Below are 57671 nucleotides of genomic sequence, written 5' to 3' on the forward strand. Positions count from 1 at the left end.
GACTTCAGAGAGAGAGACGGACTGAAAGTATGCTCAAAATTTAATTGTTTTGCAAGCCAACCAATCTGATTTTTATAGTGACTGCGCTTAGAAAAATGCTTATCAACCTCATTTAGACCGATGATATCAGCATCACTATCTTTAATTACTTGAGCTATTCTTTGAAGATCTACTTGATTATCGATTCCTTTACCATGATGAATGTTAAACGTCATAACTTTAATTTCCAAGAGACTTCCCCCTCTATTAAGGTTGTTAAAACTAAAGAGGTATGTTATAAAAATAAGTTAATCAAAGTTCCAATATTAAATATCATCTTTCAGGGATTTCGGTTAAGTGAAGTTCGTGAACAAGACACTTAAAAAGTCGATTCCCTATGTATAAAATCGACTTTTTAGGTTGAATTTGTTTAGCGTACAAAACCACTTGAGAAAGCCTTAAGGTGTTTTAGTTGCCTTGAAGGCAATAAAGAATTCGTTGTTAAGGTGAAGACGATGTTTACATGTCTTCAAATAAAAACCCTTATCACAAGCTTTTTTTCCTTAGTATAGATAAACGTCAAAATGTTAACGTGTCCTACTATCCTATTTTCCCCAATACTATTATGCTTCTTTTACTTTATTACGAATAAAAAACTTGTTTGGAATCCCGCTAAAATGATTAACAACATTTGCTGATGTACAAGCAACAGAATGTTTGCTTACCTTCAAAGGTTCCGTTAAATGCGAACTGCAGAAACTATTTTTCTGAAGCTGTTCTATGGATACGCCCTTTTTGGTTAAAGCTTCATCAAATTCTTTTTGTGCAGCCTGTTTAGCCTTAAACAACATCATTTGTATTCTGCTATAAACATTAATTGCCCCATCTCCCGTCGTTTCAATAGGAAGAAAAATCGCTTCAGGGTGAATCTCAGTAATGAGTGACTGAACACCGTCGGAAACACCGGATGAAGGCATGCATCCGAATGGCTTTACAGAAATGGTCATATTTACTTTCCGTTTCTTTACATTAAGGATAAGCTTGCCAACTTCCATATGTCCTTCACCACCCCTTAAGTGATTGTTATAATGTTTGTTGGCCACCCCAGCTATTTCATCCATATCAGGTAAGTGATATCCGCGCAGACCGATCGCTTTGGCATAAGCATGGAACATCCCACGGACGGTACGATCTGCTAATCCTAAGACTAGTAGTCGTTTTAAAGGATTTTTTCCTTTTAAACCCTTACTGCCGGAATCTGCTTCACGCAAATTCATCCGTTTACGAGTATCATATTGCCCTTCCCAAATCAAAAATAAGATCCATGCCGTAACAGACTGCACTTCTACTTCAGCGCCCTCACTTTCCAAAAACTTTTGCAGCTGATAGTTTCCTTCTCCTTCTGTTGTCATCGCCCAGAACTCCCCGATAATGCTTACTTTTGGCTTTACTCTGGTTCTGTCGACTTTTACCATTTGCAGTTCTTTTCGACATCGGTATAAAGCTGGTATAAGTTGCTTACGCTCGCAGAAAGCTTTGTATAAGTGCTGCTTGCAGCGTTCAAGTGCAGCATTGGTGGATCCCTCTTCTACTTCATAAGGACGGATGCGATAACCTAGTGCATTCAAAATATCTCCGATCAACACAGCCTTTAAAAATGTAAGGAAAAATGAACTATCTAATTTGAGCGCGGACTCTTCACCTGTTGCCTGTTTTAAGCCACTCTGCTGCTGAAAGAGCAACACTCGAAACCCATCAAATCCGGCATCTCTGAGTGCCTTCCGATACTCAGTTACATAGGTACCAAAACGACAAGGTCCGCAGGAACCGCTCGTAATGAAAAGATACTTGCTCACAATTTCTTCCTTTGATTTGCCTTCAACATCGCGAAGATAAGTAAGATATTTGATTAAATTCCCTACAGTAAAATACGTTGGATTACATTGGCCGCGATTTCCAAATTCCTTACCAAAGCGGAGAGACTCCGTATCAGGGCAATCCATTTGTTTTACAGTATATCCCAATCCTTGGAGCGCTCCCTCCATTAAGTAGTCATGGGCCATAGTAAGGCCGCCGAAAAGAATGGTTGTGGAATCTTTGTCCTTTGCAAAAAATTGGCGGGGAACCGGATCAAACCATTGTGCTTTTGATTGTAGTCCCAATTCTGCTTCTTGTTCAACCTGATACCGGTTTAATTCTTCCTCAAAGTTACGAAGATAATTCGGCTGTTGGCTATCCTTGACAACATCGCGTTCTTTTGTTGTACGCACTTTCAAATCAGCTCCTTGTTGTATTATTCAGATATCGCTTTTTTCTCTTGGTTCGGTTGACTTAGTAATTCACGGCGCTTTTGTTCGATAAGTTGCTGTAATTCCATCTTCCTCTGCGCTAAATCCTGAAGCCGCTCCTCATGCAGTCCTAGACTATGGGCATAGGTTTTGACTCGGATCTTAATGGAACCGCTCGGCTTATTAGCATCAATATCATGAAGAGCAGAATAAGGAGTTCCGGCTGTAGAAATAATTGAGTCAATCAGCCCATAGGTAGGGGCATCATGGCCGCATTTAAAGTTTGAAAGATCCAATACCGCCACATTTTGATGCCTAGCTGCAAACTTAGCAGCCCAAACCTTCTGAACACTATTTGAACTAAAATTTTCCGGCCAAACATCGGTCACTTCCAAAGCATGATCCACTCTCCCACTTTCTAAATCACCTTTGAAAAAGCGACGCAGCCAAGCTTCATCTTTCGGAATCGAGCGCATCGATAGAATCGGATAGCCTAACACCTGAAACTCATCCAATACACTATGGTTAAGTCCTGGATCCGAATGATATGGACGTCCGATCATAAGAATGGCAATGCGATTTTCCTCTTCGACTTGCTCAAGGATCATCCTTCCTTTTTCCTGCATTTCATGATCAAAAAGCTCCAAAGCCTTCCATGCTTCATCTGACGCAAAATTACTTTCGTCTTCTGTTATTTGTAAAAAATCAGTAAACGCCTCATATAATTGTTTTTTCAGCATATTCTGTTCTGTAAACGTCACCGCCGGATCAAAATAAGTGATCCCTCTTTCCTTGAAAAAGTCTGTTTCTTTTGTAAAAGCTGCTTTAATGACATTCGGAGCCCCGGCAACAATCGGACAGCTGGTGGAATCCACCACATTCTGCAGATGAGTCGGAATATGGGTAATGCATGGGAACACGATCGCATTTAAAGCTTTGCGTTCTGAATGATGTTTGAACAATAAATTATGAATATGAGCTTGTGCTACTTTTGACGGGTAACAAGGATCGATGGAACCATACTTTCCACCCTCCTGCCACATTTCCTCACTCGTATCGTCACTGAATACGATATTCTTTTGGTCGATGCCCAGCGTTTCAAAATAAGTTCGCCAAAAAGGGGCTGTAGACCAAATATTCAATACTTTTGGGATGCCGATACGCAGCTGTTTCCGCCGTTCCATCGCCTCTATAGAAGAACGTTCGAACGGACGAATAAATTTGCTTTTTCGTTTCCCAAAACTTAGCAAAGCAGTTTTGATTTTGACATCCTCAATCGTTTGATCTGACTCAGGCATGGGATCGGGATCGTAGAAATGTTTATACATTCGCCGGGATTCATAATCTACCAGGTTAGGGTATTGTTTTTTCAGCTTGTTGCGGTCTTGAGTCAACTGAATCATCGCTTCTTTGTTTTCCACCGTTCCCTTTTCACAGCTAAAACCTGAGATATAGCGAGCTGTTTCTCCATCAGGTGCAGTAGTATCGATAAAAGTACGGCTACAGTTATTCGGACAAAAGTTGCAGCGAGTTGATTCATCATTGCGGGATAAGTAACTTAAGCCGATCGCTGCATCAAGCCCAAGAAAAGTTGAGTATCCCCGTCGCTTTACTACACGAAGGGTTTCCATGGCAGCTCCAATTGCTCCGGCTTCACCCGTATGCGGATGGACATAAACTTGAGCATCCGGAACCCGCTCTTTAATATAGTCAACTTGCGCTTTCACAGCAGCCAAATTATGCTGTGTCCCTCCTTGCAACACAAACTTGCGGCCAAGTTCCGCCATGCGAGGAATTTGCACCACATACTGCCATACATTTTTCGGCAGCACTAAGGCCAGTCCAGCCAACAACTCCTCCTTTGCATAGCCTTCCTTCTGGAAATTTACCCGGTCAGAATCAAGAAATACCGCACAGCCATAAGAGAATTTCGGACTCAGATCAGCTTTAAATGCGGTTTCAGCATACTCTTGAACAGGGATTCCAAATTGGTCAGCCATCGCCTGCAACAGCATTCCGTTTCCAGCTGAGCATTGGTTTGACAAGCGGAAGTTGCGGATATCCCCATTTTTCAGAAAAAGGACTTTTATGTCTTGACCGCCAATGTCGCAAATAACGTCAATGTCCTCGAAAAAATGGACGGCACTCATCATATGTGCAACTGTTTCCACAATATTGACATCCGCTTTTAATGTCTTTTCTAAGACATCTGCAGCATATCCAGTCGCCCCAAAGCCGATAATTTCAAGTCTGGCACCAGATGCTTGTACTTTTTCATAAATACGCCCAAGAAGCTCCTTCGTATCTTGAATTGGATTCCCTTTAGAAAGCTGATATTCCTTAAGGAGAATCGTTCCATTTTCATCAACCACCACGGCCTTTGATGAAGTGGAACCTCCGTCAAGACCAATTACTGCCTTAACTGTTTGTCCCGGTTCAAAGGAAGCTGGCTCAAATTTCGGGATACTGTACTGACGGCGAAATTCGTCTAATTCCTCTACGCTTTTTACTAATGGAGCACCTGCTTTTTCACCTAGCTTTGCCTTTCGGCCATGGGTAATAAATTGCTTCAATTCTTCTAACCCTTTGTAACGGCCAACTTCATTCGGTTCATGAAGTCCATAAATAACAGCACCATATGCAGCATAGTACTGGGAATTTTCCGGAACAAAAATTAGTTCGTCAATCGGTATATCTTTCGGATAGTTGTATCCTCGCTGTTCCCACGATTCAGGAATTCGCTTGCGCCAACATTGCTGAAGAAAAGGCAAGTATGTATTAGGCCCGCCCAACAAGAGAACCTTATGCCGCAATGTATTTCCACGGGTCAGTACAGAAAGGTTCTGCATAACAATAGCATCCGCCAAAGAACACATGACTTCTGAAGAAGGAATACTGCTTTTCACGAGGTTCACGATATCCGTTTCTGCAAAAACACCGCATTTTGCTGCAACATGATGCAGTTTGGTGTCATCAAAAGCGAGCTTGGCTACTTCTGCTTCCGGCATACCTACCTTAATGATGCACTTATCAATCGTAGCACCAGTACCTGAGGCACATTTGTCATTCATAGAAGTAATGGCCTGCTTATCACCTGTCTCCGCGTTTTCTTTAAAAATAATGATCTTCGCATCTTGTCCTCCGAGTTCAATCACACTACCTACATCAGGATGCAATTGTTCAACTGACATCGTAACAGCATTCACTTCCTGAACAAACTTGGCACCAATATGCTCGGCAATTGGACCGCCACCGGATCCCGTAATAAACACTCGAATCTTTTCTTTCGGTATTTCAAAAAATTCATTTCCGATACGAACCAAAAATTCCAACACATTTTCAGCCTGTTTCGTATTGTGGCGCTGATAATCCGACCAAAGAATCTCTTTCGTATTCGGATCTACTACGGTTGCTTTAACTGTGGTGGATCCAACATCAATCCCAATCATAATATTTTCCACTTTAGCTTACCTCACATATATACAGTTTTTAGTTTAAATAGTATACTGACAAATTTTACACTGACCTTATATTTTCCATAATTCTAGATATTATTACCAATAAATATGAAAGTTCATGGATATTTTACTGCTTCAGATCATTTGGATTATTTTGCAACTTTATATAATATACCAATATCAAAGTTCTACTTAACTAGAATCCCAATTTGTTCTATACCATCTTTAAAGAAACCAAAATGGAAGGTAAAGTATGAATTACAGTGGCCGCCTCCCTAGGGATCGATTCCAGTTTATTTTAATCATTTGTAGATTCAGAGTATTTCTTTTTTGGTTTAAAAGTTTCCTTTTTAAAGTATATCTAACGAGAAACTTCCTCTTGATTATTCCAAATTATAAGCAGAAACACATTTATAGTTACAATGTCTAAAAATAGCAAAATAAAGAAATAGTAATAAAGATACTTCGAAAAAATCCAACAATAATTAGAATTTATTTTTAAAAATCACCTTTAGTTATAGGAGGAAAGTATCATTATGGATAAATTAGATGGAGATTCCCAATCCAATCAACCACATGGAGGACATTTTTTTGAACAAATAAAAAATATGATGACTAACCTGGTTTCTCCAGAACAATCCTCCTCATCTGTATCCAAAGCGATCAATTTACCGTTCCAAATGAGCGAAACTGTAAGCATTCCTCATACAAAAGCTACATTTATGGCTTTTGCGGATGCAGTAATTCCCTCAACCTTAGGGGCATTGGATTTACGATTAGACGATTATATTGTTTGGACATTAGATCATTATGTATCTATCCAAGGAGAATGGGGAGTAAAAAATGGCCAGTTATCTTCTCAAACTGCGAAAATACTTGATATATCAGCTTATCAACTGATTGTTACCGGAAAAATGAAAATACCTCCTGATTTTTCTACTTATCCGGATGGAGGCCCATTTGCAGCTCTTTCCCCTGAGGATCGGTTTGAAGCGATCAGTTTATTAGATAACCTTCAAGTTGATATGGAAGTCCTCCCCTCTCCATTTCAAAACAATGCTGGTTTGGTTAAGAATGTCGTAACTTCCCTCCATCAAATGGTTATGTTTGGCTATTATTCAGAATGGTTTTCGCTTGGATCAACACGATTAGCTTACCCAGAGGATCACCGTCAGGAAAGACAACGATTTTTGTGGGAAAGACTGGATTATCCCGGTCCATCATTTGGCTACCGGGCAGTTCGAGGATTTTTAGTTGATAAATTTTCAGAAGAAGGGAAATGAACAATGAGTTTAGATGCGGACGTAATCATTATTGGTGCTGGTGGAGGTGGGGCAGTTGCAGCCAAGGAGTTGGGGGAATTAGGGATCAAAGTCATTATCCTTGAAGCAGGTCCTTGGTATGGGAATAAAAAATGGGACAATCCTAATCGAGAACGTGGATCTGTTAGTAGTTCCAGTGAAGCAGACTTGGATATTAACCTCTTACGGCAACAATATACAAAGAATGAACATACGATGAATTCTTATGAATTTGGTCGTTTACGATGGGGACCTGCTGATCGCCGACGTCCACCGTGGTACCGGAATGTCCCTAAAAATGGGCTTATTTGGCAAGCCACTGGCGTAGGTGGGACAACACAACATTACTGGGCAAACTCACCACGAGCTTATTCAATGGCAATTGATGATGTCTGGCCAATTTCTTACCGGGAGTTGATCCCCTATTATGAAAAGGTAGAAGATATATTGCCCGTTCGCCCTGCCCCTACCACTGCAAAAGAGGAATTGTTTTATTACGGAGCAAAAAAAGCCGGTTGGTCAATGCTGAATACTTTAAATCCAACTTCTCCTGGCTACCGTCCTAATCCAAATGCAATCCTACACCCAAATGAACGGCTGATGGATTCCGAGACCAGTTTGGAAGAAGTATCAAAATTGGAGGGATGTACGCTTTGCGGTCATTGTATTAATGGTTGTCCACATGGACCATCGGTTGATAAAGTGGCTAAACGCCCGACCAACATAAGTTATATTCCTCTTGCCTTAAAAACCAAAAATGTAGAAGTTCGACCTAATACATATACAACCAAGATTTTAACGGAAAATCATCCGAAAGAAGGACTTCATGCAACTGGAGTTGAGTATAGAGATACTTGGACAGGTGAGTCTGGAGAATTATATGCGAAAGTGATTGTTATGGCAGCAGGTTGTATAGAAAGCCCAAGACTCTGGCTAAACTCTGAATTACCACAGAATTCGTGGGTTGGACGGGGATTAACACACCATTATTGGGATTGGGTAACAGGAGTATTTGAAGAAAAAGATCTTATGGGTATATTAGGACAACCCAACGTGAATCCATTTGTTGGCCCTACATCAGGTGGACGATTAGATTATCCGGGATTAGGATGTATCCAACCATCTGGAGTCAGCCCAGGATTATTTGCCTCTTTAACCTTTGGGTTTACCGAAAGTGGCTATCATTTTACACAGAATGCATCTTCTTCAGAACCTTGGGATTTACAAGGACGAGTAGTAGGAAATGAGTTAAAAGAATGGATGTACAATTACAAAAATACATATAGCATATTGGTCCTTGCTGATGATCAGCCCCATAAAAGGAATGGTGTAACCATTGATCCTTTTGTAAAAGATGAACATGGACCAATTCCGGTAGTACGGTATACAGCTAGTAAGGAAGATAAACAAAAGAGAAACAAGTTAGTGAAAATTGCTGCCGATATTTTGCACAAAGGTGGGGCAAAGAAGATTATTCGCACAGATTGGCCATCTCACTTATTTGCCCATATTGAATCTACGATGCGCATGGGTTTTGTCGTGGATAGTAATTGTGAAGCTTATCAAGTTAAACGGCTTTTTATCGCTGACAATAGCGTTCATTTTAATGGGATTGGAGGACCCAATCCTACGTTGACCACTCAAGCGTTAGCTACACGAACAGCTGAAAAATTAGCAAATTTATATTTTAGTTGAACCTTTTGAGATCTATACACTAGATTTTTCATTTCCTATAGAAGAAAAAGGCACTTTTATCGAAAAGTGTCTTTTTCTAACATATAGATAAATCTTCATGGCAAGAACAAAAGCGCAAGCGCCTTGAACAGCCTCGGGCAAATAAGACGCTTAAGAATAGAAGGTGTTCTTTACCTTCAATTCTTAAGTGGCTTAGACCCAAGAGGGGCTAGGCGCTGGAGCTGGATGCTAAGCGCTTATTCACAGTACAAGAATTTTATAATTTCCTAGACAGTAAAAAAACATTCTTTTCGTCAAAGAATGCTACATAAAATGAATATTAAAACATTTTTAATTTATTAATATTTTATTTTCCCATTGAGAAGTTAGAAATTAAACATTTGATCATGGAATTAATGGATAATCTAAACCAAATTAAAAAAGAAGAAGTGTTTACCTCTTCCCTATCATTTTATCCATTTTTTATCTTAAAATCACTCTAATACAAACAATTTTAAGAAATAAATAATAATTCCTCTGCTAATAAGTGGAATTTTCCTTTATCTCAAACCTGTAACGACTGATCGATTTCTCAATTGTCCAAAATTTAATTAATTCAAAAACCTGTATACACTATTTAAACCCAGCTGTCGCTTTTATATGTACATCTTTTTTATTAGTATTGCTTTAGATGATAATAGTCGCAATTAGCGCAACGAATAGAGCCTGTTACATAAATTATTACATATGGTCTATTTTTATCACATTGAGGGCAAAATTTTAAATTCGATTGTGCTGTTTTTTCAATTGTTTCATTCATGTAAAAACCTCCTTTACACATAATTCGTTGAAAAATCAACATTTTCATCTCCTAAAGAAGACTTACAATTTCATAAAAATGCTAGTTTTACAAAATTAAAAAAGTCATATCCTCTAATGAAAACATTTGTTTTGTGTATAGATGAAACTTAAAAACAATTCTCTATTCTGTTGTCTTTTTATCTCAAGTTGTTTTGTTATATAAGTAAAGTCTTTTCCATAGGAAATCAATTCCCCAAATCTTTTCTCTCTCAACTAATTATATGACAATGTAAATATTAGTTTAATGTTCTAAATGTAAAATTGTAGCAATTTAATCAATTAAAACATCTCATAAGAGAAGAATGACATATAATAAAAAATATTGAACTACCCTTTGTATCGGCCCCACCTACGCCAAATACTATGACGGCACGCGTGCCATCCACTCCATTAATATTATAACTGGAAACGCTTACATTTGTAAAGATTAATAGAACCAAAGTTTCTAATTGTTGACCTTTTTTTTATCATGGAGCAAAGTGAAGCGAGTGACTTGATTCTTCAACATGAAAGCTGTCATATACACGTCCACCTTGTAACACATTATCCACAACAATCAGTACACTAAGATTGGCTAAACGTAATGAAAGATCTAGGTAGTTCGGATAATTTTTCTTATTGTGAGTACTGGTTATAAAAAAACGTCTAAAACCCAATAATACCAAGGATCGTAGCGTTGGCACTGTGGCATCCCTCCTTGTAGAAGTGAATGTTCCCACATCCCTACCCGATCGGTGCCATTTACGTTAGGAATATAATCGTTCAATTCGCTAGACTTGGGACTATTCCTCTACTCCCATTACAGGAGGTTCTTCCGTCAAATCCCTACTCTCTCAAGGATGAATGCTTTTCAGCTTGACCTTATAACATCCGTTTTTAGTGACAGCGTTTCAACGTTCCTAACTTTCCAAGTACCTTACAACATAGCTTTCCTTACTAGACGTAGATGTTTTTTTAAGCCTGAGATCTGGATACCGCCATTGTTTCATAATGTGCAGTTTTACACTACACCACTCTCCCCATCGACCGATGGGTCATAGGTTTACCTATGTTCAATCTTTACCCCTTACCTTCGGAAGTTCGTCAGTTCCTATCTCAAAGAACGATTCTCACCTTATCTAGTTTTTAAGCCATGCGGCATATCCGCTGGCATACCTTTTCTATCTTAGAATGGGCTTCATCCTTTGTTCTGCCGAATCTACCTGTCCTTCACACACTATGGACTGTCATACATAATGCAAGTATTGACGGGATTCAAAAAACATGGTTCCATCATTCCCATCCTCCGTTATTTTCACATCTTAAGTGTTTATTACAGAACTTGTCGCGCGCGCCCTATTGTTGAAGATTATCTGCAATAGAAATTACCAAAATAACGTAGAGTACCCCAGAATTCACAAAAGATAGAATAACAAACACTCCAATTTTCCCTAAAATGTAGAAAATGGAAATATTTTTCTGGACTCATCGTTCCAGAATAGTTATAATAAATTTTGTAAATGGAGGTGTTGTAATTTGGGAAGAAATATCAGTTTTAACAAAGAACATGCTTTAAATAAAGCTATGTATTTATTTTGGGAGAAAGGATATGACGCTACATATATCTCTGAACTTATTGAAACGATGGGAATAAGTCGCTCTACTCTTTACGATAGTTTTGGAGATAAAGATGCATTATTTAAAATAGTTTTAGAGCATTATAAAAACTACCGCTATCGAAAGAGAAATTTACTTTTTAGTGGTATAAACGCTAAAGAATCACTTAAATCCTTTTTTTATAAACATATTGAAGAATGCTATTCAGATGACATTCCAAAAAGTTGTATTATAACTAATTCTTCACTGCTTATTGGACATATTGATCCTTCAATAGAAGAAATTCTTCTAGAGTATTTTAATGAACTTGAAAAAGTTTTTAAGCAAGTCATAGATGAAGGACAAAGGAAAGGAGAAATTTCACAAGAGGCCGACCCTGAATTAGTTGCATATTCTTTACTAAGCTTAAATCATAGCATTAGTTTAATGTCTAGATATAAAAAGGAGGAAAATCTAGCTTATAAATTAGTGGACAAGACTATTGGGGACCTATAGTCTTTCTTTTTTGATTATTTTGGAACGGACGTTCCGAAATAATCAAAATAATAATAAAAATAAACAAAAGGAATGATTATGATGACTAAAAAAACAAATTTTCTAATATTTATATTGGCAATTAGTTGTGGATCCCTTGCTGCTAATATTTATTATTCACAACCAATCGTACAATTCATTGCAAAAGATCTTAACATTTCTTCTGATTTATCTGGATTGCTCACAACCTTGACACAAATTGGGTATGGATTAGGATTATTTTTTATCGTACCAATGGCTGACTTATTTAAAAGTAAAAAAATAATAGGAATCCTTATCGGGCTAACTATTATTGCATTAATTGGTACGCTTATTTCGACAAATGGAATTGTTTTTTTAATATTCACAACCATGATTGGCATGGGAGCCTGTGCGGCTCAAATGTTAGTTCCATTAACAATGAGGATTGTACCCATTGAAGAGACAGGTAAATATGTGGGTAAAGTGATGAGTGGTTTATTGATTGGGATTATGATTGCTCGCCCATTATCTATCGGAATAGCTGACTGGTTCGGCTGGAGAATGGTATTTCTTTTTTCATTAATAACGCTTGTTGCCGTATTACTGTTAAGTATAAAGTTTTTGCCCAACTATGAAGTAGTATCGACTAGTAACATGTCATATCCAAATTTAATAGCTTCTATGGTGAAGCTATTAATAAATACATCTCCTTTACAACAAAGAGCTTTTTATCACGCATGTTTATTTGCAACATTTAGTCTTTATTGGACAGTTATCCCAATTTTATTAAGGTCTGAGCCATTACATTTTTCAAATAATGAAATTGCATTAATTGGCTTTGCTGCAATAGCTGGAGCTTTATTAACTCCTACTATTGGTAAAATAGCAGATAAAGGTTATATTTTTATAATGACTAATGTATCAATGGTTCTCGTACTATTATCTATCTTACTATTATTTTTTGTTCAAGATCATTCACTATTTAGTGTAATTTTAATCCTTATCTCCGGCATTAGCATTGATATCGGTGTATCAGGAAATTTATTATTAGGCCAAAAAGTTATCTTTGGTTTGAATCCCGAGATAAGAAACAGACTTAATGGTTTATATATGACTATTTTCTTTTTAGGGGGAGCCTTTGGTTCATGGATTGGAAGTTATACTTACTATAAATTTAATATTGTAATAACTTTACTCATTGGAACAGCTTTACCAATAATCGCCTTAATTGTCCATGTGAAACAAAATAATAAATTAAAACTATTAAACACCTAATTGTTGATATTAAATTATAAAGATGTATTCAGCAGACGATTTTTAAACATGCAATCTCACAATCATTAGATATGGAACTACTGTTTGTTTTTTGAACTTGTATAAAAGTTTAAAGCTGATTTTGATTGTAGAAAAGGCAGCAAAATAACAGCTGCCTTATTTTATGTTCAAATAAGTTTGCACCAATGTTATGAAGGATAAATAAAAGCTAAGTGTCAACTTACTTTCCTCCCCTTTATATTTTAAAAAGTAAGTGTTTACTATTATATTCAAATGGATAATCATTTAACTTATCCTTAATAAAAATTTTCAAGTTATTTAATAGGTATGCTGGTAAAATTGGATCAAGTAAATATTTGATCATTTTTAATCGCATATGGCCCCGAACATTATCCCTACTTAGCTACTCACCCACTTAATCGTCTTCGAAAGCAGTTCAGTAAAGCGAGGATCTAAAAGCCCTTCTTTATTATGGGCCGGAGTAAGACAGCATACCCGTCCTTTTCCATAGTCATGAAACCATCCTGCGATGGATTGACCCTCTTCTGACTCTGATTTTAAAAAGATATTTGTTTCCTCTTGATTTATTTTAACAAAATAATGCTCATCTATTATTTCAAAAGATACTGGTCCAAATACATCGTTTCCTTTTACACTTGTATATTTTACTTGAGAATGAAGTTCAGGATGGTATTCAAAATAGCCTTTTAACATTTTAGTATAGCTACTCTCGTCGGCATAAGAGGCAAGTCCTGAATGCCAGCCTAACCAACCGCCACCTTGGTCGACGTACTGAGCAATCGTTTCACCAATCTCATCAGTCATCCAAGTATCTACCTTTTCGTCGGTTGGATTGACCCGATCCTCTTTAAATAAGATAACGGCATCTGGTTTTTTCTTCAATTCTTCAATTAACTGGCTCGTTTGAATTTCGATACATTCAACCTTTTCGTTTTCGTTTAGTAAGGTTAACGCTCGATTTAAGGAAGCTTGAATCCCTTCTTCCGAGTGATAGTAATCACCTAAAAGGGCCACGATTTTTTTCACATCAATCACTCCACGTTTCTAATTTTTACTACTACTATGTAACCTTCTGGTTGGATCCTTGGGACTCGATTAATATTTCACCCCCAAACAATGGTTTGAGGGTCAGTAGATTTATAGTGGCATTGGTTCTCCCTGTGTATTAATAAACGAAGAGGTACCAGTAATTTTCTGTTTTTTCTCGATAATATCTATAATCCCTTTTGCTGATTCCTCTGGTGTACCCGGGGCTTTCTCTCCACCCATGTCTGTTTTGATCCAGCCAGGATGAACAGCAAATACAGATACCTGATCATCTGCTAGATATTTTCTAAGTTGTTGTGAAAACATGTTTAACGATGCTTTAGAAAGTGCGTAAGGATAATCCCCTCCGTATGCATTTTGAAAGCTTCCTGCTTCAGATGAGATATTAATGATCGATGAATTAGGTCCTTTGGACAGTAGTGGCAAGAAATGTTTAATGACACGCATCGGTCCAAAAAGGTTAATATTAAACGTCTGCTCCACCTTAGTAATATCTATTTCTTCAATTGTTTTTGAACGTTCATTTAAAATTCCTGCATTGTTAATGATCACATCGAGAGTAATGTTTTCCTCTTCTAGCTTTTCTGAAGCTGCTTGACAGGTTGCTTCCTCGGCAACATCTAGGGATAGAAGAGAAACCTGATTTAGAAAAAGAGAACGTAGTTGTGCTAATTGATCCATTTGTTTTTCAGGGTTTCTGATCCCAGCAAAAACAGTGTGTCCCCTTTTGACCGCCTCGATCGTAAGCGCAAGACCTAGACCACGATTAGCACCTGTGATTAATAGTTTCATATAAACATCCTCATTTCATTCATTACGATTTATGTCCTAATTCTTGTAAACCTAACATAACACCCAGCTGAGGAACGGAGTTAAAGAAGCAATACCTACCAACTCCGTATTCTCCTTTATGTACTAAAGGAATCCCTTTTTCTTCAACAAAGTTAATATGCTCTTCAAAACCATTCACTGTAAATGTAATAAACTGAACCCCTTGCCCATGCTTTTGCTTGAACTCAGTATACGGACTCACTTCATTAAGTGGCTCTAATAGCTCCACTGTCACAGGTCCCATTTGAAGGTTCGCTATTTTCACCCGCGCCGGTACTTGTTCCCCGCGGAAAACAGTATAGGTTTCACCTGTTCGATCTGGGGTGTACTCTTCAGGTGGTAAAATGATCTCGGGCATTTCAATACCAAATAGTTCTGAAAAGTTTTTAGCAGCAATATTTATGTCATTAACGACTAATCCTACTTTAATAAGATTGTTGTTATCAATTTTATTCATGAACGCTTCCCCCCCTATTTATCATTTTCAAGAAGCTCTAACATAATCTTTAAGTCTTTGAAGGTGTCCATATAAGCATAGCGTCCACCTGTATATTCCCCTTTTTGTACCAAAGGCATATTTTTTGCTTCCATTAAAGCAACTTTTTCTTTCATCCCATTGATAATAAAGGCAATATGGTGCGGTCCTTCGCCATGTTCATTGAGATGATTCCTCCAAGTGCTAGGATGTTGATCAGGTTCAATTAATTCCAATTGAAGGGAACCCATATCGAAAAAGGCTAATTTTGAACGAGCTTCAGAAGAGGCCCCTTGGAATTCTGTTTGGGCAACATCTACTGTGTCTGTCCAATTCCACTTAGGCTTTTCAACGCCAAAGAATTCTGCATAAGCTTGTGAAACCGTTTCGATATCATGAACTAAAATACCGATTTGCGCAATAACATTTGTACCTAACACACCATTTTTAGATTGAGTTTTATTAGTCAAAATACTTCCTCTCCTTTTTGAAGGTAAATTATATATTTACAATGGATGATCCATTGTCGTTCATAATTAAACATATTAATCTTCAAATCCCCATCTTTTCGACAGCTTGAAAAAGGCCGTTGTCATGAGTAAGGCAATGATCAAGAGAATCCATGCTTGTGCAGAAGCATACCCCATATCAAAGTACTGAAAAGCATTTCGATAGAGATAGAGAGAATAGAACAACGTGGAGTTGTCCGGACCCCCATCGGTGATGATAAAGGCTTCTGCGAAGGATTGAAAAACCGCGATCATTCCAGTAATGGAGTTAAAAAGAATCGCGGGTCGTAGCCCTGGCAATGTAATGTGAAAGACTTTTTGAATCACATTGGCACCATCAATGGAAGCTGCTTCATACAAGGATTTAGGGATATCACCTAAAGCAGCTAAATAAATCAAAATCATATTTCCAGACATCCAAATTGACATTAAGATGAATCCCGGCTTTGCCCATGTTGGACTTGAAAACCATCCAGGTCCATCAATTCCAACAATACCAAGAATCGAGTTTACGACACCAGAATCAGGCTGTAATACCCAAATCCATAAAATAGCCAGGACGACAAAAGGAACAAGTGTTGGAATGAAGAAAACAACTCTAAAAAAGGAAATTCCTTTAATATTCTTTGTATTTAATAGAATAGCAATGAAGATCGTAACAACAGTCGTGATCGTTAAACCAACAAAAATCATGTATAAGGTATTACCGAGCACGGTAAAAAACAATTCATCTTCAAATAGAAGCTGCTTATAGTTAGCAAATCCAATATATTTAGGTTCAGCAATTAAGTTATACTCAGTCAAGGAATAGTAAAGAGAACTAAACATTGGATAAGCTGTAAAACAGAGAAAACCGAAAATCCAAGGAGAAATGAAAAGCAGACCATTTCTCAAATTTCTTTTTTGTATGTTCATATTCATTACACCCCTGTTTTTTAAAGAGAGTAGTTATCATTGCTTCGGAATTCAAACGATGGCTTTATCCTTTCGAGCCTGTGAATGTGATGCCTTCAATGAAATATCTCTGCAGAAAGAAAAAGATAATAATAATTGGTAGTGTCATGGCCACACCGATCGCCATGAGTAAGCCCCACCTTGGATCATTTTGTGACATAATTTGCTGAACACCTAAGGATAGTGTGTAATGGCTATTATCACTTAAGAAGATAAGAGGTCCTAGGAAGTCTCGCCATGCTTCGATAAATTGAAAGATAACGACGGTTGCTAATATAGGCTTTGATAATGGTAAAATAACTTTCCAAAAAACGATAAATTCACTGGCTCCATCCATTTTCGCTGCTTCGGATAATTCTTTCGGTATCCCTTTGAAAAACTGTCTTAATAGGAAAATAAAGAAAGCATTTCCGAAAAAGTGCGGAATAATCAAAGGATAGAAGCTTCCAATCCAGCCAATTTCTTTAAATAAGAGAAATAAAGGAATCATAATTACTTGAAAAGGAAGCATCAATGTTGCCAAAACAATGATGAAAATACCATCGCGATATTTCCATTCAATTCTCGAAAAACCGTAAGCTATTAAAGAGTTAGAAAGTACCGCCCCAATGCATGTAAAAACAACAACGATGAGTGTGTTCTTTAAATATAAAAAGAACGGAAATGCCGAGAAAGCTTCCTTATAATTTGACCAATTTAGCGCTTCAGGAATCCAAACGGGTGGATTAGCAAAGAGCTCCGAACTATCTTTTAACGAACCAGATATCAGCCAAAGAAATGGTACTACAAATGCTAATGAAAATAAGATTAAAATCATGTAGACGAAAAGCTTACTCATATTTTTGTTTACTTTTCTCAGTGTTGTCGTTTGCCTTTGATTGGGAAGAATGTTTCGTTGATGTTTTGATTGCTCGACTGGGAGTGTCATCTTCATATAAGGCTCCCTCCTTACCTTTTTTCATGGTCCGGATTTTACCGCAAGGCAAAATCCGGTTGTAAAGGTTTATTTTTTGTCTAGCTTTTCTTGTAATTTATCCTGAGATTTTTGAAGAAGCTGTGATGGGTCTTCATGATTATAAATCACTTTATCACGAATACTTGTAAGTTCATCACCCATTTCGCTGGCTACAGAGGTTAATGCAGGGTGACCTGAATCTGGTGACTCCGCCACTTTTAACACGGTTTCATAAACTTGGTCGTTCTCCCATTGAATGGCATCTGATTTTTCCTTCCAAATCGAAATGGATCGCCAAATATTAATGTTATCCGCTAGCACCTTGTCTTGGTTACCGAATAAAGCAAAATTTATGGCTGCTTGTGGATTTTTTGCCCCTTTTGGAACAAAAAATACGTTTGTTCCAAATACAGATGAATCTTTTCTTCCCTCTGGAGGGCTAGGAATCGCTGCTACTTTATATTTGGTGTCTGGAGAGTAGATTTTAAGGGCATTAGCAAACCAGTTCCCACTAACAGTCATTGCTACTTTTCCAGTCATAAATGGGTGATCTGGAGAAAAGGCTCCACCAAATCCTGATGTAAAGGATTTAATTTTCTCGGGATTATATCTCACGGCATAGCTATCCATCCATTTAAATGCATCAATCATCGATTTCTCATTTAATGACACCTTTTTCGTTTCTGGGTCATACATAGTTGCTCCAAAGGCCCATGGCCATGTATATGGATCCTCACCTGCATCAATCCAAGGAATAAAACCTAATGTTTCAATCGATCCATCATTATTTAATTTCGTTAAAGCTTCAGCTGCTTGATCTAGTTCTTCAATTGTCGTTGGCGGATTTTCCGGATCTAATCCAGCAGCCTCAAACATGTCGACATTATAGTAGAGCAGGTTGACGTTGGAATCCTGTGGAAGAATATATGTTTTTCCATCAGGCTGTTTCATTAAAGAGCGAAAACCATCTAGAACCGTATTCTCATCAAAACCTGCTTTTTCTAAATACTGATCAAGAGGTTCTAAAGCACCTTGGGAAGCTAGGCTATATGCAAGTTGATAGTCATTTCCATCTCCTAATACTAAATCTGGCGGATTCCCCCCAGTAATCGCAGATAAAAGCTTTCCATTTGTTATACCATCAGGAACGTATACTGCATTAATCTTTGTTCCTTCTTTTTCTTCATAATCAGCAATTCTTTCTTTATCCCATTTTTCAGAATCTCCACCCCATGGATACCAATATGTAAATTCTTTGGAGTTTTCATTAGATGTTGATGAGGATGAGGAATCGGAACTCGAACAACCTGAAAGGACTACAATAATGACTAAGAACGAAATCAAACTCATTGAGACGATTTTCTTCACTACAAAACCCCCTAATTTAAATGAAAAATTTCCCCCGGATAAAAAAAGTAAAGTTAATGGTTTAAAGAATCCCCTTTTTACTAAACACCTCCTTTAATTAAAGTGATTTATAATAAACGCGTGAACGCGCGTTTATTTCAGGGTATAGTTGACGAATGTTTAACATCGCAGACTAAAACACATTAAGTAAACGTATACATTTCTGAGTATTCTAAAAATATAGAGCAAAAAAAAAGGAGATTAAAGAGAAAGACAAGATTCTCTTATAATCAATTCAGAATCCATTGTAAGCTTAATCCCCTTATTATTCGTTTGTTCAATTGTTTTGATCACATCAAAGGTTAAGCTTTGCATCATTTTGCTAAAATTGGCTTTAAAAGTCGTTAAAGGTGGATGAAATAAACTACTTAACACGTGATCATCTATACCAATAATCGATATATCATCTGGAACTCGAATTTGTTTTTCATTTAGAGCACGAATTGCACCAAATGCAATACTATCATTTGCAGCAAAAAAGGCTGTTGGTAATTCAACATTTGTTTTTAAGAAACTGTTCATCGAATTATATCCATTCATGCTACTAAAATCTGATTGTAGAATCCATTCTTTTCGAACGGGTAAACAATGATGTTTCATGGCTTTAAGATAGCCTTCTAATCTAGCTGATCCAGCATGTCTTTTTATATCACCATTGATGATTCCAATTCTTTGATGATTTAGACTAACTAGATAATCGATGGCTTTCATGGCCCCATTTTCATTGTCAAAGCTATAAACAATTCGATTAGGTTCATTACGCCCAGGTAGATCCTGGTCAACAATACCGATGATAAAACCTTCTGCAATGAGTTCTTCGATGAAAGGTTCGTGATTATCTGCCCCCATAAAAATACCGGCATCAATTCTATTTTGGTAAAAAACAGTTTTCACGCGTTCAATATTTTTAGGAGATTTACAATCTCGAATAATATTTGTTAACACATAATAATCATGAGATGAAGCTGCTTCTATAACACTAGCGATCAGCATATTGCTTGTTGGGTCACTTGAAACACTACCTTTATCAATGATAAATAGCCCAATATTCCTCATATTTTTCCCAGCGAGAACTTGCGCAGACATATCCGGGAAGTAATTGTGTTCTTTGATGACCTTCATTACCTTTTCTCTAGTTTCTGGCGGAACACTCGGATAATTGTTGATCACTCTGCTTACTGTGCTTCTAGACACACCAGCAAGCTGGGCAATTTGTGTGCTGTTCATTTTATTTCTCTTCAATGTATCTTCCCTCTTCCGTGAACACGCGTTTATTAATTGGTTTTATTCTAAACCTATAATTACTTAGTGTCAATGAATATTTTTAATTTTCTAATAGTATTTTGAACACGCCTTCAACGATCTTTAAAGATAAGTTTATGATAAAAATAATGTAGTATATATCCTGCAAAAAATACGTAAATTATTAGATAAATATATAGAATTAATATATATGCTTTTTCATCATTTCATTGATTTCCATAAAAAAGCGCAATTCCATGTTGAAAGGAATGCGCCTGATTCGTTCGTTATTCTACTTATCTCCCACTCTTTCATTCCCTACTGCAATTGGATTATCTGAATATGAAATCCAATCGCTCCAGCTCCCTGCGTACAGCTTTACGTTTGAGTAACCTGCTTCTTTTAGAGCTAAAATGTTCGGACATGCTGAAACACCGGATCCACAATAAACGATTATTTCTTTAGATAAAGGAATGTCGGAAAAATGAGTGATCAGCTCTTCTCTTTCTCTCCAAGTACCCTTTTCGTTCAAGACGTCCTTCCAAAAATAATTTTTAGCACCTGGTATGTGTCCAGCTACAGCATCAATCGGTTCGAATTCGCCAAGATAGCGTGGATTTTCTCTTGAGTCGATTAAGATTGTGTCTGTTTGATTAAGCTTTTTCTGAACATCAAAGTGATTTACCCATTTCCATTCATTATTTAAATGCGGGAGTAAAGATTTTGGTGAAGGATTTGGAACAACAGTCGTTATTGGTTTGTTTTCGCTTGTCCATTTTTTCCAGCCTCCATCTAATACTGCTGCATCAGAAACTCCTATGTAGTTTAGCAACCACCAAAGCCTTGAAGCATTCATTCCTCCTTGATCGTCATAGATCACTGCATTCGAATCATTGCTTATTCCTAGGTCTCCAAGCGTTTTCGCCAAGATGTCTGCTTGAGGTAAAGGGTGACGTCCCCCATGTTTATCAATTGGCGCTGAAAGATGTTTTTCGAGGTCAACATAAATGGCACCAGGTAAATGTCCCTCTAAATACTGTTGGTACCCTTCGTCAGGATTGCCTAAATTAAATCGTGTATCTACAATGACTAGATTTTTATTATTTCTTTCAATTTCACCAGCAAGCCAATCGCTACTTACAATATTTTGCATAAACATTCTCCTTTAACATTGTTTTGTCCATGAACCTATACAATCTCCAATAAGTGAAAAGGTTTTAATTGTCATAAAATTAATAATTATTATACTATTAAATTGAAAATATTGTATAACAATCGACTTTTCATCTTTTAATAAAATGGAGCTATAATTGTTTTTGTGAAAAAATCCTACCCGATTTTCAGGATAGAATTGTACAATTTTATGGAAACCGATATTAGATTTACTATTAGAAAAATCAAGTGAACCTTCAAGACTCAAATAATATCTTATAAAAATAAGGAGCTATTCCCTTTAAAGAATAACTCCTAACCCAACTTATTTAACTTCCACAACAAATGGATAGGCCGTAACCTTGCCGTTTTCTTGAAATTCTGCCCAAATTTTATAAATCCCAGGCTGAGAAAATTGCGTTTCAAAAACTGGGTTTTCCTCTTCTAACGGATGAACATGCAGGTATTCTTCACCCTGTTCATCTAGAATGACTACATGGCCCAAAGCACCTAAATATTGTTCTAATTTAGCTCCGTGAACATCAAATGTTAAAGTGACAGTCTCATCTATGACCAATGGGGTTGTCGACATCGTTACTTTGTTTCCACCTATTGTTTTTTCTAGTTGTTGGTCCACTTCCAATGATCCATGACTATGCTTATCTGTATCGGAATTTCCAACTGTAAATGTAATTGGTTGAACTTCATATTCCAGGTTCTTTGGTTTAATATCAACAAAGGCCTTGTATGTTCCCTCTTCTAATTTGCTTGAGATTTCAAATTGACCTGGTGCTGTTTCTTCAGGATGTAAGTGAAAATACTGATCTAAGTGTTCATCTACTACAATTAAATGAAGACGTTTTTCATGATTTACTTCTAAATCTGTGACTGGATTACCTGAAAGGTCTTCTAGGGTCAAAACTAATGTCTTATTCTCTTCTTTTACTGTCACATTCACAGCACTTTCTGAATTTGCTTGTTCATCATGTTCGTGTGCATTTTCTGAATGATCATCGTTTGCTGCTGATGAATGTGAAGCATGATCTTCTGAATTCTTATCCGTTACGTCTACTGAAGCATCATGGTCTGAACCATGAGTATCAACACTCTGTTCTTCTATAAAAACTGCCTCGTAGGTAAAGTATCCTACAATGACAATAGCAAGATAGACTATGGCTGAAAGCATCCATTTTTTCATAGGTTTGTATCTCCTTTTACGTTAAGTTTTACCCTCTGTAACCGAAGCGCATTAAGGACAACAGATACTGAACTAAATGCCATTGCTGCCCCAGCCAACCAAGGTGCAAGGAAGCCTAGTGCTGCGATTGGGATCCCAAGAGCATTGTACGCAAATGCCCAGAAGAGATTTTGTTTAATGTTTCGGATCGTCTTTTTACTCATAAAGATCGCATCCGCAATACTAGTAAGATCTCCACGAATCAGTGTAATGTCAGCTGCTTCAATAGCAACATCTGTACCCGTTCCGATCGCCATTCCGATATCGGCGGTAGCTAATGCAGGTGCATCATTAATGCCATCACCAACCATGGCGACAATTTCCCCTTGCTCTTGAAGCTTTTTCACTTCCTCTGCTTTTCCCTCTGGCAGAACTTCTGCTACTACTGAATTAATTCCAGCCTCTTTTGCAATCGCCTCAGCTGTACGTTTGTTGTCTCCTGTAATCATTACAACCTCTAGACCCATTTTTTGTAGGCGTTTTACAGCTTCTCTTGATGTATTTTTAATGGTATCTGCCACTGCTACTAAGCCAGTATATTGATTGTTGATGGCAATAAGCATAGCAGTTTTCCCTTTTTCTTCAAGTTCTTCCATTGTCCGAAGAGCATGATCAAACTTGATGTCATTTTGTTGCATTAATCTTCTTGTACCGGCTAGAACAAGTTGATCATTCACTTTTGCTTGGATTCCATAGCCTGGAATCGCTTCAAACTCTTCTACATCGAAAAGCTCAATGTTCTTCTCTTTAATTCCAGCTACAATCGCCTGGGCAAGCGGGTGTTCTGATTGCTTTTCTGCCGAGCCTACTAATTGTAGAAATTGCTTCTCAACATACCCTACTTCTACAAAAACATCTGTTAAAATCGGTGCTCCATTTGTAACTGTTCCTGTTTTATCTAACAGGATCGTTGTTAATCGATGAGTCCTTTCAAGATGTTCTCCGCCTTTAAATAACACGCCAAATTCTGCAGCTCTTCCTGATCCCGCCATAATCGACGTTGGTGTTGCTAACCCTAAGGCACAAGGACATGCAATAACAAGAACGGCAATTAATTTTTCCAGTGCTTCAGCAAAATCACCAGGTGTAACCCAGATGAACCAAACGAAAAATGTAATGATCGCAATCCCTACAACTATTGGAACAAAAATCCCTGATATTTGATCTGCTAAGCGTTGAATCGGAGCTTTTGAGCCTTGGGCCTCTTCTACGACTTTAATAATCTGGGCAAGAGCTGTATCACGACCTACCTTTGTCGCTTTTACTTTTAAAAATCCATTCTTATTTATCGTTGCTCCAATTACGGAGTCACCTACTGTTTTATCTATTGGAAAACTTTCACCAGTTAACATCGATTCATCCAAAGCAGAACGCCCTTCAATGATTTCACCGTCCACTGGTATTTTTTCTCCAGGCTTTACAATAAGGATATCACCCACTAACACATCCTCTAATGGGACCTCTTTTTCAATTTCATCACGAATGACAGTAGCTGTCTTCGCTTGGAGACCGATTAACTTCTTAATAGCCTCAGATGAACGCCCCTTTGCTCTCACCTCAAACAATTTACCTAAAATAATTAATGTAATTAGAACCGCACTTGTTTCATAATATAGTTCAAGCATATGGGTGTCATTACCAATTGAGACAATCGATAAATATAAACTATAAAAGTAGGCTGCAGATGTACCTAATGCAACGAGAACATCCATATTGGCACTTTTGTTTCGCAGTGCCTTAAAAGCTCCTACATAAAACTGCTTTCCTACGATAAATTGAACAGGTGTAGCCAATGCTAATTGCACCCAGGGATTCATGAACATGTCAGGTAGATAAATAAAGGATGTGAAGCTAAAGTGACTTACCATTGCCCAAAGAAGTGGAACAGATAGAATAAGAGAAAAGATAAACTTGCCTTGCTGGGTTTCTAGCTCCTTGGCCTTCATCTCAGACAGACTCACTTTTTGTTCATCCTTTAAATTCGCTTGATAGCCTAGCTTTTCAACCTGTTTCATCATTTCACTTGTTCCAGTTTGTGCAGGGTTATACTCAATAGTTGCATTTTCTAAGGCTAAATTAACCGATGCTTTTGTTACACCTTCTAATTTATTTAGCCCTTTTTCAATTCGAGTTGCACAGGCCGCACATGTCATGCCGATAATATTCAGTTCTACCTTTTCACCCGTAACCTCATACCCCAAATCATGAATCTTCTTTTTAAAATCATCTATGTCAGCAACACTTGGGTTGTATTTAATGGACGTTCTTTCTAGAGCAAAGTTAACGGTTGCTTCTTCTACTCCGTCGAGTTTTTTAAGTCCTTTCTCGATTCGAACCGCACATGCTGCACATGTCATTCCTGTAATAGGCAGAACGGTTTCTTTTGCACCTTGTGTCATAATCATGACCTCCTATATACCCAGTAGTGGTATATTTGTTTTCAAAATGAAACGTGCATAACGAACTGCACGTTTCATTTTAGTATACTTGTTTCATTCACTATATTCAGTGATCTTATTCCTAAGCTACATCATATCCTTGGTCATCAATTGTTTCTTTAATCGCATCTAATGAAATAACAGCTGAATCGAATGCTACATCTACTTTCCCTTCAGATAGATGAACCTTCACATCTGAAACCCCATTTAGTTTGCCGACATTTCCTTCAATTGCATTTACACAGTGACCACAAGACATTCCATTTACTGTTAATGTTACCTTTTCCATAATTGATTCTCTCCTTTAATTTTTACTTTTTCATTAATCTTTGAATCGTAATAAGTAGTTCATCTACTACTTCTAAATCACCATCTTGAATTCTTTCGGTTACACAACTTTTAAGATGCACTTCTAATAACACTTTCGAAAAGCTATTTAATGCCGATTGAACAGCTGAGATCTGCGTAATGACATCATCACAGTAAGTATCCTTCTCAATGAGACCTTTGATCCCGCGAATTTGACCTTCAATTCTATTTAATCGACTTGTTAGGGCCTGCTTGACTTTTTCTGAGTGATGACTTTGCCTTTCAGAGTGACTTGTGCCACAATGTTCAAATTCTACCATGTCTTCATGATTTTCAGCCATCTATTTGACCTCCTTTATAAACCTAATTTACCATACCCCCCCACCCTATGTAAAGTGTTTTTTGGAAAATTATTCTCCTTAGGCACCATCTTTAACAGCTTCATGTATTTAATACTAATTTGTAGAATAAGGATCAATCTTTGATTGTATATTTATCAGTATTAATTAAACGTTTGTTTATAAACCCTACAAATTCAAATGGTACCTCTAATTAATCATATTAATCTTCGCGATTCTAAAAATTTTGGTGTATTCCAACTAAACATCTATTTCTTAATAAACGTTAATGTTAAATGAATAAATATATTAAACTAAATTGAATACTTTTCATGATAAAAATTTCCTGGGCAAGCGCAAAAACTGACTTTATACAACAATAAATGAATGAACCAGTGACTTAATGTATGAAGGTTTAGAGAGGATCTGTGCATGTCCCCTGCTTTTAAAAAAACAACTTCTTAAAATTTAATGGAATTGATACACGAGGTTGAAAGAAGATTAGATTTAAAATATTGAGTTCTTTTTGAGATGGTAACGACTTAAGAACAAAAGCGCAAGCGCCTTGAACAGCCTCGGGCAAATAAACCACTCATGAATAGAAGGTGTTTTTTACCTTCAATTCATGAGTGGCTGTAGACCCAAGATGGGCTAGGGGCTGGAGCTAGATGCCTAGCACTTATCCTAAGTACTAGAATTTTATAATTTCCTAGACAAAAATAAAAGCCCTCCTTGTGATGGAGGACTTATTTTTACATATTAAAGGTAATGTCTTGAAAAGTTATCTCTGCTGCATAGAAATACTGCATGCTATAAAGCACAAAAGATTTTTAAGTAGACTCCATATCAATACATTTACACAGTAACAAAATCCAAGGTGATTTTTGAATGTTTGACGAATTAATTTATCCCTACGGTTCATTTTGCAAAATCTGTTAATATTGTAGTATCCTCTGTTTCATTCTTAAATGCTTCTTTTTTAATTTTTCCATCCATAAAGTGAGATTCGTTAAATTCCAATTCCTCAACCTCGATTTTCCTTCCAGTAATTTTAAGGAAGATCTTTGTCAAAGGGTGATAATTTATTATTTTTAAATCGTTCATAAGCTCCTTACAGGATTGGTAGCGCTCATCTGGGTTTTGTTTTGTACATTTTAATATGATTTTTTCTAGCCCTCTAGATAGGTTAGGATTAATTTTCCTTATCGGGACCATTTCATATGGCTGATTATTTGGACTTAAAGCTGTTACTAAGTAATAAAGGGTAACCCCGAGACTATAGATATCCGTTCTCTCATCTGTCTGGGCATTACCGAGATATTGTTCTGGTGCAGCATAACCCCTTGTACCAAGCATAACTGTATCATTCACATTACCAGGTTTATATTCTCGCGCTATACCGAAATCCATGAGCGTAATACGCCCATCTGTTTTAATCGCGATATTTGCTGGTTTCACATCTCTAAAAATGATTGCGGGCTTTCTCGAATGCAAATAACTCAACACATTGCATAACTCATTTGCCCATTTTATAACAATTTTCTCAGACAGCGCTCCCCGTTCAGCTATAATACTATCTAGTGACCTGCCTTCAATATAATCCATGACAATATAAAATGCGTCATCCTTAGTAATTAGGTCAACAACCCTTGGTATTGAATGGTGATTAAATTGTTTCATAAGATTTACTTCCACAGTAGCCATATCCTTTAATAGGAAATGATTGTTGTGTAGCTTAATTTCCTTTATTGCCCAACTTGTACTTAATCGACTATCAGATGCTAGATAAACGGTACCCATACCACCTCGACCGAGAATCTTTACTATTTTATATCTTTTATCGAGAATCTCGCCAATTCCAATTCTATCGGAATCTTTATCATTATCATGGTCTACTTTCCTTTTTTGTTCATTTTTCTCGTTTGTATCTTGCTTGGATTTATTTTCATAAATAATTTCTTTAACTCTTTTTCTGGCAAGCTCTTTAAGTGCGTAATTATTACATTCATCAAGAAATTTCAAATAGGCATCTAGTGTGTCTTCTTCAAGCGTCTTCTGCCAAAACTCTTCATCAGATGCTGTTCTACAAGAATCATCTATTTGAGCCATAACTTTTGTAACCACATTATTGTTAAAATTATTCTCATAGGCGATGAAACCCTGAATATCCTTAAAATTTTGATAGATAAGTTTACCAAGCGCCTCTTCCACATTTATCGTGTCAAAAAGCATCGCGTTTTCATGAAGCTGTTCAAGATTATATTCCTCAAGAACGATGGGGATGATTTTTAACTTTTTCTTATTACGTAAGTCCATCGCAATAAGCATTTCCTGTAATGGATCTTCTCTAGATAAATATCGCTTCGTAATAAAGGCTATAAAATAGGACGATTCCCTAATTTTCCTCTGAATTGTATTCTGGTAATCATCATTTATTTTTATACCTTCATCGTACCAAACCCTATAACCCGATTCATTCATACAACGGATAAAATACATTACCTTCTCCCTATCTGCATGAGAGTAACTAATAAAGATAAACGGTTCATCCCCCTCATAAGCAGGGATTGCTGTTTGTAGATCCTCTTCCATAAATATATATTCCCCCACAAAAACCTATTTACTTTTAAACTATTTATTATATTACTTAATACATGTAGTTAAAATCGAAAAAGTTTTACACAAAATATAGGTTGTTAAATGTAAACTTTAATCAGGCTACCTTTACGTTATTACTCCGTATCTAACAATGGGATTTTAACTTCAGCGCCTAACATGGTAAGTATTTTCGCAAGTGTTTCAAGCCCTGATTTAGGATTAATTTTAGTTTCAAGATAATAGGTCTCACCTGTTAAAGTAGATTCATAGATATGCTTTTGAGTGAAGTCCCTTTTATCTTTATGAATGGGTTCTAGGGCGATGGCATAGCGTTTTCCTGAATTAGTTGAGCCAAGTACAATGCCCTCTTTTACAAGCTGATGCAGTGGTAAATGACGAGATTCAATCCATTTTAAGCCCTCTTTCCAAAGGGAAGGTACACTTTCACCACGGATGACAGTCTTCTCTTCCCCTAGCTTTACATGAACAAAAAGAGATTCCCATTTTTTATATCCGTTACGAGTATCGTTGTTCAAAGCCGCTTTTTCCTCTGCAGCTGTTTTTTCTGTCACTTTCTGTTTTAGCTGTTCAAACAGCTTTTCCATTGTTCCAATCCCAACATTTTCATACTTAGCGAGAACGACAAGCTCCTTTGGCAACTGCCCCACCGTTTCAATTTGGTCTTCATTTAATTGTCTTAAAAGACTTGGACTACCATTAAATTCTTGTGCAGTAAGGGGCACTTTGGATAGTTCCTCAGTAACGACAATGTGGTTGGCTTTATAAAAGAAGAACAGCTCACCTGGTCGTTCCAATGTTAGCTTCCTTCTAGTTTTTTCCTCTTCTATATAGGTGTTTAATTCTTCGAAAAAGATTTCATCATTTTTATCGCTAAATCGTTTTACATGCTTATGAAGCCCCTCAAGGTTATTCGGTAACTCACTCATGATTCGCGCCTGCTGCTCTGCTCCTAATCTTATAAGATATATTTCCGATTTATCAAAGCGTTGTGGCAATAGAAAGGCATCACGGAGAAAATATGGGACTTCAAGTTTTCGTCCTTTATAGATAAGAGTCCGAATGGTAGTGAACCCTGGAACGTCCTGTCCTTCGCTTACATATTCAGCAGTTGCCGCAATCTCCTTATCTGCTGAATCTACTTGCTTTAAAACTGGATTACGAAGAAGCTCCTCAAGTGATTTTAGTCTCAATTCAAGCTCTGTCATATCAAAGCTTTGCTCCACACGTGGTAATGGATCTTGATAATCAGGAACGGTAATATCGATGGGTCCGTACACCTCAACATACCATTTAACGATACTGTACAAGGCTTCCCAAGACAACAATGCTTCCGAAAAACGGAACGCCCGCGCATTATGTGCAGCTTGATTTCCTATTTGTCGTACAAAATGAAGCGAATCTCGTATTTCTGGAATCAAATAACCCTTTTCATCCAGCATATCGAGACGATCTTTTAAGTTTGTCCGCGGATCGTCAGGTAACTGTTCCGCTCGGATTACCTGCTGCAAAATGTTTTCAACAAAAACTCTAGCATGAGTTAGCATCGTCCTTGGACTAGTAAAAATACTATTTTCGAGCTCCTTGGCAACCAGTGCTAGTTCTTTAGAAATTGGTTCTAAAAATTGATAAAAGTATGTATGTTTATCCATAATGATTCCCCCGGTCTTAATATAGACTTATTTTACCATAATAAAAAATTGGTTCGTGAAATTACTGTTTTTTGATTTATCATTGCTGCTTTGGGTTAATTGTTTACCATCAATTCCCTTAACAATTTGAAGGTAAAACAAGTATAATCTAATCTTGAAGGAGAGTGATAAGATTGAGTTACATCTTAATTACATTATTAGCTTTCATTCTTATTTATTTGTTTAAAAAGGCATACAAAAATACACATGATGTCGTAATAAATAAAATAAAAATAGATCCAGATCATTCAGAACGATTTGTACCGACATTAAAAATCCTCCAACTTTCTGATCTACACCTTGAAAATATATCAATTTCTCCTGAACAGCTTTATGAAAAGTTAAGGAAGGAACGAATTGACCTAATTGCTTTAACTGGTGATTTTCTCGATCGTAAACGAACGATTCCAAAGCTTATTCCTTATCTAGAAGTATTAAATAAGTTAAATGCAAAATATGGTATTTATGCAATCCTAGGTAACCATGATTATCTGTTACGTAAGAATATTTCAACATTAATTGATACCCTTGAAAAATATAATTGTAAGGTTTTGAAGAACACAAACGAAATGATTACTGTTCATGGGAAGCTTCTAAATATTATTGGAATTGATGACTTTAGTACAAAACGAAGTGATTTATCAGCTTCATACAAAGGAATTAAACCAGGGATTAATTTAGTATTAACACATGATCCTAATATAGTTCTTCATATGAAAGATTATTATTTTGACTATTTGTTATCAGGACATTTCCATGGTGGTCAGATTTGTTACCCAAAAGCTTATCATCTTGTGAAAATGGGTAAGTTAGCTAGAATGAATATTATTAAGGGACTTCATTATCAGGATGGAAAACCTTTTTATATCAATGAAGGATTAGGACAAACGTCTGTTAATATCCGTGTAGGTAGTCGTCCAGAAATTACGATTCATGAATTACCACTAAAGGCTAATATAAAAGAAAAAACAAATGTAATCTAATGAAAAAGGAGCTGATCAAAGCTCCTTTTTTATCTATACATATAATTTCACAGTCCAACTGTAATTACCATTAATAAACATGAGAGTAGATTCTAATGTGATGCAAACTATTAGTAAAATTATTAAAGGAGCGTCAGTATCATGGAACTATCCCCTTCGTTATACCAATGGTTAGTTAGGCCAAAATGGAGTACAAATAAATATATCCACCGACATGTAAAAGAACATTTTGAGCTTGATAATAAAGTGCTACTTGATTTCGGGGCTGGTACGGGAGCCAATTGTACCTTGTGTAAACCTAGTCACTATTTTGGAATAGATCCTGATGAAAAAAGAGTTCACTATGCCAAAAGAGTATACCCCGAATATTCCTTTGATGTCTTTACAGGTGATCGAATCCCTTTAGAAGATCATTCGGTTGATGTTATTTTAATCATAGCAGTTCTACATCATATCCCTTGTGAACAAATCAATATATACATGAAAGAATTTCAAAGAATTCTCACACCAAATTCAGGGGCAATTATTGTGATGGAGCCTTGCTTTACAGATCATAAATCGATTAGTAATTGGTATATGGCGACACATGATAAAGGAAAGTACATAAGAAATGAAGGGAGCTATTTGAATTTTTTTAATAAACACGGATTTCACTCAAAAGTATTAAATAAGTATAGAAAGTGCTACTTTTATAATGAAATTTTTTTTCATGCTTCTTATACTTAACAATATTAGAAAACTTATGATTGATTTTGTTTTTATTATCTGCAAAATTACTGTATAGAAATTTTTAAAAATATTTACCAATGTAAACAAAAAATAAACCCCTTCTTTGAGGAGAGGTTTATTTTTCACTTAAATTATTTCGATCCTCCATACTAGGAGGATGTTCTAGCCAGGGAAGAAGAGAAATATCCTTCCATATGTGATTTGGAAGGAACTAATACCGTGAATTGCGCCATAACAATTCTAAATACCTTAAACTCATAAGAACTCACTATTAAGGTCAATACATATAATATTGAAAACAAATGAGAGGAGAATGTTATGTTTGTTACACTGTTGTTACCAACTGTTGTGCCATATGGATGTCCAGGGACATTTTTTGATCTGCGTGCAGGATATATAAGAAAAACAGAATTCTTTAGATGGATAGCATCAGTTGATGAAAGAAGTAAACCTTATCACCATGTTCAATTACAAAAAAGTGAAGATATTGAGAAACTTCATGGTACTTTTGTAGAAGGAGAACAACAATCTCAAACTAGTTTTGTACCAAGCAATCCGACACAGTATAAATAAAACCACTATCTATTTTGAGCTACCGAAACGGTGGCTCTTTTAGCGAAGTACGAATTAACGAAATCAACTATAGTCCAGTTCCAGTCGGTATTTTCAGCATAAACTAAAGTAAACCTTTTTACCCTTAAGAAATACACTGTTAAAAACTGAAAGGAAACCAAATGAATAACGAAAATGATAATCACATTATTGATACTGTCATTTCATTACTTGATATTATTGTTATAATTCAGATCGAGGACGATCCTATTATCGGAATAGTATTAGTTGCTTTATTGAAAACAGTAACAAAAGATCGATTAATAAGGATTTTATTAATTTTATTAGTAATTATCTTAGGTGAAGTTTCAGAAATAGAAAACTGACTTTGCCTTTTTATTTTTAGACAAAGTTATTCACCTTAATGTCGCATTTTGTGTCGATTTCTCATTTTTTACAAAAAATGTAATTAGTATGTTGCTTATTTGGACATAATACCTTTAGGCACAAGGAACAAGCATCTAAAATTTTACTCCGTTAAGTCTAACTATCCTTGTGTCGCTTTATTCTTCAAATATGAATTACTATACTAACTTCCTTGTTCAACTCCCTCAGTTAGATACGTTTATCTCTCGAATGCTCACTTATTCTGCGGATTTCAAACCACTTGTGAGAACAATAATGGATGAATGAGACATAGGAAGTGAGGAGAAATTCTACCTGTATTAGCAATACAAAAAAGTAATACTACTTTTATAATTGTCATCTATAGTCACATAAATAGGGCTAGGCAGAGTATGTTCTGCCTAACCTTATTCATTTTACATTCTTATTTAGAGTCTTTACCATTCCACAGCTCTATTAACTTTTGAGCATCAGAGGTCAAATTTGTTTTTAATTGTTCGTCCACCTTATTTTTATTTAGGTGTTTTATAAAATCTTCCATCTGTTTTGCAGCTTGATCATATTTTCCTATATCTAATTTATGCTGTACCTGATTTAGCTTGTTGGCTAACACAGAAAGCTTTAGACTAGTCAATTCAAGGTTTACTGAATGCTTCATTGAATTGACACTTGGTGTATAATCGACTTTTTCTGCATCTAACTCTCCAGCAAGTACAGTTTCTCTAATATCCTCACCTAGATAGAAACTGATATGTGGTGGTTGGTTGTACGTCGTATTTTGCCAAGCAATCGCCATTCTATATACTGGGTCGTGCATAAGAGTATATAGTCTGTACTCTGTAGGAATTGTTGTGCTGAAAATTCTTAGTTCTGAATTATCTTCAGTACGGTAAATAACCTCTTCACGCCAGTCCCCAAGAATATCTGCTTGTAAGGTTGGATTTGCTTTTGTTCCATTATTACTTACAACACCTTCAAAGCTTTCCATCACACTAACTTTGCCTGTTGATTCGTCATACTTAGAAATCGTGGTACCATCTAATAATTCATGTAATAGATCTCCATCCCAGTAAGTAACAAAGTTAACTGGAAGACCAATATTTCTAAAGTCATTAGCTTCAACACCACCTTGGACATTGTAGACACCGCCTCCTGTTTCGACAGTACCACCGCCAGTTCCCCAGAATTCATATCCAGGTGTAGATGTAATGTTTGCTGCTACTCCACGACCTGCATCCTTGTATGCATAGAATGCTTGTAAAGTTTCACCTGTTGCACCATCGTGATATTCTAAAGATGCAACCTCTGATGACTCACGCACACCAAAGACATGTAAACCTTCACGAGTAGGATCAAATGCACCTACATGAAGAGCATCACCATGAGATCCTTGAACACGCCCCATCTCTCCATCCATTGCATAAAGGATTGTTCCGTCATGATCAAGTGTTAATGAACCCGCCACGATTTCATCAAATCCATCATTATCTAGGTCACCAATCGCAAGGTTATGGTTCCCTAAGCTTGCACCTCTACCAGCTTCGTCCGAATCAAATGTCCATTCCTCGATAAGTTGACCATCTTCTAAACTATATGCAGCAAAGCCAGTTCTTTCATAATATCCTCTACCATAAATTGCACTTGGTTTAACTCCATCTAAGTAAGCTAATCCAGAAAGGAATCGGTCTGAACGGTTATAGAAGTTATCTCCCCATGATGCACCCATATCTCCTTCTTCTTTTTCAACTGGAAATGCAAAATCAATCGTATCAATAACTTCGCCTGTTTCACCATTAAAAACAGATATTAATTCTGGTCCATCAACTACATGACCACCATCATTAACCCAATCAGCAGTTGGGTCACCGATTACACTAATAACTTTATTGCTATCAAATTTACCATCTGTTGCACCGTATGAAGTTGTTCCATCCGCTGTTTTTATAAGGAATTCAGATTTACCATTTCCATCCATATCACCTACCACAAATTGGTGATACTGAGGACCAGATGTTAAGTTAGGTCCCATATTTATACGCCATAATAGGGTTCCATCTAATTTATACGCATCAAAAATCGTCGGACCTGTGATCACATCTTCAAGAGCATACATAGAGTTAGATGGACTCCATGTGATGATTACTTCGTACTCTCCATCACCGTCCAAATCACCTACACTAGCATCATTTGAGTTATATGTGTAGTCACCTGTAGCAGTTGTCCCATCTGCTGGTTTTTGAAGTGGAATAGATAGATAATCTTTTTGTGCTACTTCTCTATCGTTTTTCTCCGTAGACTTTCCATTAACAAGTGTCTCTACCGTATAATTATCTTCAGTTGTACCTTCTGAATCAACATAATTTGTCACAACCAATGGTTGATCATTTAATTTCTCGCCATTACGATAAACATTGAATGTAACATCTTTATCATATTCATCTGCAAGCAAACGCCAGCTAATGAAAATACCGTCCTCAGATTTAAGAGCGATGACTCCTCTGTTAAGCCATTCTACCTGTTGTGGGTTATCAACTGGAGTATGACGATTATATACATACATCGTGACATCTCTGTTAAATCCATTGTTTACTTCATTTGTTTCTCCAATCGTTCCCTTAAATTCGTAGACACCAGCTTCATTAGGGTTCCATTCCTTCCCCTCTGAAGCCCACTCGCTAACAGGTACTTCTGCTTTACTATTATCAGCAAGAGTTACTGTTACTTTTTCAGGTAAACCAATTGAATCGATGTCCTTGGTTGCCTCACCTATATACAACCGGTGATATGGAAGCTTGTCCACTCGAATAAGTGTATTGTCATCAACAGGCACATTATAGACTCCAAGATTATCTAGATAGGTAGTCCATGTCAAATTGTTACCAGATGTACGTACACCTACTAGCTTAAATGCATCTATAGAGCCGTCGAAAGCAACACCATCTAATGAAGTTGTATATTCTTCCGTTATACCCTCTTGATCTGAAAGACTTAACACAACCACGTTGTTAAGAAGATCAAAATTAACCTTTACATGATACCAAGTTTCCGTATCAGTAAACTCAGTTTGAGTAGGAGCTTGACTACCTGCGTAAAAGCTTAGCGGAGCATTATTTGTATTATTAATTGTAAAGATAGTGTGGCCTGAGTTGTCATAGAATCTAACATCACCACCATTTTCCTGAACATGTGTACCCTTATCATTTACTTCACCAGGATACCAATCAAATTCAAAAAGAATCTGTGCCCCCTTTACTGCTGTATCAAATTCTTTTGTTGCCACACGTCCTCCAGATTGATCAATGGTGTCGAATTGTAGCTTTGGAGTCAAATTCCCTCCAACATCTTCAGAATTGGTTGAAAGTGTTGCTGCGAATGTAGTGAATCCCCAAAGGTCATTAAATTCAGAGGAATAAACAGATTCATAGCCTTCTTCATTATTTACTACTTCACCAAATGCGGGTGAAATACCTGAGATTAATAGGATTAATGCCAAAATAATAGAAAATGATTTTTTTGATTTACTTATACCCACTATATATTCACACTCCCTCTGTTGTGATACCAAGGAATGATGTATTTCGTGATGCAGTTCTCCTTGGGGAAATTTGTCGTTTCCCACTTTTCACCGTTTAAAAGTTTTCCTACATCTTACCTTCTAACATTGCGAGTCACATCCGCTACATCAAACATTAATTAACTCACGTGTAAATCCCAACGCCAGGTCCCTATGTTGTAAAACCACTCCCTCCACTAAACTACATAATTTATAAAGGCTTCATTCAATAATGCTGCTTCCGAACAAACTTCTTCCTTCGATGGGACAAAAACTACTCGATTGTCATCACATCTAATTGGAAGCGATTACATTTCAAAATAGAAAGAACAGTTAGTTTACCTCACCTAACATCTGTTCACTCACCTCATAAGGTTACTTCATCCTAATTTGAACATATATTTTTTGTTCGGTTGAATGATCAGCCATTTCATACTAGATACTAGCATCTTAAAAAGGAGTATGTCTATTGCACTTTTTTGAACGAGACTTTAGTACCAATTCAAAAGATGAAAAAGTCCTGCACTACAGAATATTTAGAAACTTTAGCACATTATTGCCGCATTTCTACATTTTTGTGATATGTATGAACAATGTGTGTACTCCCTCCTTACATTTTTTATTAATTCATTGTGTCACTTTTTCCTTCAATTTTTTTACGAAGTGTGCAATAAATTTTTTATAACTTGTCTACTTTCGCCCAATAAGAAGTATCCAAAATTACACTATAAACATTTGCAGTATAACTGGCGCTCCTTTTATTGGTACGTCCACTGTTTTTAACTTTATTACTCCTCTCCCCACTTCATAGCTTTCTTTAGGTTGCAATACTCCGTTTATAAAAAGGTTCATGTATGATAGCTTTTTAGGGTCAAGGATTATTTGTTTTCCAATTTCTTTTACTCCGTCGTTTTCTTTATAAATTCTGCTACATCCATTTGATATTGCATAAAATTCGAAAACCTTTACTTTTTTAGGCGAACGGTTATGCACAATTATTGAGGGTAATGTAGGGATATTTATTAATGGCCTTGGCGTCAATAAGTTTGTTTCTTTATTTTTCAATTACCATTCACCTCGTTAATTAATTGCATATCCTTACATTTTATAAATTTGATTTTAAAATTGTGCTTAAATAATTTGATTTATATTCTTTTGGTCTAATCAACAGGTTGTTATTTTACATAATCTAAATAAGGCGTTCAGTAAAAGGTGGTGAAATTTAATTGGCACTTCAAATTATGAAACTTGCTATTACTGCTAGTTCTACTGTCGACACAGTTCCAACTGTTGAAAGATTCTTTAATGAAGCAGCTTCAACAGTTACAGGTCCAGGAACTTTAACAATTGCTGTTGAAGACTTCTTTACTGATACTGGAGCAACCGCAACTACATTACCAGCCTTAGCAACTAATAATAGCTATTTTGACGTTTATATTAATGGTGTACTACAGATGGAAGATGTATCGGCTTATACAGCTGGTGGTACAGGAGTCGGGCAGCTAGTAATTACAGTTCCTGCTGGCTCAACAATAGAACAAAATTCTCCAGTGGTTCTAGTTGTTACTAACTTCGCACCAACATCAAATACTACAATAGTCACTTAATAACGGGTGCCTCTGAATCTGGATTCAGGGGTTTTTATATATTTTTTTGTCGCTTTTTGATTCTAATATAACAAAGTGCATTACTCTTTTTTGAAGCAATGCACACTATAGTTGAATAAAAAATTGAACCTCAATTGATTCTACCAAACTTTTTATGTAGCGCTTTTTACACTTATCCCAAAAAGGAATAATTTCTGCATCCCAATTAATTAATACTGGTAAAAGCCAACCAGTCATAGTTAGGTTAAAGTTTCAAGAAGTATCCTTATTAGGTAGGACAACGAGACTAAAAGGCATTAAGACGAGCAGACAGCATGAGTTTTTATCAGATTTGGAACGAAACTATTTTTATGTGACTGAATTTTCAGTCACCGTAGCGGATATTCGTCAGCAATTTACTTTATTGCCACAAGAAGAGTCGAAACTAGCGGGATTAACATTACGTGAAAACTCGTCTGGTCAACACAAGGGGCAAAAACATATCTCTAAAAGGACGAAAGAAACTCAGATACATTCTTTTCATAGTAAGGGTACCACTGATTCGTCATAACGAAGCGTTTTAACAGCTTAAAAGACCATTTACTGTGTAATCAACTTCGATAGGACTCATCTCGAAGGGCTCGACGGCGTTCGTGCAGGACCAGAAGGATAATCATCCCCATTATCACACCTAAGACTATGCCGGCCTCGGTGGTCAACAACCATGCCAATGGGTACTCTGGGGAGGGTGGCGCATCGAGTCGAACGGAAGATAAAGCTGAATATAGGTTGTTGGAGAACAGCATTCCCGATGAAATCCATGCCGCTGCCATTGGGGGCAGAAACCACCTCGACCCACGTCGGGATGCTATCACTAGTATGCCCCATGCACCAGCAAAGGACCACACGCCTGTACTCAATGATAGCAGATGCCACCATACATCGCGTTCATCCATTGTTTCCGAGTCGATGCCGAAAGTACCGCCTACCGCCCAATACACCTTGATGACACCGAGCAGGATGCAGCCGACAGCGACGATTCTAGCCAAGATGATCTGCAGTTGTCGAGTGTTGCCCGGCAACTCTTTGTACTCGGTTGTGCCACTCAGCGCCTCTGGCCAACGTGCCTTTGCATACCCCGCCAATGCAATCGGCAGGAAGATGCCTATCCCGAAAAGCGAGATCATGACGAAAATTTGTTCGTATACCCAGAAATCGGCGGCACCTGCCTCTTGATCCCGGATCATAGCTGCAGGGCCTAGAATCGGTGCTAACAAGAGCATTGGAATGAGCAACCCGGTACCAACCCAAACGGGCAGAGCAACCATCCACGCGGGTAGCCGCTCTCCCCACGGTCTGCAGAACGCCATTGCAAGAAGGATACCAATCACAGCGAGAACCGCGGTAACTGCGTTTATCATGCGCCAACTGGTGTCACCCATTTGCTCGGTTGGAAGGAAGAGACCGAAAGTCCATACGATTTTGATCAGCAGATAAGGCGTTACTGCTATGGCGGCTCCATAACCGCAGATTCTACGCAACTTCATCAATCTTGAGGCCTGCCTCTCTGTCTTAACTGTCACGTCCTCACCTCCGCCACAAGTTCTAACTCACTTTGTTTCATTCTCGGATTGTTCATCACAAATTCTCCTTAAAAGTGTATTTTAACGTTTATAAATATATCATTATTGTAATAGTTTATTAAACACTTTTTTGTAAATTTTAACCAAATCTTAAACAATGGGTCACTTTAATAAAAACATTAAGGTAATTATTTTGGAGTTCAATACCTGTGCGATTTCAAAAGCTGTAAAACCCAATCCCAGATAAATCTCGAGATTTTAATCCGAATAATAGCAGACTCATCTTAATCCAGATAATTTATAAATTGGACTTTATTTCTGATCCACAAAACACCTTAATGAGTTGGCTGAAGCCTTTGAAGAAAAAAAGTCAATTTTATTTCTATATAGGATAGTATTGCCACATCAACAGCTATGGGACGCTTTTTCTTCAGAACAATGATGAGAGGTCGGAACGGTGGAAGACCTTAAATGGATCTTTAGTTGGAGGAACGTGCTTTAAAACTACATTCTTCTAATCAATATAGCATCAAAGAAACTTACGGATATGACGAGTGTGAGAAAATCTGTTCCTCTCCAATATTCCTGATCTGGATAAGCCTTGTCATTTCGGGAAATCGAGGGTAATATCCATTCACCATGAAATTCATTTTCATTATAAAGCTACTGTCAACTAAGAGAGTTTCTTCTTTATCCTTAACAATTAATCTACTTTTATATATACCTCAAACTCCATGTTACTTATCCGAGAAATTCATTGTATGCCTCTGAAACATTTTATATCGCTGAGGCTCCATCAAAATTTGTGATCTTGATTTATTCATTTGTGTTCCATTACTACCAAACTATCATGCAGAAAACAAAATGAAAACTCCCATCAATTTTGGATGGAAGTTTTCTCGTTCTTATTTAAACTTTGCTTCAAAAATCGATTCTTTTAATGGTCTACGGTTTGATGGTTGCTCACGAGTTAGAAAGTTTTCTGGCAGTGCTTCTTTCTCTCCTTGGTATCCGATCGCTATAACTATTTGAACATCATAGTTGTCTGGGATATTTAATACTTCTCGTGCTTTTTCTCTTTGGAATCCGCCCATTGCATGAGTAATTAACCCTTCTTTTGTAGCTTGTAAAGATAGGTATCCCCATGCCGTACCAGCATCAAATGTATGTACAGGGTTTTCTTTATTTGAGATAAGAACAGCTAATACTGGAGCTTTTTCACACCATAGACGATTCCCCTCATTAATAAAGGTATGAAATAGTTCTCTATCTTCTTTGTTTCGGGCGATGATGAACCGCGATGGTTGGAAATTATTCGCGGAAGGAGCCCAACGCGCAGCTTCAAATATACGCATTAGTACCTCTTCTGGCACCTCTTTTTCTTGGAAAGAACGAGGAGACCACCGATCCAAATAAACTTGATCAATGTCATGATCAGCTTGACGAAATTGTTTTATTTGTATTTCACTCATGAGTATCCACCTTTATACAAATTTTAACTTTCATTAGCAGTTTAAGTATTTTTATCGTCTAAATCAAATAAAACGAACTCTGTCACATTATCTAGTGCTTTATCGTTTGTTTCCTTCCTGTAGTTCCTGCACAATGTTCAGCTCGGTCATCCACTACCTGGGATCTGCCCCTAGGACACTACTAATGGACATGCCTGCTTTCACAAACATGTCCTTGATACCTTTTATTCTAAATCTAAAACAATAACATTCACTGAATTCGCGGCTAAAGTAACGATTGCACAATTGTCATCCAGCTTGATTTCCGATTCGGAAGGAACAACTTGCTCAGCATTCTTTTTATTAACATTCGGTGTATGGACAAGTGATTCATTCCCAGTCACTGTGATCATTCTACCTGTTGTATCCACACCCAGATCCTTTAAGGAGATTTTGGTTGTTTTATCAAATGGATCTGCATTGACTAGCTTTACATAGATGTGTTGATCGTCTTTGGTTACCGAGTTGAAAATGTCTCGGTTATAAGCTTCTAACTTGTAATCCAAAACCTTGCTTGTAGACGTACCGTCAGTGTAAGAGCAGATGAGACGATCCCCTGTACCTCCGCCATAATTCACTGAAATAGTGTATGGGGTATGATCTGCCAGCTCTTCATAGCAGCTTGCTCTTAAGTTACCTGCTGCTGTACTTGATGAATAGTCTCCTAACATGTATCCTTGAATGCCCTGCTTGTAAACTTTTACACCTGTGGCATTTCCGTTATATGCTACAGCGTATTCAAGAACATCCTTTTTCTCCGGTGAAATATCCTTCAAGCCCACGCCTACATAAAAACCGTCTGCGCCAGATGGTTTTGTCGCTTGCACCTCAACCTTATAGTTGGTCCAGCTCTCGTTTATGATATATAGTCCGTTTAATCCTCCGTTTTGCGCCTGTAAAATCAGACCTTTTTCCGGATCAATTGTGTATCCAGCCGAACCTGGAATGATCCCCCATTCAGGACTCAGTTCTTTTGTGAAGTCCTGGTCAAGTAGCACATTACCACTTATATTATCGATTACTTTCACATTCTTCACCTGAATTTCGGCATTGCCAGCAGCAATTTCAATTCCCCCACGTGGAGAGAGTTCTGTCAGATTTCCATTTCGGTAAGTCGAGAACGAAGTACTCAACAATTTTGTGCCAAGGTATTTCGCAAATAGATGCTGAACGTAGTAATTTGGTGTATACCAAACCGTTTCATCGTCAAACCAGATTAAATCCGGTGTCCATCGATAAGTTCCGTCCGTCAATACTTTGTTAAATAATGGCGCATATGCTGCTAATCTGACGACATCAGAATTTTTTTCAAAACCGGTCATCACAGCTGCTTCCGCAATGGCACCGGCTAATGTATTTTTATCAGAGGAGGCAAATTCGCCAACGAAAACCTTCGAGATTTCCGTTTCATTTATGCTTCCGTCCGGCTGATACGCTCTGTAATAATAGTTGTATCTATCAGCATTGTTTAACAAATACTCGTTTGAGCGGTAATAATGCTCGTCGGCTATGGTATCCATGTAATTCGGTTGTTTTTCATACCAAGTGACCGTTTCTTCCATACTTGTCTTGCCATCAGTAAAGTTTACAGTTGCTGTTCCTGTCATATTACCGCTTAGGAACTTCCAGCCTTCCTGGTATGCGTCATCGTCTGCTTGCGCACCGACAGTTGAAATGATGTGTAATTCATAACCTGGATATTGTTTGTCCATGTATTCATCAATAGCTGCTTTAAAGTATTCGAAGTTCGCAAAAAACTCTGTGCCCCAGTTTTCATTACCGACGCCTAAATAGTGTAGGTCGAACGGTGCTTCATGACCCATCTTCTTGCGTAAAGCTGCCCACTCATTATGTTTAAAATCTGTGCTAATTGCAAAATCGATTAAGTCTGTAAAGCTCTTAACAAAATGATCTCTCAGTTCTCCACCTGCCGGATGGACATAATTCGAACGAGCCTGGCAGAGTACACCGCAAGCCATGACAGGAAGAGGTATAGCATTCAGGTCTTCGGCTAATTGGAAATATTCCATGTAGCCTAACCCCATGGTCATCATGTAACCCCAAACATTAAAGTTTTCTTTACGTAGCTCGATATCGCCCACAGAGTCTTTCCATTCATATACATTCTCCCAAATATAGGAGCCTTCTGAAATACATCCACCAGGGAAACGCAGGAATGTAGGGTGCAGGTCAACCAGTGCATTCACCAAATCTTTTCGCAAACGATAGTTCGGATTCCCTTTATAATTTGAATGAGCGGTTATTGATCTCTCTTCCTTACCGGCACCCCAGACATCTTGAGGCATCAAAGAAACCATGTCTATAGAAATTTCGCCATTAAAGGTTAAAGCAAACTGACCTAGTAAGGTTTTTGAACCGGTCAACACAATCTTAGGATCAACCCCGTACTTTTGCCAAGTGTTACCACCTTCAACCTGAATCGTTACTGTGTCGCTAATTGGCTCCTCTCCGTCTTGATCTAGGAGCTGCAATGTGATGCTTCCTGCGGATTCCGCTTTGGCCCATACCGTAAACACATATTGATCACCTTGTTTAATATACATGGCACAATGATGATTGGAATCGGTAAAACCTTTATTTCGAATCGTACTGCCGTCCGGTGCAGTAATATAATGAGAATTGACGTCTTTATCTGAAATTCCAAAAAACTCGTTCAATCCTCCCGTATTCTTTACAGATACTTCATCAACATCTCCAAACCAGGCATGCAGTGGTTGATGGTTTCTACCTGAAGAGCAGCCGCACTCTCCGGAAGCGAGTGAATAGGTATCGAAGACGAAAGATTCGAAGGAACGGTTTTGTACGAGTTCCGCATAAATACCTCCATCCGCTGCGTTGTTGATGTCTTCATAAAATAGGCCATATAACGTCTTACTGATATCTAATACTTCTTGGCTTCCTTCAATCGTTAATAGATGGGATGGGATCCCATTCGGAAGAACCGACACTGTAAATTCTTTTTCGATTGTTTCATTCCCCTTGCTTAAGAAGGCAGTTAAGGTTACGCCTTTTGGTGTGTAGATTTCCCCTACTACTCCATCATTCGATAACGCTTCCAAATCACTGGATTTCCAGGCAACCGTCACCTTTCCGCCCATGAGAGAAGAAGGCAAGGAAAGATCCTTCGATACAATGGTTATGGGAAACGTTAAATATTTGTCTTTGGCAAGTTGAACGATCTCCGCATCTGTAAGAGATTCGCACATCACCTCGATGACTTCGTCTTGTGTTAAACCTGCTTTGTAAACACGGAAGTCGGATAGGGAACCGTTAAAATCCTCATCCAATTCATGTTGTGATTTTCCTATGTAATTATTACTATAATTTGACTGATCCGAGAACGTTCCAAACCAATTACGTAGTTTCGCATAGGTCCCACTTGAAGTCTGGCTTATCAAACCATCTGCCACAACTTCACCATTCACATAAACGACAGGACCCGCGCTACTTAACGTACCACCTTTTGTTCCTCTAACCGACATGGTGACATGGATCCATTCTCCCGAAGAGTAAGTTCTTCCGGCATCGGCAACGAGGTCATCTCCTGCAAAACAAGTGCCGCGCATATTTCTTGTCAAGAATAGATATGGACCTGTTGAACCTTTACCAAAATCGAAAATTCTTTCCCATACATTCAAACCCTTTTTCAAGTACACCCACGTACTAACAGTAATACCGGTATGATCGTTGATATCCTTGAGTAAACCAGAAGGAAGCTTCATATAAGAAGTGCCGTTTTTTCCTCCTGCAAGTGAAACAGCTGTTCTGCCGCCTACTGTTTCTACTATAGGTTGTGTTTTCCCCTCTGTTGTTGCATCCTTGCCACTACCAGAACTGTCTTTTCCGACATTGTCGGGATTATCAAAATAATAATGAGCAATAATGCGGTCTTTAAATGAAATGTTTTCGTTATTTCGTTTCATGAAAGTTCTCCTTTGCCAAAACAATAATGTACGTACTACTTTTCACCATCGCTAATCAACTTATATGGATAACGCAGTAAATATATTCAAAACATATACTTACAACTATTATAATAGCTAACTAGTTTAATTTCCATCAGATTTCATAGATTTTCGGACATTGACCGAAAGCCCTGCTTCATCAAAGTTCATGCCGCTTAACAAGAGTGAGATTCCTCATCATCCCATTAACATTTTTTGAATAATAAAAGTGGAATCAACAACAACATTATGTACGTACATGTACATATACAAGAAAGAAATATCTACAATTCTTACAGTTTTCGGCTTTTAAATACTAGCAATAAATGCGAAATCAAACCTTAACCTTAAACATAAAAAAAATCCCACTTCTATTTGAAAGTGAGATTTTTTATGTATAATTCCTCTTCTTTTCTGTGAATTCCCTTATTGAACGAATTCCTCTCCTTGGTAAATCCGAAATGCGGGAACAATTGTGTCCGAAACAATTTCTTTTCCTTTTTCACGAATGAAGTCCAATTTATAATAGGAATCAAACCTTTGGCTGATTTCCGTTTTCACTAATTCTGGCGGAGTGACGACAATGAATTGAAACTTCAGTTTTTCGGCAACTGCGAATATCGGGTCAAGGACATGTGCCGATGCAGCTTGTCCGAACGGATTATCACAGACTAATGGAACCCAGCTTTGATCTGTTTCACTTTTTACCGATAATAACATCATCATCATCACCATTCGAGCTGATAGCTTTTGTCCTCCACTCCCATCAGATTTTGTCTTAGAGCCTTGATTAATTGTCTGCCAGGTTGAATAATGCTCTCGTTGCGGTTTCCCGTACATGAATGCATTATCTGTACGCATATTATAAACAAGTAACTCAGGATATCGGTTTCGAAGTGAGACAAATAGAATTTGCTCATCACTTATGAGTTGGTTTATTTCTTGGTCAAGGGCTCGATTATGATCATCAATTAAATCAAATTGTTTGGTTATTTTGTTAATGGCCGTAACAAAATGTTGCTTCAGTAGTGGCTCTATATCCTCAGCCTTTTTAGGTAAAATATCCTCTTTTAGCTGGACGAGTGGAAAGGATCCACGCTCATTTTTCACCTTCATTTTCGCAATCATTGAACGAATCGCTTCTGAAATGCTCATCACCTTCATACTTGCACGGCTAGCCCAGAAGTTTTGCGCCTTTTCTGCCCTTTCTTTGTCGCGTTCTAATTGTTCTAAACCACTTTGCGAAAAACGTTTCATATTTTTAACAACACTTTGGATATGCGTATAATGCCTTGTATCCATATGATCTAGTGTTGTTAATACTTCATTTTTAAAACGAATCTCCCAATCTTTCCCTTCAATTGTGAGCTTTACATTACGCAGAGATTGCTCAATTTTCGCGTGTTTCTCTTGTCCCTCTACCTGAATAGCTTGATGTTCTTCACACCAGGATAGGATACAGGCTTTACCTTGGCTCTTAATTTTTTCTATATCCTGCTCAGTAAATGCCGATGCTTCCTCCTTTAGGATTACAGACAAGGTTAACAAATCTCCCTCATATCCAGTAATATTCGTTTCAGTTTCTTTTAGGCGTTTCTCAGAATTCTTTATTTCCTCTTTCGTTATTTTCGTTACGTCTTTAATTTCTACGGCCTTTACTTCTAAGTCAAGGGACTCCCATTCATCGGGCTGTTTTTCATGCTTGGCAACTTTCTTTCCTAACTTTTCACGCTGTTCAGTCGCATGCTGGAAGGACGTTTCAGCTACCGTTACAGCCGTTCCTTGTTCTCGTTCTTCTTTTTCTGCTGTCTTTGCTTCCTTATGTGCGGTTTGTAGCATATTTTCTAAAATACTTATTGGTTCAACTGGTTCTTGTGCTTGATTCCAGTCCTTATTATGAATAGTGAGTTTTTTCTCTAATTTCTTTTGCTGTTTTTGTTCGGCTTCTTTTTTTGCCTGGATAACGAGTAATTCCTTAGACTGTTCTTCTTTTGATTTTTGGAGCTGTTTTAGCTCATCAATGCTTCCATTTATCTCTTCTATTACATGTAAGGATAAACGCGGAACCTCTTCATATTGATCTGCTTTTTCAACAGTAGGAAAAGTCGCTTCTTCAATAAAGAAGGCAATTTCTTTTATATTTTGTTCGATTGTAAGCTTCCATTCTACATACGTTTGACTCCACTTGGTTTGCATGTCAACGATATTTTGGTGCTCTATGGTTATTTCCTGCTGCTCAATGCTTAAGGCTTCCTTTTGTTTCTCTTTCTCCAGTTTCACCCGTTTATTTTCTTGATGAAGAGTTTTATTTCGCTCAAAATCTTCTAAAGTTTCTACATCCTTTGAAAGCTTTTCAATCTTTTGCTTCGTAATCTCTAACTGATTTTTTAGCTGAAGCTGTAATTCTTTTTCTTTTTCCTCTTGTATGATCATTTCCTGTAATTTTGTTTTCTTAGAAAGAAGGACGTTCTGTTCCTGATTGAAAGCTTTTTCGATATCACTAGAAAGCTCGCTTAATAAAAATCGATCGAGTTCTTTTAAAATACGACGTAATGAGGTTTCTGTTTTTTCAATTTCAATCAAAGTATCTTTCTTTTCTTCTATTTGTTTAGCAATCTGTATTTTCCAGTTGGTAAATTGATTTTTAGCAGTTAATAGGTCTTTCTCTGTTCCGTGAATAATCACAAAGGATGGTTGCTGATTTTCCTTGTTCATATCCTCACGCAAGAAAATCGGAACAGGACTTTTAAACATTCTCCCAGAAAGAATCTGTTGATTAATTTTTTGCCATTGATGCTGGCTTACAACTAACCCATATGGAAGGAGCGGATAGGTCATAAGGTAATCGGCCATTTCCTCTGTACTTAATGATTGGAGAAATTGGCTTCCGTAAAACACATCAATACCAGTCTTTTCATCGATCAATTCCTTTAATTCTTTCACATCTTTATTTGGAACCCAGAAATGTTCATCATTTAAAGAGAGGTCGAGTTGTGTTTCCCACAGGTCTTTTTTAACTTGTTCACCTTGTTGCAGGTTTTGCCCCAATATTTCTTCTATCTGTAGTGAGTACTTCGATAAAAGGGAGTGAGTAAATGGCACAGTGACATCATCTAATAAACCATGAAGCTTATCTACTAGTTTTGCTTCTCTTCGCTTTTGCTCATCATTTGCTGTCTTTAGTTCTTCACACTTTTCCTCTGAAAACTGAATCGATTGGCCGAGTGTACCACGTGAATTCGCCAGTTGATTTAGGTGTTCGCTAGATTGTTTATCTTTTACTTGCAGTTCTTCTAACTGGGCCTTTTTATCTTCAATTTGTTTAGAAAGACTCTCAATAAATCCTTTTAAGTCATAGGTTAGGCGGTCACCAAACTCTTTGATGAGCGCCGCTTCCTCAGATTCAAAGCCATGCATTTGTGTATATAAAAAGTCAATTTCTGTACTAAGCTGAGCGATGTCTTTTGTCTTTTGTTTATCCTGGCGGGACAGCTCAGTTCCTTTTTTCTTTATGAACTTTTGATACCCGGAGTACTGCTTAACAGCTTCTTGTATAGATTGAAAGGCATGCTCCCACTGAGTTACTGCTTCCAATTTAATTTCATCCATTCTTTGATTCACTTGCTCTAAGCCACTATTTTGTTCTAGCTTCTCAATCTGCTGTGAAAGAGAACGGATGGTTTGTTCGTTTTCACTCCACTCTTTCAATAATAGCAAAAAAGCAAGTTCATCTTTTCGTTCCAGTTTTTCTTGAACGACTTCTTCTAAAGAAGTATGTTTCTTCTTTTCCTCTATTAATTTCTTTTTCCAATTCAATACCTCTCTGTGGGCTTTTGCATACTCTAAATTGTCTTTTTGATATCGTAAATCCGCTTGCTTTAAGGTTAATTTGTCAATATCTTTTTCTAAACTGAGGAGCGATTCTGCTTCCGATTGCTTTAAATGCTCTAAAGCACCAAGAAATTGTCTTCCTACCTTAATACTTTCTTCAACAATTTCTTTATGTTCTATTCCTTTTGCTAAGTGCTCTTCAAATGGAACTATGTCTTCTAAAAACTCTTTATGTGCTTGCTCTCTTTTTAATAGTACTGGCAGGTCCTTCGCAATACTTGCCTGGCTCTTAAAAATCTCCACTAAATCATTCTTTTGATGTTCGGTTCGATGCAAGACTTGACTTACAGTAGGAATGATTCGTTTTTGGAACAGGGAATGGTCATCCTCTGCACCCTCAAAGTATTTTCCAACTCCGCCTTCATCTTTATTTATGTCCTTCATAATGTCCCAGTCTTTACGATTAATTCCGTATGTATCAAGGATTCGATAATGTTTCTTCGTATCTCGGTAAACATCATATCCATTCCATTTTAAATAGTCCTTTAAGCCTTCCGTATCAGCAACTTCATCATTTTCATAAAGTGGAATATGTTCAAGTGCTGCCTCTTCATTCCGTTCATATTCTCTAGTATAAAAGGAAATATTAGGGAGAATCTTTGCTTCCTGCTCCAGTGTTTTGCTTTCATTTCCATTCTCTTCACTCATTGAAATCCGCTGTTCGGCTGAGAACATCCCTCCAGTAATCAGATGCCTGCGGTCAGCGCCGTCCAATTCCCATTGGATAACAACATGGAAGGTATAGGGAATAAATTGCTCTTTATTATTAAAAAAGAACTGCTGGTAATAGCGATTGTTTTGTTTTCCCCACGAAGTTCCAGGTTTGAGGATTTGGAAGATCGTTTGAAGGAACACACCTTTCCCCCCACCATTCATCATCGCAATGAGACCATTGGTTGATGTTTCATCATTATGGAAATTAAACGTTGTATCTTTATATTGCTTTTGCATGCCATCATATTTCAGGCCAACAATTCTAATTCGATGGATTTTCGGCACGCTCATCCTCCTCTGTTGTTATCATTTTTTTAAACATTTCATAGCGGTCATAGTCGTGATATAGGTATTCAATTCGCTCAAACAGCTCATTCTTAGGAATCACCTTGGGAATATCGTCCCGATCAAGAATAACGATCAGTCCCTCCGTCTCTAATAATCGCATTGCCCCCGCAATTAAACCGATTCTAGTACGTCGATTGCCTTTTTTAACCCCATAGTCCTCTGTGTCAACCTCCATGAATTTCCATGTTGTCACAACATCCTTCATATCAATTCGTTCTTCTTCTCCATAGGTAGGTTTCGCTTTAAGAATGCTTTCCCAATTCAAAATGAGGTCGTTGATTTGCCGTTCTAATGCATAAAAACTAATCCCCTCCCGCTTTGTGCGGACTTTAGCAGCCTGATTACGGTCTATTGTTGCTAAAAAAGACATAATGACAACGCTAATAAGATGAAAGTGTTTTTTTGTTTCAATTTGCCGATGCTTTTCTTTCATGTGGGTAAAATTCGTAGCAAAGACGGAGCCGGTTGGCTGAACAACTAATTGAATGCGTTTAGGTGATTCAATGATATATGTACCTGATTCGTCTGCTAATAAAAGAACGGTCTGTCTCACTTCCGGATCAAAATACGTCTGGAAGTGTTCACTATTTTCGTCGATTACTTTATCCTTTAATAAGGAAAAATAGACAGCTGATGCATTTTTGATCGTTTCTGCATTCATCTTTTCTCCTCCTGTACACATATTTTAAAAGGAGTCATTTTCATTCGTTGCCATAGAAAAGGCTCCGCTCGATGATCAAACTCTGTAAAGATCTTCATCCCTTCAAAGACTTGAAATTGCGGATATTCCTTCATTAATTTATGAAGAAGAATTTCCCTCTCATCGCTTAATGTTTCTTCCTTCCGGTGTAGCACTTGAACCTTAAGTGGTTTTTTATCAAACATCATCCATAAATCAATCGTTTCATATTCCTCAAGCCATAAATCCTGCACTTCCAATGGCAGGTCCGCTAAATCAGCTAACGAAAACTCATTGTATGTTTGTAAATATTGAAAAACGTAACTCCATGCCTTAATAACTGATTCCCAATTCGTTACTCGCTGAGTAGTTAATTCTTCTTCTGCCTCTTCTTCCATCTCAAGATTCATTTGTTGTTTTTCATCGAATTCTTGCTCTCCCCAAATCCAATCAAGCGGTAAAATAAATTCATTCTTCGGTGAAAATAATGGAGAAAGGACTCTTTCTATTTCTGTAATACGATGAACTCCTTCCTTCATAAACCAATTTTCATAAAAATGCTCTCGAAATGAAACTAGGCTATTTTCCCAAAACAATGAAGGGTTTTCCGCTTTTAATTTCATCTCATATGAAATATTTTGAATGACTAGCTTAGCAAACCGATCATGCAATTGCCTTGTATGACCAATTTTTTCTTGGAGAAGCAACAATTCTTTCTGAATATAATCATCTTCTTCATTTCTTCGTTTCGTTTTTTCAATCATACTAGTGATTGTACGGAAGTGATTTTTTTCTTCATCAAATTGCTTTTCAATTTCAACACGATTGTCGGCCCTTTGCCATTCCTCTTCAATCAATAAGATTTTGGGATTATTGATCATTTCCTTTTGAAAGGTGAATTCATTTGCCATTAAGCGGTTTACTCGTGAAATGAGGTGATCGAGGTTTCGAATAGCTTTTCTAAAATTACCATTTTTAATCAACTGCATACTATAGAGTTGTTCAATCGTTATCGAGAATTCCTCAGCCATTTCCCTGCTCATAAAAATCATTTCCTGAGCAACATCTGTGAGTTTATAAACAATGGACCCACCCATTTCTAAATTCGTATATAATTCATCCATTGTGACATATCGGAAGACCTGAGTCTCCCAGGATTGGCTGATTTCATCGTAATATAAGGCTTCAAACGGTTTACTAAACTCTTCTTTTCCTTGATATAAAAGCCCACTAGTAATACGTTCAACTTGCTTGTCGTCTGCTAAAAGCTTCATTTGCTTAATGGAATCCTCTACCATATACCTAATATCGGATTTGTGTCTATGATCATCATCATTTAATTCTCTATAAAAGATTGTGAGGAGCACTTGCATGAGAATGGTTTGGATATGTGGTTTCAGTTCACCGACTTCCATTCCCCGCCCAAGCTCAAACAGTGGATTTAATCGTTGAATTCGCTGGGCAAATCCTTCCCATGATTCGTTCACATCCATCTCCTCCATGTTTCGATTGTTAAGACCTCTTGTGGAATCCGCTTATTTTCCTGCCACAATTGCAGTAATAGTGCTTGCTCATCTTCAGTAAACCATTGAAAGAATAAATCACGGTATTTGATGTTTTGTGTTTGACCGATTTTCTGATCATTCATTTGCTCCATACATTCAAGCATTTTGCGGTATATTTTTAAGGCAGGTTGAATAGAGCAATCCGGGTATTTTTCGATAAGTCGAATGAGGATACCATATCCTGCGGCATCTAGATCTCCTACATAATAGAAAAGATAGGATTTTGGCGGAAACATACTGAAGAAAAAGGAAAAGCTCTGTTCAATTTTTGTCCCTTCACCATAAATAATCAGATCAGGTTCATAATCTAGTTGATTTGCTTGCAATAGTTTAATAGAAGTATGGAAGAAAGATAGATTTTCAACGATCAGGACCCGCTGTATATCACTTACTTCTTTCCCTTGTTTCATCCAAAATACAAAAGGCTCCCCATAGTTCACCATTTTAAGTTTATCTTCTGATATCTTAATTCTAGCTAAAAATCCTTTTCCATCAGGAAAGTGATCACTATCTAGTAAGAACTTTTCATGCCCAAAGAGCTCTAGGCATCTTTCTTCGACAGACACGATTTCCCGTTCCTGATTTGACTGGAGAAACGTATATACATTTTGAATTCGAATCCATTCTTCTTTCGTTTGCCACCCAGGATGACGTTCATAATAGGAAAAATCAAACTGATCACTCAATTTCATCATCTCGAGACGATCCCATTTAGCTTCCTGAACTTTAATATTGACCCAATAATATAAGGCAAGTGCAGGAGTTCTTCCATTGTATTGATGATTTAGAATTGGGATCAGTTGTCCTTCAGCTTGCAATGTTTCAATTGCATGATAAAACAACGAATATCCGTCCATTTCATAATAATCATCCAAAAGCTTGCGCAACTGATGTTCTAAGTCGTTAATATTTATTTTCTTTTTTTGATTAGGGTGTTGAATATCTCCAATAAAACCTCTTACCCTTGTTTCAATAATATCGATTGTACCCACCTACTTACATTCTCTAAGTTCATTTGAATAGATCTTACTACCCAATTTACACATCGTTATATTAATATTATAAACTAGTTGAGTTATCGTTGGTAAGTTGAATTTTCTAGCCTACTAGAAATGAACAAATAGCTTGATGGACTTAGCCAGACAAGCAGGAGTAGAAGCTATGAATGTATTTTTATTATTTCATAAACTCTATTATTTAACTAACAAAGCGACCTTTGAACGTTTATAAGTCTAGTTCCAGCAAAGATTTATCCATAGAATAAAGAAAAAAGTGCCTGTCATTTACCGAATTCGATAATGACAGACACCAGTTTAATCACATTATTGACCATAGCTGCTTACATCTATCCTTTTTTCGTGAAAGAATATAGCTAAACTGAATAGCCCTGAATTGCAACTTAATGAGGATATTTTCATCCTATTTTGCTGCTTTTATAAAAAAAAAACGAAGGCATTCCGTAGATATATCGGAAAAACCTTCGGATTGGGAACTTAATTTTTATTAAAGAATTATTCATCAACCACTTCAATTAAATCAGTATGAATATTTACAAAATAGTCTTCTAATAATTTTCCTAACTGATCATTAAGTTTGTAATAATCATGATCCGCTTTTTCAATGACTCTATAAAACTCACTTTCATCTATCTCGTTATTTTCTAAAGCCATGTGCAATCTCCACATTTCCTCTCCGTATATTTTTTCAATCTTGGTATACTCATGGGCATCTATTTTCTCAAGGACACCGATTAGTTCTTCCAAATAAAGAGCTATTCCTACTTCTTTTATATAGTCTGAAGCCCAAATAAATAAACTTTCGTGCCCTCCACTTTCCATTTCAGCATAGTATTGAAAAACAGTATATGCTTCTTTTGCCATTCTATTTTCTGTTGAATAGTCATATTCACTTAACACAGCAATAACAGCATTCCATATATCATCCTTGTTTAATAAATCTTTTCTATTTATTATAGGCTTCATTTAATCCCCTCCATAGCTATTGCCCCTAATCCAGATATAGCCTTTCCAATCCAAATATTTGTTAAGAATTCATTAGTTTTATAACTTTTAACCTCGTCTGACCATTGCTCTAAAGAAATTACATAAACCCTATTTAAACCCATTACAGCCATAAATGAACAAATTGCATTTATGTATTTTTGTTCATTTTTAGATATTCTTCTATACTAATCTTTGTCCCTAGCTCTGAAAAACAAGTCCATTCTTCATCATTCAGATAACTCCCATCTACATCTCTAATTAATGGATCATATTTTGTTACTCTCCAAGAATACAATGACTTATCTCTCCTTTTGGAATAATAAAACTACAAATCATCTAACGAAATGACTTCACCGCTTCCCGCATTCACTCCGTATTGACAGTCTAATTTTCCGCATAAAACATATTTCCTTTGTACAAAGTCATATACATAGTAAGGTTTTAGCTCAAACAATTCTTTGATTTTTTCAAACGCTTCTTTTTTCGTTAACTTTACTTTATCAGGTTCTTGAAATTGATCATAAATCTCCAACATTGGTTTGTTATCCATGTAATTTACTGCTTGAAGGCTCTTCGTATCAATCATAATCATCAGTTTTCTTTGAAAGACACGATTGTCCTGGTGGTTGGCCCTTACTATTGCATGAATATACCCTTTGTCACGATGGAGGGTTTTAAGCTTCCATTTTCCAGTGTCATTCGGATATTCCTGACGTAATAATTCCTCGACTGCCATCACACATTTCTCTTCCTCTTCCATTGTGATTGGAAATGAAACAGGAGATGGCTCTGCTGAAAGTGCTTGTTCTGCAGTTATATCTTCAACCCAACTAATCTCTTTCCTATCAAACGGTTTATTAATTGGCTCGTCCCAAAAGATGACTTTATTTATTTTCAAATATGACCTTACATCCGCAATAAATTCAAATGGAATCGTTGACGTTCCATCATTCGTAACATATACCTCTTCTACCGCATAAACATTGACTAATTTTTTCTGTTCATAGGAAGGAAATTCAATCAATTTCAATTGTTCCTTTGCCAAATTCTCCACCGCTTCAAAGATAAGGCTATAATTCCCTTCCTTAACCATTTCTTTTGAAGGAAATTGTCCATGGACAGAGAATGAGGTGAGTTTCCCTTCCTGATTAAATTTAACGTCGATAAATCCAGAAGGAGACACCGCTACACCTTCAAAGCATTCTTTAAATTGAAGTTCTCCCTCTGTTTCTTTATGTAATTGAAATTGCATCCCATATGTCAGTCCTGTTTCACGTTCAATCCATTTTATTATTGTTTTTGTATCCAAATTAGCAAACGTAATCCCATCTATTGCATATGTCTCACCCATTACAAAAATAGCACTCTCAAACTTATGAGTATTTACATTTATCTCAATTACTGCTGTACCTTCAGGGTTTTCATCATCCTTTGGCTCAGTTACATGATTAGGAAACCACTCCATACAAAGTGTATAAACCGTATCATTGAAGATATTCACATTTCGATAAAGACTATGACGCTCTAAGTAGTAATTAGCTAATCCAAATTTTGTCTTTGTAAACTCAATTAATTCCTCTATCCTTGAATTCATAGATATTACCTCACTTATAAATTATTCACTCTGCTCCCTCACTCGAAGTTTTATCCTTATTTCGATAAGGATATAATACTTCATCAACCCATTTCTGGAACATGTCATATGCTTCTTCATTTGTTTTCACATTGCCTATATATCCGCCTTTAAACTTTTCGCAATAATAACCCCTATCAACAAACAGCTCCTGCCTTTCACGATCAGTTTCATAATCATCAAAAAACAAATCCATCGAATCATCCTGTCTTACCCAAGCTATCCCTTCAACAAATCGAGTGTATTCATCCTTATAATTATCTACATGCAAATGATTTCCAGTATAATTTACCGTATCAAAATACATTTGATCATTCATGTACTTCACTCCTATTTATAAGTATAGTAGTTATCTAAAACCATTTTGTTTTTTTGCATAAAATCTCGCACTGGTAGATGGTATGAACTTAATTTTATAGTTTCCTTCAATCTCTTGTTTTAGCTTTTCCACTAATGTGACTCCCTTTTGATTAAAATCATCTTCCATTTCAATCCCATTAGGAAGTAATTTATCTTTATCCCAATCAATCCATTTCCCATACTTCCTTGTCCAAGACGATAATTCCTCTGCTAATTCATCTGAAATCGGAACGACTTCTATATCAAGATTGCAACCACATCTATTACACCAAAGCGGATCTGCTTCTAATTTTAGATCGTATATTTCTCCGATATCACAGCAACAATTCAAGCATGCTCACCTCAATCCTATTTAACATTATCTTATGGTTCCGATAGTATTAATTTCCTTATTTGATTTGTCGTTTTAGAAGATGTTAGGTAAGTTTCTCCTTCTCCAACCATATACATTAGGATACTTTCTTCGTTCTCCTCTCCTAACCATAAATGGATCGCATGAGTAGGAAGTGCCCCTTCATATTCAACCATTACATCATAGTCAGGATTCGCTTTATTCACATCTGATTTCTGTTTCATTGCAGTTTTTATCGCTTTCTCAAACACATTAATTGATTGTCTATCATTAATGGAAAGGAAAATATCTTGATTCATCTCACCAACACCACTTGATTTGGCTATGATTATTTCTTTAACCTTTTCATCTAAAAGAATCATATGTTCTTGATTGTTTTGACAACCTACTAGAAAAATTAAACCTAAAAGCGAAAGCAAAGAATATAAAGCTTTCAATGTCATCTCCCCTTAAATGATGTTTCACTATCTATCTACGAAATACCGACTATTTTGACTTTTATCAAAAAAGCGTTTCCACTCATAGTAGAAACGCCACCCTTACATAACACTGAATAAATTTACTTATGTAATTTTCGGGAAAATGCCCTTTGTGATTTTTTCTAATATACGATTTAAAGTTAATATAGCGAACCACAATGTTATAATGACTACTGCGTATCGAATGATAAAATTTAAAATTCATTTTGAAAACGTTCAGTCAATAATGCACCACTGTAAAACATACAAATTCCAGCAATAAGTATAGTAGCTAAAAAGGACATTAAAACACCCATTTTTCGCATTTTGTTAAGTTTTGCGGAGGGTTTCACTGTGTTTTAATATAAAATAAATTACTACTCCTACACAACCAATTAATGAGAATATGTCATTCATTGGACTCCCACTTACCATTTTAAGTTTATCAATAAATGGTAATATCTTCAATTCTTTATCTATTTCTTCCTCTCGGGTAACTAATCTATTTCCATAAACTCATTATGTATCTCTTTATTTTTTATTCCTGATTTCCTTAATACCTTTTACATTACCGTCCTCATTTTTTCAATCGTGTGAGTAATCCTTCATATCCATTTCCAAGCATCCCTTATTCATACATGATACCTCCATT

Annotated in this window: 44 protein-coding genes and 2 pseudogenes (1 of these 46 only partly in view); 11 read left to right on the top strand and 35 right to left on the bottom strand. The window is 36.9% G+C overall.

Translation table 11 applies throughout. The features are described 5' to 3' along the window. The 3 genes from I7822_RS06550 to I7822_RS06560 form a co-directional block, all read right to left on the bottom strand. Positions 1–230, bottom strand: partial view of an endonuclease/exonuclease/phosphatase family protein gene (locus tag I7822_RS06550; RefSeq protein WP_243459299.1) — the beginning only. It extends 505 nt beyond the left edge of the window; the window shows 230 of its 735 coding nt (coding positions 1–230); its start codon is at positions 228–230; its stop codon lies beyond the left edge, outside the window. Positions 231–602: 372 nt separating this feature from the next. After that, on the bottom strand, positions 603–2249 hold the full coding sequence (locus I7822_RS06555; protein WP_307847690.1) for a 2-hydroxyglutaryl-CoA dehydratase: 1647 nt from the start codon (positions 2247–2249) through the stop codon (positions 603–605). 23 nt (positions 2250–2272) lie between these two features. Continuing rightward, a complete protein-coding gene (locus I7822_RS06560; RefSeq protein WP_207976344.1) occupies positions 2273–5716 on the bottom strand; it encodes a BadF/BadG/BcrA/BcrD ATPase family protein in 3444 nt (1147 codons plus the stop codon). A gap of 545 nt (positions 5717–6261) precedes the next feature. Here I7822_RS06560 and I7822_RS06565 point away from each other — a divergent pair. Continuing rightward, a complete protein-coding gene (locus I7822_RS06565) occupies positions 6262–7008 on the top strand; it encodes a hypothetical protein (RefSeq protein ID WP_207976207.1) in 747 nt (248 codons plus the stop codon). Between the two features lie 3 nt (positions 7009–7011). Further along, a complete protein-coding gene (locus I7822_RS06570; protein ID WP_207976209.1) occupies positions 7012–8721 on the top strand; it encodes a GMC family oxidoreductase N-terminal domain-containing protein in 1710 nt (569 codons plus the stop codon). 655 nt (positions 8722–9376) lie between these two features. Here the strand turns inward: I7822_RS06570 and I7822_RS06575 are convergent. After that, positions 9377–9520: a hypothetical protein gene (locus I7822_RS06575; protein WP_207976211.1), complete on the bottom strand. Its 144-nt coding sequence runs from the start codon at positions 9518–9520 to the stop codon at positions 9377–9379. Positions 9521–10028: 508 nt separating this feature from the next. Further along, positions 10029–10244: an O-methyltransferase gene (locus I7822_RS06580; protein WP_207976213.1), complete on the bottom strand. Its 216-nt coding sequence runs from the start codon at positions 10242–10244 to the stop codon at positions 10029–10031. Between the two features lie 832 nt (positions 10245–11076). Between I7822_RS06580 and I7822_RS06585 the strand changes: the two genes are divergently transcribed. Both I7822_RS06585 and I7822_RS06590 read left to right on the top strand, forming a co-directional pair. Next, positions 11077–11652, top strand: coding sequence for a TetR/AcrR family transcriptional regulator (locus tag I7822_RS06585; protein WP_207976215.1), 576 nt, complete (start codon positions 11077–11079; stop codon positions 11650–11652). An 81-nt stretch (positions 11653–11733) separates the two neighbouring features. Then, on the top strand, positions 11734–12927 hold the full coding sequence (locus I7822_RS06590) for an MFS transporter (RefSeq protein ID WP_207976346.1): 1194 nt from the start codon (positions 11734–11736) through the stop codon (positions 12925–12927). A 399-nt stretch (positions 12928–13326) separates the two neighbouring features. Here I7822_RS06590 and I7822_RS06595 read toward each other — a convergent pair whose 3' ends face one another. The 15 genes from I7822_RS06595 to I7822_RS06665 all read right to left on the bottom strand — a co-directional run bounded on the left by I7822_RS06595 (position 13327) and on the right by I7822_RS06665 (position 30110). Beyond that, positions 13327–13974 (bottom strand): ThuA domain-containing protein, encoded by a 648-nt coding sequence (locus I7822_RS06595; RefSeq protein ID WP_207976217.1) that lies wholly within the window; start codon positions 13972–13974, stop codon positions 13327–13329. A 111-nt stretch (positions 13975–14085) separates the two neighbouring features. Beyond that, the gene (locus tag I7822_RS06600) at positions 14086–14787 is read right to left on the bottom strand and encodes an SDR family oxidoreductase (RefSeq protein ID WP_207976219.1); all 702 of its coding nucleotides are present in this window, start codon (positions 14785–14787) and stop codon (positions 14086–14088) included. 22 nt (positions 14788–14809) lie between these two features. Next, positions 14810–15283 (bottom strand): VOC family protein, encoded by a 474-nt coding sequence (locus tag I7822_RS06605; RefSeq protein WP_207976221.1) that lies wholly within the window; start codon positions 15281–15283, stop codon positions 14810–14812. A gap of 14 nt (positions 15284–15297) precedes the next feature. Further along, complete coding sequence (locus I7822_RS06610) at positions 15298–15771, bottom strand: VOC family protein (protein WP_207976223.1); 474 nt, start codon at positions 15769–15771, stop codon at positions 15298–15300. A 75-nt stretch (positions 15772–15846) separates the two neighbouring features. After that, entirely contained in the window at positions 15847–16725 is an 879-nt protein-coding gene (locus tag I7822_RS06615; protein WP_207976225.1) for a carbohydrate ABC transporter permease, read from the bottom strand. A gap of 64 nt (positions 16726–16789) precedes the next feature. After that, on the bottom strand, positions 16790–17698 hold the full coding sequence (locus I7822_RS06620) for a carbohydrate ABC transporter permease (RefSeq protein ID WP_243459300.1): 909 nt from the start codon (positions 17696–17698) through the stop codon (positions 16790–16792). A 69-nt stretch (positions 17699–17767) separates the two neighbouring features. Then, positions 17768–19087 (bottom strand): ABC transporter substrate-binding protein, encoded by a 1320-nt coding sequence (locus I7822_RS06625; protein WP_307847691.1) that lies wholly within the window; start codon positions 19085–19087, stop codon positions 17768–17770. Positions 19088–19327: 240 nt separating this feature from the next. After that, positions 19328–20368, bottom strand: coding sequence for a LacI family DNA-binding transcriptional regulator (locus I7822_RS06630; protein ID WP_207976227.1), 1041 nt, complete (start codon positions 20366–20368; stop codon positions 19328–19330). A 292-nt stretch (positions 20369–20660) separates the two neighbouring features. Continuing rightward, on the bottom strand, positions 20661–21521 hold the full coding sequence (locus I7822_RS06635; RefSeq protein WP_207976229.1) for a sulfurtransferase: 861 nt from the start codon (positions 21519–21521) through the stop codon (positions 20661–20663). 324 nt (positions 21522–21845) lie between these two features. Further along, positions 21846–22718 carry a DUF8832 domain-containing protein gene (locus tag I7822_RS06640; RefSeq protein ID WP_207976231.1) on the bottom strand — a complete coding sequence of 291 codons (873 nt, stop codon included), beginning with the start codon at positions 22716–22718 and terminating at the stop codon, positions 21846–21848. Continuing rightward, complete coding sequence (locus I7822_RS06645) at positions 22715–25156, bottom strand: heavy metal translocating P-type ATPase (protein ID WP_207976233.1); 2442 nt, start codon at positions 25154–25156, stop codon at positions 22715–22717. The genes I7822_RS06640 and I7822_RS06645 overlap by 4 nt, the downstream gene beginning before the upstream one ends. 121 nt (positions 25157–25277) lie before the next feature. After that, positions 25278–25484, bottom strand: coding sequence for a copper chaperone CopZ (gene copZ / locus I7822_RS06650; RefSeq protein ID WP_207976234.1), 207 nt, complete (start codon positions 25482–25484; stop codon positions 25278–25280). A gap of 22 nt (positions 25485–25506) precedes the next feature. Beyond that, complete coding sequence (locus I7822_RS06655; protein ID WP_207976236.1) at positions 25507–25845, bottom strand: metal-sensitive transcriptional regulator; 339 nt, start codon at positions 25843–25845, stop codon at positions 25507–25509. A gap of 915 nt (positions 25846–26760) precedes the next feature. Continuing rightward, positions 26761–28434 (bottom strand): protein kinase domain-containing protein, encoded by a 1674-nt coding sequence (locus I7822_RS06660; protein ID WP_207976238.1) that lies wholly within the window; start codon positions 28432–28434, stop codon positions 26761–26763. A 140-nt stretch (positions 28435–28574) separates the two neighbouring features. Then, a complete protein-coding gene (locus tag I7822_RS06665; protein WP_243459301.1) occupies positions 28575–30110 on the bottom strand; it encodes a DUF4145 domain-containing protein in 1536 nt (511 codons plus the stop codon). A 173-nt stretch (positions 30111–30283) separates the two neighbouring features. On the opposite strand from I7822_RS06665, the gene I7822_RS06670 reads away from it, so the two are divergent. The 4 genes from I7822_RS06670 (at position 30284) to I7822_RS06685 (ending at position 32799) form a co-directional block, all read left to right on the top strand. After that, on the top strand, positions 30284–31132 hold the full coding sequence (locus I7822_RS06670; RefSeq protein ID WP_207976240.1) for a metallophosphoesterase: 849 nt from the start codon (positions 30284–30286) through the stop codon (positions 31130–31132). 141 nt (positions 31133–31273) lie between these two features. Further along, positions 31274–31858: a class I SAM-dependent methyltransferase gene (locus I7822_RS06675; protein ID WP_207976242.1), complete on the top strand. Its 585-nt coding sequence runs from the start codon at positions 31274–31276 to the stop codon at positions 31856–31858. Between the two features lie 321 nt (positions 31859–32179). Continuing rightward, entirely contained in the window at positions 32180–32434 is a 255-nt protein-coding gene (locus I7822_RS06680; protein WP_207976244.1) for a hypothetical protein, read from the top strand. Positions 32435–32595: 161 nt separating this feature from the next. After that, the gene (locus I7822_RS06685; protein ID WP_207976246.1) at positions 32596–32799 is read left to right on the top strand and encodes a hypothetical protein; all 204 of its coding nucleotides are present in this window, start codon (positions 32596–32598) and stop codon (positions 32797–32799) included. Between the two features lie 443 nt (positions 32800–33242). Here I7822_RS06685 and I7822_RS06690 read toward each other — a convergent pair whose 3' ends face one another. Beyond that, positions 33243–36350: a rhamnogalacturonan lyase family protein gene (locus I7822_RS06690; RefSeq protein WP_307847692.1), complete on the bottom strand. Its 3108-nt coding sequence runs from the start codon at positions 36348–36350 to the stop codon at positions 33243–33245. A gap of 741 nt (positions 36351–37091) precedes the next feature. Continuing rightward, entirely contained in the window at positions 37092–37436 is a 345-nt protein-coding gene (locus I7822_RS06695; protein WP_207976247.1) for a DUF4183 domain-containing protein, read from the bottom strand. A gap of 161 nt (positions 37437–37597) precedes the next feature. Here I7822_RS06695 and I7822_RS06700 point away from each other — a divergent pair, with 161 nt between their 5' ends. The 3 genes and pseudogenes from I7822_RS06700 to I7822_RS29820 form a co-directional block, all read left to right on the top strand. Then, a complete protein-coding gene (locus I7822_RS06700) occupies positions 37598–37978 on the top strand; it encodes a DUF4183 domain-containing protein (RefSeq protein ID WP_207976249.1) in 381 nt (126 codons plus the stop codon). Positions 37979–38222: 244 nt separating this feature from the next. Beyond that, positions 38223–38399, top strand: a pseudogene (locus I7822_RS30415) (heteromeric transposase endonuclease subunit TnsA); the annotation flags it as partial. Continuing rightward, positions 38385–38538: pseudogene (locus tag I7822_RS29820) on the top strand (transposase); the annotation flags it as partial. The pseudogenes I7822_RS30415 and I7822_RS29820, both read left to right, overlap by 15 nt. Positions 38539–38568: 30 nt before the next feature. Here I7822_RS29820 and I7822_RS06705 read toward each other — a convergent pair. The 13 genes from I7822_RS06705 to I7822_RS06765 form a co-directional block, all read right to left on the bottom strand. Continuing rightward, a complete protein-coding gene (locus I7822_RS06705) occupies positions 38569–39504 on the bottom strand; it encodes a hypothetical protein (RefSeq protein ID WP_243459328.1) in 936 nt (311 codons plus the stop codon). Between the two features lie 941 nt (positions 39505–40445). After that, positions 40446–41012 carry a nitroreductase family protein gene (locus tag I7822_RS06710; RefSeq protein WP_207976252.1) on the bottom strand — a complete coding sequence of 189 codons (567 nt, stop codon included), beginning with the start codon at positions 41010–41012 and terminating at the stop codon, positions 40446–40448. A gap of 224 nt (positions 41013–41236) precedes the next feature. Continuing rightward, on the bottom strand, positions 41237–44995 hold the full coding sequence (locus I7822_RS06715; RefSeq protein WP_207976254.1) for an alpha-L-arabinofuranosidase family protein: 3759 nt from the start codon (positions 44993–44995) through the stop codon (positions 41237–41239). A gap of 447 nt (positions 44996–45442) precedes the next feature. Further along, positions 45443–49906, bottom strand: coding sequence for a coiled-coil domain-containing protein (locus I7822_RS06720; RefSeq protein ID WP_207976256.1), 4464 nt, complete (start codon positions 49904–49906; stop codon positions 45443–45445). Next, the gene (locus I7822_RS06725) at positions 49884–50630 is read right to left on the bottom strand and encodes a DUF6063 family protein (RefSeq protein WP_207976258.1); all 747 of its coding nucleotides are present in this window, start codon (positions 50628–50630) and stop codon (positions 49884–49886) included. Before I7822_RS06725 ends, I7822_RS06720 begins: the two co-directional genes overlap by 23 nt. Then, positions 50627–52141 carry a hypothetical protein gene (locus tag I7822_RS06730; RefSeq protein ID WP_243459302.1) on the bottom strand — a complete coding sequence of 505 codons (1515 nt, stop codon included), beginning with the start codon at positions 52139–52141 and terminating at the stop codon, positions 50627–50629. The genes I7822_RS06725 and I7822_RS06730 overlap by 4 nt, the downstream gene beginning before the upstream one ends. Continuing rightward, complete coding sequence (locus tag I7822_RS30420) at positions 52132–53205, bottom strand: Wadjet anti-phage system protein JetD domain-containing protein (protein WP_207976262.1); 1074 nt, start codon at positions 53203–53205, stop codon at positions 52132–52134. Before I7822_RS30420 ends, I7822_RS06730 begins: the two co-directional genes overlap by 10 nt. A gap of 519 nt (positions 53206–53724) precedes the next feature. Then, positions 53725–54195: a DMP19 family protein gene (locus I7822_RS06740; protein ID WP_207976264.1), complete on the bottom strand. Its 471-nt coding sequence runs from the start codon at positions 54193–54195 to the stop codon at positions 53725–53727. A gap of 169 nt (positions 54196–54364) precedes the next feature. Further along, on the bottom strand, positions 54365–54511 hold the full coding sequence (locus I7822_RS06745; RefSeq protein ID WP_207976266.1) for a hypothetical protein: 147 nt from the start codon (positions 54509–54511) through the stop codon (positions 54365–54367). A 30-nt stretch (positions 54512–54541) separates the two neighbouring features. Next, complete coding sequence (locus tag I7822_RS06750; RefSeq protein WP_207976268.1) at positions 54542–55810, bottom strand: hypothetical protein; 1269 nt, start codon at positions 55808–55810, stop codon at positions 54542–54544. 25 nt (positions 55811–55835) lie between these two features. After that, the gene (locus tag I7822_RS06755; protein ID WP_207976269.1) at positions 55836–56168 is read right to left on the bottom strand and encodes a hypothetical protein; all 333 of its coding nucleotides are present in this window, start codon (positions 56166–56168) and stop codon (positions 55836–55838) included. Between the two features lie 30 nt (positions 56169–56198). Beyond that, entirely contained in the window at positions 56199–56540 is a 342-nt protein-coding gene (locus tag I7822_RS06760; RefSeq protein WP_207976271.1) for an immunity protein CdiI family protein, read from the bottom strand. 32 nt (positions 56541–56572) lie between these two features. Then, positions 56573–56998, bottom strand: a complete 426-nt coding sequence (locus I7822_RS06765; protein ID WP_207976273.1) for a YhfM domain-containing protein — start codon at positions 56996–56998, stop codon at positions 56573–56575. Positions 56999–57671: the final 673 nt, after the last annotated feature.

The organism is Metabacillus bambusae, from assembly GCF_017497975.1.
GTDB lineage: Bacteria > Bacillota > Bacilli > Bacillales > Bacillaceae > Metabacillus > Metabacillus bambusae.

What these genes read in the sequence shown, in the direction of transcription:
- I7822_RS06560 (WP_207976344.1), bottom strand. Translation starts at nt 5,716, where the DNA reads ATGATTGGGATTGATGTTGGATCCACCACAGTTAAAGCAACCGTAGTA.
- I7822_RS06565 (WP_207976207.1), top strand. Translation starts at nt 6,262, where the DNA reads ATGGATAAATTAGATGGAGATTCCCAATCCAATCAACCACATGGAGGA.
- I7822_RS06570 (WP_207976209.1), top strand. Translation starts at nt 7,012, where the DNA reads ATGAGTTTAGATGCGGACGTAATCATTATTGGTGCTGGTGGAGGTGGG.
- I7822_RS06575 (WP_207976211.1), bottom strand. Translation starts at nt 9,520, where the DNA reads ATGAATGAAACAATTGAAAAAACAGCACAATCGAATTTAAAATTTTGC.
- I7822_RS06590 (WP_207976346.1), top strand. Translation starts at nt 11,734, where the DNA reads ATGACTAAAAAAACAAATTTTCTAATATTTATATTGGCAATTAGTTGT.
- I7822_RS06600 (WP_207976219.1), bottom strand. Translation starts at nt 14,787, where the DNA reads ATGAAACTATTAATCACAGGTGCTAATCGTGGTCTAGGTCTTGCGCTT.
- I7822_RS06605 (WP_207976221.1), bottom strand. Translation starts at nt 15,283, where the DNA reads ATGAATAAAATTGATAACAACAATCTTATTAAAGTAGGATTAGTCGTT.
- I7822_RS06615 (WP_207976225.1), bottom strand. Translation starts at nt 16,725, where the DNA reads ATGAACATACAAAAAAGAAATTTGAGAAATGGTCTGCTTTTCATTTCT.
- I7822_RS06620 (WP_243459300.1), bottom strand. Translation starts at nt 17,698, where the DNA reads ATGAAGATGACACTCCCAGTCGAGCAATCAAAACATCAACGAAACATT.
- I7822_RS06635 (WP_207976229.1), bottom strand. Translation starts at nt 21,521, where the DNA reads ATGCAAAATATTGTAAGTAGCGATTGGCTTGCTGGTGAAATTGAAAGA.
- I7822_RS06640 (WP_207976231.1), bottom strand. Translation starts at nt 22,718, where the DNA reads ATGAAAAAATGGATGCTTTCAGCCATAGTCTATCTTGCTATTGTCATT.
- I7822_RS06645 (WP_207976233.1), bottom strand. Translation starts at nt 25,156, where the DNA reads ATGACACAAGGTGCAAAAGAAACCGTTCTGCCTATTACAGGAATGACA.
- copZ (WP_207976234.1), bottom strand. Translation starts at nt 25,484, where the DNA reads ATGGAAAAGGTAACATTAACAGTAAATGGAATGTCTTGTGGTCACTGT.
- I7822_RS06655 (WP_207976236.1), bottom strand. Translation starts at nt 25,845, where the DNA reads ATGGCTGAAAATCATGAAGACATGGTAGAATTTGAACATTGTGGCACA.
- I7822_RS06660 (WP_207976238.1), bottom strand. Translation starts at nt 28,434, where the DNA reads ATGGAAGAGGATCTACAAACAGCAATCCCTGCTTATGAGGGGGATGAA.
- I7822_RS06665 (WP_243459301.1), bottom strand. Translation starts at nt 30,110, where the DNA reads ATGGATAAACATACATACTTTTATCAATTTTTAGAACCAATTTCTAAA.
- I7822_RS06675 (WP_207976242.1), top strand. Translation starts at nt 31,274, where the DNA reads ATGGAACTATCCCCTTCGTTATACCAATGGTTAGTTAGGCCAAAATGG.
- I7822_RS06680 (WP_207976244.1), top strand. Translation starts at nt 32,180, where the DNA reads ATGTTTGTTACACTGTTGTTACCAACTGTTGTGCCATATGGATGTCCA.
- I7822_RS06685 (WP_207976246.1), top strand. Translation starts at nt 32,596, where the DNA reads ATGAATAACGAAAATGATAATCACATTATTGATACTGTCATTTCATTA.
- I7822_RS06705 (WP_243459328.1), bottom strand. Translation starts at nt 39,504, where the DNA reads ATGAAGTTGCGTAGAATCTGCGGTTATGGAGCCGCCATAGCAGTAACG.
- I7822_RS06710 (WP_207976252.1), bottom strand. Translation starts at nt 41,012, where the DNA reads ATGAGTGAAATACAAATAAAACAATTTCGTCAAGCTGATCATGACATT.
- I7822_RS06715 (WP_207976254.1), bottom strand. Translation starts at nt 44,995, where the DNA reads ATGAAACGAAATAACGAAAACATTTCATTTAAAGACCGCATTATTGCT.
- I7822_RS06725 (WP_207976258.1), bottom strand. Translation starts at nt 50,630, where the DNA reads ATGAATGCAGAAACGATCAAAAATGCATCAGCTGTCTATTTTTCCTTA.
- I7822_RS06730 (WP_243459302.1), bottom strand. Translation starts at nt 52,141, where the DNA reads ATGGATGTGAACGAATCATGGGAAGGATTTGCCCAGCGAATTCAACGA.
- I7822_RS06740 (WP_207976264.1), bottom strand. Translation starts at nt 54,195, where the DNA reads ATGAAGCCTATAATAAATAGAAAAGATTTATTAAACAAGGATGATATA.
- I7822_RS06750 (WP_207976268.1), bottom strand. Translation starts at nt 55,810, where the DNA reads ATGAATTCAAGGATAGAGGAATTAATTGAGTTTACAAAGACAAAATTT.
- I7822_RS06755 (WP_207976269.1), bottom strand. Translation starts at nt 56,168, where the DNA reads ATGAATGATCAAATGTATTTTGATACGGTAAATTATACTGGAAATCAT.